Source organism: Ciceribacter azotifigens (genome assembly GCF_048159625.1).
GTDB classification, from domain to species: domain Bacteria; phylum Pseudomonadota; class Alphaproteobacteria; order Rhizobiales; family Rhizobiaceae; genus Allorhizobium; species Allorhizobium azotifigens.
In genome coordinates this window covers 166,844-222,112 of record NZ_JBLQTA010000004.1, presented here as the reverse complement: position 1 = coordinate 222,112, position 55,269 = coordinate 166,844, and the positions used below count along the sequence as shown (strand labels likewise).

Annotated in this window: 54 protein-coding genes (2 of these 54 only partly in view); 25 read left to right on the top strand and 29 right to left on the bottom strand. The window is 64.1% G+C overall.

The annotated features are described in order from the left end of the window. Positions 1-4,748, bottom strand: partial view of an apolipoprotein A-IV repeat region-like domain-containing protein gene (locus tag ACM6UT_RS08425; protein WP_416796896.1) — the 5' portion only. 754 nt of this gene lie to the left of the window's left edge; the window shows 4,748 of its 5,502 coding nt (coding positions 1-4,748); the start codon lies at positions 4,746-4,748; its stop codon lies off the left edge, out of view. 468 nt (positions 4,749-5,216) lie between these two features. On the opposite strand from ACM6UT_RS08425, the gene ACM6UT_RS08420 reads away from it, so the two are divergent. Continuing rightward, a complete protein-coding gene (locus ACM6UT_RS08420) occupies positions 5,217-5,600 on the top strand; it encodes an Hpt domain-containing protein (protein WP_416796895.1) in 384 nt (127 codons plus the stop codon). 157 nt (positions 5,601-5,757) lie between these two features. Further along, positions 5,758-6,078 carry a 2Fe-2S iron-sulfur cluster-binding protein gene (locus tag ACM6UT_RS08415; RefSeq protein WP_416796894.1) on the top strand — a complete coding sequence of 107 codons (321 nt, stop codon included), beginning with the start codon at positions 5,758-5,760 and terminating at the stop codon, positions 6,076-6,078. Between the two features lie 289 nt (positions 6,079-6,367). Here the strand turns inward: ACM6UT_RS08415 and ACM6UT_RS08410 are convergent, their stop codons facing one another. Then, positions 6,368-6,985: a DUF922 domain-containing Zn-dependent protease gene (locus ACM6UT_RS08410; protein WP_416796893.1), complete on the bottom strand. Its 618-nt coding sequence runs from the start codon at positions 6,983-6,985 to the stop codon at positions 6,368-6,370. A 100-nt stretch (positions 6,986-7,085) separates the two neighbouring features. Here ACM6UT_RS08410 and folP point away from each other — a divergent pair, with 100 nt between their 5' ends. Both folP and folK read left to right on the top strand, forming a co-directional pair. Next, complete coding sequence (gene folP, locus ACM6UT_RS08405) at positions 7,086-7,952, top strand: dihydropteroate synthase (protein WP_416796892.1); 867 nt, start codon at positions 7,086-7,088, stop codon at positions 7,950-7,952. Positions 7,953-8,023: 71 nt separating this feature from the next. After that, positions 8,024-8,467 (top strand): 2-amino-4-hydroxy-6-hydroxymethyldihydropteridine diphosphokinase, encoded by a 444-nt coding sequence (gene folK / locus ACM6UT_RS08400; RefSeq protein ID WP_416797083.1) that lies wholly within the window; start codon positions 8,024-8,026, stop codon positions 8,465-8,467. Here folK and ACM6UT_RS08395 read toward each other — a convergent pair whose 3' ends face one another. The 4 genes from ACM6UT_RS08395 to ACM6UT_RS08380 form a co-directional block, all read right to left on the bottom strand. Continuing rightward, positions 8,468-9,019, bottom strand: coding sequence for a hypothetical protein (locus tag ACM6UT_RS08395; protein WP_416796891.1), 552 nt, complete (start codon positions 9,017-9,019; stop codon positions 8,468-8,470). It lies immediately after the preceding gene. A gap of 125 nt (positions 9,020-9,144) precedes the next feature. Then, on the bottom strand, positions 9,145-10,233 hold the full coding sequence (locus ACM6UT_RS08390; RefSeq protein WP_416796890.1) for a YcjF family protein: 1,089 nt from the start codon (positions 10,231-10,233) through the stop codon (positions 9,145-9,147). Continuing rightward, the gene (locus ACM6UT_RS08385) at positions 10,230-11,693 is read right to left on the bottom strand and encodes a YcjX family GTP-binding protein (RefSeq protein ID WP_416797082.1); all 1,464 of its coding nucleotides are present in this window, start codon (positions 11,691-11,693) and stop codon (positions 10,230-10,232) included. Before ACM6UT_RS08385 ends, ACM6UT_RS08390 begins: the two co-directional genes overlap by 4 nt. 153 nt (positions 11,694-11,846) lie before the next feature. Further along, on the bottom strand, positions 11,847-12,356 hold the full coding sequence (locus ACM6UT_RS08380; protein WP_416796889.1) for a SixA phosphatase family protein: 510 nt from the start codon (positions 12,354-12,356) through the stop codon (positions 11,847-11,849). 272 nt (positions 12,357-12,628) lie between these two features. Here ACM6UT_RS08380 and dksA point away from each other — a divergent pair, with 272 nt between their 5' ends. Then, a complete protein-coding gene (dksA, locus tag ACM6UT_RS08375) occupies positions 12,629-13,048 on the top strand; it encodes an RNA polymerase-binding protein DksA (protein WP_112685083.1) in 420 nt (139 codons plus the stop codon). Between the two features lie 88 nt (positions 13,049-13,136). Here the strand turns inward: dksA and ACM6UT_RS08370 are convergent, their stop codons facing one another. Beyond that, complete coding sequence (locus ACM6UT_RS08370; protein ID WP_416796888.1) at positions 13,137-14,438, bottom strand: flagellar biosynthetic protein FliO; 1,302 nt, start codon at positions 14,436-14,438, stop codon at positions 13,137-13,139. A 279-nt stretch (positions 14,439-14,717) separates the two neighbouring features. Here ACM6UT_RS08370 and cckA point away from each other — a divergent pair, with 279 nt between their 5' ends. Next, complete coding sequence (gene cckA, locus ACM6UT_RS08365) at positions 14,718-17,321, top strand: cell cycle histidine kinase CckA (protein ID WP_416796887.1); 2,604 nt, start codon at positions 14,718-14,720, stop codon at positions 17,319-17,321. Between the two features lie 150 nt (positions 17,322-17,471). Here cckA and ACM6UT_RS08360 read toward each other — a convergent pair whose 3' ends face one another. Then, entirely contained in the window at positions 17,472-18,398 is a 927-nt protein-coding gene (locus ACM6UT_RS08360) for a pseudouridine-5'-phosphate glycosidase (RefSeq protein ID WP_416796886.1), read from the bottom strand. A 28-nt stretch (positions 18,399-18,426) separates the two neighbouring features. Then, the gene (locus ACM6UT_RS08355) at positions 18,427-19,371 is read right to left on the bottom strand and encodes a carbohydrate kinase family protein (RefSeq protein ID WP_416796885.1); all 945 of its coding nucleotides are present in this window, start codon (positions 19,369-19,371) and stop codon (positions 18,427-18,429) included. A gap of 243 nt (positions 19,372-19,614) precedes the next feature. On the opposite strand from ACM6UT_RS08355, the gene recA reads away from it, so the two are divergent. From recA to ACM6UT_RS08335, 4 genes are all read left to right on the top strand, one after another. Beyond that, positions 19,615-20,703, top strand: a complete 1,089-nt coding sequence (recA, locus tag ACM6UT_RS08350; protein ID WP_416796884.1) for a recombinase RecA — start codon at positions 19,615-19,617, stop codon at positions 20,701-20,703. A gap of 156 nt (positions 20,704-20,859) precedes the next feature. Then, positions 20,860-23,523 (top strand): alanine--tRNA ligase, encoded by a 2,664-nt coding sequence (gene alaS / locus ACM6UT_RS08345; RefSeq protein WP_416796883.1) that lies wholly within the window; start codon positions 20,860-20,862, stop codon positions 23,521-23,523. Between the two features lie 86 nt (positions 23,524-23,609). Further along, the gene (locus ACM6UT_RS08340) at positions 23,610-24,482 is read left to right on the top strand and encodes a GGDEF domain-containing protein (protein WP_416796882.1); all 873 of its coding nucleotides are present in this window, start codon (positions 23,610-23,612) and stop codon (positions 24,480-24,482) included. Further along, positions 24,475-24,849 (top strand): GGDEF domain-containing protein, encoded by a 375-nt coding sequence (locus ACM6UT_RS08335; RefSeq protein WP_416796881.1) that lies wholly within the window; start codon positions 24,475-24,477, stop codon positions 24,847-24,849. Before ACM6UT_RS08340 ends, ACM6UT_RS08335 begins: the two co-directional genes overlap by 8 nt. Before the next feature lie 32 nt (positions 24,850-24,881). Here the strand turns inward: ACM6UT_RS08335 and ACM6UT_RS08330 are convergent, their stop codons facing one another. Both ACM6UT_RS08330 and ACM6UT_RS08325 read right to left on the bottom strand, forming a co-directional pair. Further along, positions 24,882-25,505 (bottom strand): glutathione S-transferase family protein, encoded by a 624-nt coding sequence (locus ACM6UT_RS08330; protein WP_416796880.1) that lies wholly within the window; start codon positions 25,503-25,505, stop codon positions 24,882-24,884. 126 nt (positions 25,506-25,631) lie between these two features. Continuing rightward, the gene (locus tag ACM6UT_RS08325) at positions 25,632-26,846 is read right to left on the bottom strand and encodes an NADP-dependent isocitrate dehydrogenase (protein WP_416796879.1); all 1,215 of its coding nucleotides are present in this window, start codon (positions 26,844-26,846) and stop codon (positions 25,632-25,634) included. Positions 26,847-27,075: 229 nt separating this feature from the next. Here ACM6UT_RS08325 and ACM6UT_RS08320 point away from each other — a divergent pair, with 229 nt between their 5' ends. The 7 genes from ACM6UT_RS08320 to ACM6UT_RS08290 all read left to right on the top strand — a co-directional run bounded on the left by ACM6UT_RS08320 (position 27,076) and on the right by ACM6UT_RS08290 (position 33,481). Continuing rightward, entirely contained in the window at positions 27,076-27,603 is a 528-nt protein-coding gene (locus tag ACM6UT_RS08320; RefSeq protein ID WP_416796878.1) for a hypothetical protein, read from the top strand. A gap of 21 nt (positions 27,604-27,624) precedes the next feature. Further along, positions 27,625-28,155, top strand: a complete 531-nt coding sequence (locus ACM6UT_RS08315; protein WP_416796877.1) for a hypothetical protein — start codon at positions 27,625-27,627, stop codon at positions 28,153-28,155. Next, on the top strand, positions 28,152-28,715 hold the full coding sequence (locus ACM6UT_RS08310; RefSeq protein ID WP_416796876.1) for a hypothetical protein: 564 nt from the start codon (positions 28,152-28,154) through the stop codon (positions 28,713-28,715). Before ACM6UT_RS08315 ends, ACM6UT_RS08310 begins: the two co-directional genes overlap by 4 nt. A gap of 67 nt (positions 28,716-28,782) precedes the next feature. Next, positions 28,783-29,607: an RNA methyltransferase gene (locus tag ACM6UT_RS08305; protein WP_416796875.1), complete on the top strand. Its 825-nt coding sequence runs from the start codon at positions 28,783-28,785 to the stop codon at positions 29,605-29,607. Continuing rightward, on the top strand, positions 29,588-30,391 hold the full coding sequence (murI, locus tag ACM6UT_RS08300) for a glutamate racemase (RefSeq protein ID WP_416796874.1): 804 nt from the start codon (positions 29,588-29,590) through the stop codon (positions 30,389-30,391). The genes ACM6UT_RS08305 and murI overlap by 20 nt, the downstream gene beginning before the upstream one ends. A gap of 145 nt (positions 30,392-30,536) precedes the next feature. After that, positions 30,537-31,829, top strand: a complete 1,293-nt coding sequence (locus tag ACM6UT_RS08295; protein WP_416796873.1) for a hemolysin family protein — start codon at positions 30,537-30,539, stop codon at positions 31,827-31,829. Positions 31,830-31,954: 125 nt separating this feature from the next. Further along, on the top strand, positions 31,955-33,481 hold the full coding sequence (locus tag ACM6UT_RS08290) for a helicase HerA domain-containing protein (protein WP_416796872.1): 1,527 nt from the start codon (positions 31,955-31,957) through the stop codon (positions 33,479-33,481). A 38-nt stretch (positions 33,482-33,519) separates the two neighbouring features. Here ACM6UT_RS08290 and pepT read toward each other — a convergent pair whose 3' ends face one another. Beyond that, positions 33,520-34,761: a peptidase T gene (pepT, locus tag ACM6UT_RS08285; RefSeq protein ID WP_416796871.1), complete on the bottom strand. Its 1,242-nt coding sequence runs from the start codon at positions 34,759-34,761 to the stop codon at positions 33,520-33,522. Positions 34,762-34,889: 128 nt separating this feature from the next. Continuing rightward, complete coding sequence (locus tag ACM6UT_RS08280; protein ID WP_416796870.1) at positions 34,890-35,876, bottom strand: TerC family protein; 987 nt, start codon at positions 35,874-35,876, stop codon at positions 34,890-34,892. A 427-nt stretch (positions 35,877-36,303) separates the two neighbouring features. Between ACM6UT_RS08280 and rpsD the strand changes: the two genes are divergently transcribed. From rpsD to ACM6UT_RS08260, 4 genes are all read left to right on the top strand, one after another. Next, entirely contained in the window at positions 36,304-36,921 is a 618-nt protein-coding gene (gene rpsD / locus ACM6UT_RS08275) for a 30S ribosomal protein S4 (protein ID WP_114361602.1), read from the top strand. A gap of 67 nt (positions 36,922-36,988) precedes the next feature. Further along, positions 36,989-37,915: a glutaminase gene (locus tag ACM6UT_RS08270; RefSeq protein ID WP_416796869.1), complete on the top strand. Its 927-nt coding sequence runs from the start codon at positions 36,989-36,991 to the stop codon at positions 37,913-37,915. 61 nt (positions 37,916-37,976) lie between these two features. Further along, entirely contained in the window at positions 37,977-38,864 is an 888-nt protein-coding gene (gene ttcA / locus ACM6UT_RS08265) for a tRNA 2-thiocytidine(32) synthetase TtcA (protein ID WP_416796868.1), read from the top strand. A gap of 2 nt (positions 38,865-38,866) precedes the next feature. After that, complete coding sequence (locus ACM6UT_RS08260; protein ID WP_416796867.1) at positions 38,867-39,688, top strand: inositol monophosphatase family protein; 822 nt, start codon at positions 38,867-38,869, stop codon at positions 39,686-39,688. A gap of 33 nt (positions 39,689-39,721) precedes the next feature. Here ACM6UT_RS08260 and ACM6UT_RS08255 read toward each other — a convergent pair whose 3' ends face one another. Both ACM6UT_RS08255 and grxD read right to left on the bottom strand, forming a co-directional pair. Continuing rightward, positions 39,722-40,927 (bottom strand): multidrug effflux MFS transporter, encoded by a 1,206-nt coding sequence (locus ACM6UT_RS08255; RefSeq protein WP_416797081.1) that lies wholly within the window; start codon positions 40,925-40,927, stop codon positions 39,722-39,724. Positions 40,928-41,072: 145 nt separating this feature from the next. Beyond that, positions 41,073-41,408, bottom strand: coding sequence for a Grx4 family monothiol glutaredoxin (grxD, locus tag ACM6UT_RS08250; protein WP_416796866.1), 336 nt, complete (start codon positions 41,406-41,408; stop codon positions 41,073-41,075). Between grxD and ACM6UT_RS08245 the strand changes: the two genes are divergently transcribed. Continuing rightward, on the top strand, positions 41,398-41,634 hold the full coding sequence (locus tag ACM6UT_RS08245; RefSeq protein WP_416796865.1) for a hypothetical protein: 237 nt from the start codon (positions 41,398-41,400) through the stop codon (positions 41,632-41,634). The genes grxD and ACM6UT_RS08245 overlap by 11 nt on opposite strands. A 100-nt stretch (positions 41,635-41,734) precedes the next feature. Here ACM6UT_RS08245 and ACM6UT_RS08240 read toward each other — a convergent pair whose 3' ends face one another. The 3 genes from ACM6UT_RS08240 to ACM6UT_RS08230 all read right to left on the bottom strand — a co-directional run bounded on the left by ACM6UT_RS08240 (position 41,735) and on the right by ACM6UT_RS08230 (position 45,745). Then, complete coding sequence (locus ACM6UT_RS08240; protein ID WP_112685033.1) at positions 41,735-41,968, bottom strand: BolA/IbaG family iron-sulfur metabolism protein; 234 nt, start codon at positions 41,966-41,968, stop codon at positions 41,735-41,737. A gap of 28 nt (positions 41,969-41,996) precedes the next feature. Then, the gene (purL, locus tag ACM6UT_RS08235) at positions 41,997-44,219 is read right to left on the bottom strand and encodes a phosphoribosylformylglycinamidine synthase subunit PurL (RefSeq protein WP_416796864.1); all 2,223 of its coding nucleotides are present in this window, start codon (positions 44,217-44,219) and stop codon (positions 41,997-41,999) included. Between the two features lie 107 nt (positions 44,220-44,326). Beyond that, positions 44,327-45,745, bottom strand: a complete 1,419-nt coding sequence (locus ACM6UT_RS08230; RefSeq protein ID WP_416796863.1) for an aminotransferase-like domain-containing protein — start codon at positions 45,743-45,745, stop codon at positions 44,327-44,329. Positions 45,746-45,831: 86 nt separating this feature from the next. Between ACM6UT_RS08230 and ACM6UT_RS08225 the strand changes: the two genes are divergently transcribed. Then, on the top strand, positions 45,832-46,086 hold the full coding sequence (locus ACM6UT_RS08225) for a YjiS-like domain-containing protein (protein ID WP_416796862.1): 255 nt from the start codon (positions 45,832-45,834) through the stop codon (positions 46,084-46,086). A gap of 42 nt (positions 46,087-46,128) precedes the next feature. On the opposite strand, the gene ACM6UT_RS08220 is transcribed toward ACM6UT_RS08225, so the two are convergent. The 6 genes from ACM6UT_RS08220 to purC all read right to left on the bottom strand — a co-directional run bounded on the left by ACM6UT_RS08220 (position 46,129) and on the right by purC (position 49,293). After that, complete coding sequence (locus tag ACM6UT_RS08220) at positions 46,129-46,701, bottom strand: acyloxyacyl hydrolase (RefSeq protein WP_416796861.1); 573 nt, start codon at positions 46,699-46,701, stop codon at positions 46,129-46,131. 188 nt (positions 46,702-46,889) lie between these two features. Further along, positions 46,890-47,273: a hypothetical protein gene (locus ACM6UT_RS08215; RefSeq protein WP_416796860.1), complete on the bottom strand. Its 384-nt coding sequence runs from the start codon at positions 47,271-47,273 to the stop codon at positions 46,890-46,892. 47 nt (positions 47,274-47,320) lie between these two features. Then, positions 47,321-47,995: a phosphoribosylformylglycinamidine synthase subunit PurQ gene (gene purQ / locus ACM6UT_RS08210; protein WP_148177357.1), complete on the bottom strand. Its 675-nt coding sequence runs from the start codon at positions 47,993-47,995 to the stop codon at positions 47,321-47,323. Continuing rightward, on the bottom strand, positions 47,992-48,249 hold the full coding sequence (locus ACM6UT_RS08205; protein ID WP_416796859.1) for a hypothetical protein: 258 nt from the start codon (positions 48,247-48,249) through the stop codon (positions 47,992-47,994). Before ACM6UT_RS08205 ends, purQ begins: the two co-directional genes overlap by 4 nt. 18 nt (positions 48,250-48,267) lie before the next feature. Further along, positions 48,268-48,510: a phosphoribosylformylglycinamidine synthase subunit PurS gene (purS, locus tag ACM6UT_RS08200; protein ID WP_148161294.1), complete on the bottom strand. Its 243-nt coding sequence runs from the start codon at positions 48,508-48,510 to the stop codon at positions 48,268-48,270. An 18-nt stretch (positions 48,511-48,528) separates the two neighbouring features. Continuing rightward, positions 48,529-49,293 (bottom strand): phosphoribosylaminoimidazolesuccinocarboxamide synthase, encoded by a 765-nt coding sequence (purC, locus tag ACM6UT_RS08195; RefSeq protein ID WP_148153304.1) that lies wholly within the window; start codon positions 49,291-49,293, stop codon positions 48,529-48,531. A gap of 232 nt (positions 49,294-49,525) precedes the next feature. Here purC and ACM6UT_RS08190 point away from each other — a divergent pair, with 232 nt between their 5' ends. Then, positions 49,526-49,837 carry a DUF1476 domain-containing protein gene (locus ACM6UT_RS08190; protein WP_416796858.1) on the top strand — a complete coding sequence of 104 codons (312 nt, stop codon included), beginning with the start codon at positions 49,526-49,528 and terminating at the stop codon, positions 49,835-49,837. 309 nt (positions 49,838-50,146) lie between these two features. Here ACM6UT_RS08190 and ACM6UT_RS08185 read toward each other — a convergent pair whose 3' ends face one another. Together ACM6UT_RS08185 and ACM6UT_RS08180 are read right to left on the bottom strand one after the other, a co-directional pair. Then, complete coding sequence (locus tag ACM6UT_RS08185; protein WP_416796857.1) at positions 50,147-50,695, bottom strand: RBBP9/YdeN family alpha/beta hydrolase; 549 nt, start codon at positions 50,693-50,695, stop codon at positions 50,147-50,149. Positions 50,696-50,775: 80 nt separating this feature from the next. Next, positions 50,776-52,239 (bottom strand): ferredoxin reductase family protein, encoded by a 1,464-nt coding sequence (locus ACM6UT_RS08180; RefSeq protein WP_416796856.1) that lies wholly within the window; start codon positions 52,237-52,239, stop codon positions 50,776-50,778. Positions 52,240-52,413: 174 nt separating this feature from the next. Here ACM6UT_RS08180 and ACM6UT_RS08175 point away from each other — a divergent pair, with 174 nt between their 5' ends. Then, the gene (locus ACM6UT_RS08175; RefSeq protein WP_416796855.1) at positions 52,414-52,878 is read left to right on the top strand and encodes a low affinity iron permease family protein; all 465 of its coding nucleotides are present in this window, start codon (positions 52,414-52,416) and stop codon (positions 52,876-52,878) included. 12 nt (positions 52,879-52,890) lie between these two features. On the opposite strand, the gene purB is transcribed toward ACM6UT_RS08175, so the two are convergent. The 3 genes from purB to ACM6UT_RS08160 form a co-directional block, all read right to left on the bottom strand. Further along, positions 52,891-54,192, bottom strand: coding sequence for an adenylosuccinate lyase (gene purB / locus ACM6UT_RS08170; protein ID WP_416796854.1), 1,302 nt, complete (start codon positions 54,190-54,192; stop codon positions 52,891-52,893). A 61-nt stretch (positions 54,193-54,253) separates the two neighbouring features. Further along, a complete protein-coding gene (locus ACM6UT_RS08165; RefSeq protein WP_416796853.1) occupies positions 54,254-54,775 on the bottom strand; it encodes a hypothetical protein in 522 nt (173 codons plus the stop codon). 2 nt (positions 54,776-54,777) lie between these two features. Beyond that, positions 54,778-55,269, bottom strand: partial view of a DUF2259 domain-containing protein gene (locus ACM6UT_RS08160; protein WP_416796852.1) — the 3' portion only. It continues 243 nt past the right edge of the window; 492 of the gene's 735 nt are visible here — the last part of the coding sequence; its start codon lies beyond the right edge, outside the window — the gene reads right to left on this strand; its stop codon occupies positions 54,778-54,780.

The window sequence follows — 55,269 nt, the reverse complement described above, 5'->3', positions numbered from 1 at the left end:
CGGCGCATCGCAGCCGCGCTCTCCTTGGCTTCCTCCGGAAGATCGAAAGCACCGCGCTTCAGTTCGCCGCGGGTCGCATCGAGTTCCTTGCGGATTTCCTGGGCCGAGCGACGGATCTCGTCGGTGGCGCCGGAGAAACGGGTAACCGCCTCCTCGACCGCCTCGCGCATGACTTCCCGCAGGTGGTTGGCGGCACCGTCGGACTTGCGGCCGGCTTCGCCGAGCAGTCGCTCGACATCGCCGAGCGAGGCGGAGAGGCCTCCCCGCAGGCGATTGGCCAACTCGCCGGAGCGCTGTTCGGCTTCCGAGAGCGTCTTCTCAATCGACTTGTTGGCTTCCTCGCCGGCCGAGAGCAGCGCGTCGCGCATGTTGGTGGCGGTCGACTGGGCTTGCTTCTCGGTGTCGGAGAGAATCTTGCCGATGTCGACGAAGGAGGACTGGATGCTCTGGCGCAGATTGCCTGCAACCTGGCCGGAGCGCTGTTCGGCCCGCTCGAAAGCGGACTCGACCATGGAGCCGAGGCCGCGCATCGTCGTCTCGATCTCCTCCGAACGCTTGACGAGCCCGACTGCGAGGTCGCGCAGCGACTGCTGACGTTCCTCCAGCGTGCCGACGAGGTTCGACTGCGCCGCACCGAGAAGCTCGGAGGCCTGGCTCAGTACCTTGGAGTGTTCGCCGAAGCGGCCAACGATCGAAGAGACCTGGGACAAGGTCTGGTCGGAGACGGAGGCGAGCTTTTCGAGCTTGCCTTCGAGAAGGCGGCTCGAGGTCTGCAGGAGGTCGGCGGCCTGGGCCGTCGTGTCGGCAAAGCGAGCCGTCGTCTGGCCGAAGCGCTCGTCGGCGGCAGCGATGTTCGACGCTGCCTGCTCGACCATTTCCGTGAGTCCGGAATTGCTCTCGGCAAGCCGCTCGATAAGCGTACCTGCCTTTTCGGCAAGGCTTGCCTCGACGGCGCCAAGCGCCTGGGCGGCATGTTCCGCGCGTTCGGTCAGGGCATCGAGCACCGCGCCGTTTTCTGCACGCAGCCGTTCGGCGCTCTCGCGAGCGGCCTCGGTGATCTGCTCGGCGGCGACGCGCCCGGTTTCGGCATAGCTCGCGATGACCGGCAGGGCCTTCTCGTCGATGATCCGCGACAGCTCGGCAGAGCGGCCGGCGAGCATGGAGTTAAGTTCGCGGGTCCGCTCGTCGAGAACGGTGCGGATCGCGTTGCCGCGTGCTTCGAGCGCCTTGTCGACCGACTCCATCGTGGTCGCGAGTTCTTCGGTGTTCCCGGCAAGGGCTTCACGGATGGCGGCCGCGCGCGCTTCGAGCGTGCTGCTCGCATCGGCGAGCGTGCCGGTGAGCGAAGCGATACGCGTGTCGACGATCGCTTCGGCCTCTGCGATCTTGCCGGCGATCGCATCGCCTGCCTCGGAGAAGGTGCGGGCGACCGACGCGGCCTGTCCGGCGAGGCGGTTCTGGGTCTCCTCGATACGATTCGCGAGGTCTTCCGAGCGTTCCTCGACCGCACGGCTGAACTCGGCGCTGCGTGCCCCGATCCGGTCGGCGAAATCGGCGCCGGAGCGGTTCAGCAGTTCGACGGAACGCATGGCTTCCGTGTCGAGTGTCTGAGCAGCCTCACCGACGGCGCTGCGCAGCGCGGCGGCAAGCCCGGCTGCCTTGCCTTCGATCGTCCGGTTGACCGCATCGAGACCGATGTTGAGCGCGCGGTCCATGGTCGACAGGCGGTCGTCGATGATCGCGGTGCGGCTGTCAAAGGATTCGGCGACGCGGTTCGTGCCTTCTTCCAGAACGCGAGACACGCGTTCGGCGGCCTCAGAACCGACCCGCTCCATGTCCTCGATCTTTTCCGAGAGGCGTGCCGCGAACTTCTCGCCGGCATCGCCGACGCGGCTGTCGACACCGTCGAGGCCGTCGCGGATGCGGTCCTCGAGCGTGCCGAGGCTGGTCTCGATCTTGTTGCTGGTCTCGTCGAGACGGGTGGTCATGCCGCCGACCGAGCGTTCGACGCGGTCGGAGAAGTCGCCTGCCGTCCTGGTGATTTCTCCCGCGGCCTCGCTGAGCTGGCCCGCGATCGATCCCGCCGTCCCGCGTAGCCGCTCTTCCAGCGCTTTGCCGCTTTCATCGATGGTGCGGCGCAGGGATGCTTCCTGCTCCTCCAGCGACATCTCCAGCATGCCGGTGCTCGCCGCGATGGAAGCACCGAAAGAGGTGCCCTGTTCGGCTAGCGTGTTCTCGATCTGCTCGCGCGCCTCGCGCAGGGTGAGGCTGATCGAGTTGGTCCGGTCCTCGAGGGTTGCCCGAATGCGGTCGTGGTTCTCGCCGAGGGAGTCGTCGAGCCGCGCCACGCCAGCAGCAACGCTGTCAGCGATGCGGGAAGCACCGTCCTCGATCGTGCGTTCAACGCGGCTGCTGCCGCCGTCGAGGGTGGAGGACAGACGCTCGGCATGGCGCGCAAGGGACTCGTCGAGCCGTTGCTGGTTGTCGGCGTAGGCGCTGCGGATCGCTTCGCTCTTGTCCGCGAATGCTGCCTCGATCTGCCGGTCCGCATCGGCCACCGCTTCGACGATCGCTGCCGCTCTGCGATCGAGAACGCCCGAAAGACGGTCTTCGGTGCCGGAGATCGTCTCGATGATGGCGTCCGCCCGGCCCGAGAGCGTCTGGTCGAGCCGCAGATGACCTTCCGACAGGGCCGCGGCGATCTGGTGCGTCTTGTCCTCCAGCGTGGAGGCAAGGCGGTTCTCCGTGCCGGAGATCGCCTCGACGAGTGTCTCGGCGCGGCCGTCGAGGACCTGGTCGAGACGCTGCTGGCCTTCAGAGAGCGCTTCGGCAATTTCGCGGCTGCGGTTTTCCAGGGTTTCGGCAAAGCGATCCTGGTTGCCGGCGAGGGCATTGATGACGGATTCCGTGCGGCTCGAAAGCGTGTCTTCGAAACGCGTCTGGTTCGAGGCGAGCGCATTGTAGAGTGCGCCGCTGCGCTCTTCCATGATCGCGTCGATCCGGCTCTGGGCGGCCTTCAGCGTCTCGTCGAGCGCCTGGGCCTTGCTGGCCAAGGCGTCGGCGATTTCCTTGGCGCGGCCGGCCAGGGCATCGTCCATCAGTTCCTGACCCGTGCCGATCGCAGTCGCGAGCGCGAAGGACTGATCCGTCAGGGTCGAGCCGAGGCGCTCGATGCTGGAAGTGAGAATGCCGTCGATCGCATCCGTGCCGCCGCTGACGGTCTCGTTGATCCGTGCGAGGCTCTCCATGAGCTTGCTGTCGAGGCTGCCGGCGCGCTGGTCGAAGGCGCTCGCAAATTCCGCGACGCGTTCGTCGAAGGCCGCGTTGATCTGGCCGACAGTGGCCTGGAGGCGGTCTTCGAAAAGGCCCGAGCGCAGGTCGAGGTCGACGATGGCATCGTCGGCGCTGGACTGCAGGCTCCGGCGGAAGCTCGCACCCTTCTCGTCGAGCGTGGTGTTGAGCTTGCTGAGAACTTCGTCGAGCGAGCCGGTGATGCCGCGCTCGCCGCTCGTGAGGCTCTCGGCGATCTCGCGGGTGCGTTCGACCAGTGTTTCGTTGAGCTGGCGGGCGCGTTCGTTGAGGGCGGCGTTCAGCTTCTCGGTATTGGTGTCGAGCGACGAGGCGCGCGTCTCGAATTCGCCGAGCAGGTCCTGGCCGCGCTGCGCGAGCGTGCTGGTCAACTGCTGCAGGCGCGTGTCGAACTCGCTGGCCAGCGAAATGCCGGAGGCGGACAGCGTCTGGACGAGGTTTTCAGTCTTGTTCGAAAGAAGCGTTCCGAGCGACGTCGCGGCCGCGTCGGATTTTTCCATCAGCGCCGCGGCGCGGGTGTCGATCAGCGACGCGAAGGCCTCGCCGGAGGTCGCGAGCCGGACGGAAATCTCCTCCGTCGCCAGCGACAGCTCTTCCTTCAGCTGTTCATGGGCGCCGACGATCGAACTGCGGATGCGCTCGGCGTGGTTGACGATCGCATCGCGTTCAGCGCTCAACTCCTGGACGAGGCCGCGTACCCGCAGTTCGTTGTCGGTATAGCTGCGCTCGAGCGCCGTCACCTCTGAGTGGACAAGCGTTTCGAGTTCGGTCGCCCGTGCGATCGTCCGTTCGATGCCCTCGTTCATAGCCGAGACTTCCCGGCGAACGGCCTGGCCGACCGTCATGATGCGCTCGGAGGCGATCGTTTCCGGCTCGGAGAGGCGGAGGGCGACTTCCGCCATCGAACGGGCAGCGTTGCGCAGGTCGCGGGCGCGCGCCATCATGATCGAGAAGGCGAAGATGAGCAGGACGGGGATGACCGTTCCGAGGAAAATGGCGACAAGGCCGGGAACCGCCGACGTGCCGGCGGCGTTCCAGATCTGCTCGCCGTAGAGAAGTTGCGCCAGGCCGAGTGCTCCAACGACCCAGAGGGCCGAGACGATCGCGGCATTGCGCAGCGCCCCGCGCATGGAGGCGCCTTCGAGCGACTTCATGACCATCGTCGGGCTGCGGCGCGAGGCGTCGTTGGCCGGCTCGAACACCGGCGACCTCGGTGCCGTCTCGGAGCCGAAGTCCGCCGGACGTGCCGTCTTTCTGGCGGGGGCGGGGGTGGGGCGCTGCTGTTGGGGCTTGCCGGACACTTTGCTCTCCTGAGCGTCAGGCGCCTTGGCAACCTGCGGCGACGAGAGTTCTTCCTCGTCGAAATCGATCCGCAGTGCCGCTTCGAGAGCCTGAAAGGCGCTTTCGTCAATCGACTCGTTGGTCTTCTTGTTCGCCATAGGATTACGCCTCGCTACGCATACTAAGCCGATCTGGTCGCCTTACCCTCGCAACAATGCTCGGGGCTGCCGATCGGCCGAACTCGGGACTTTCCCGCTGCCGCCACGCCACGGGAAATCCCCTTGCAAACAAGGCCGGAATGCCCGCTTCTTCAAGCGCCGATGAAAAGCTTCCTTATCATCATCCGACCTCCGGGCAAAGCTTTGCAGCCTATGCCCCTCATATCCGTATCGTAGTGACACATTCGGGTATGCGTTACAATTAACCGGCCTCGGCATCCCCAGGACAGCTTGTTGTTGTTAACAGTTATTTTACGGATTGTGCATGTGAAAAACCTGTAATGCCGGGCATTTAGGTGCTGTTAACCATAGCGACAGGTTTTCCCGCCAAACGGGCGCCGTCTTAAACGGATAGCGCCCAATTTCAACCGAGGATCGTCACCGGATTGGAGCACGGAGGTGGCCAGGATGGCAAAGACCAGCAGGAAGATATCCCAAGTCTCCCCGGACGAAGCATCGGTGGGCGAACAATGCCGGTCGCGGGCAAGGCCCGTCGATCTCGTCTATCTGGCAGCGCGCACGCACGCCGACCGCGCGGCAGAGATGGAGATCCTGCAGGCCTTCGTCAGCCAGGTGCGGCACTGCCTGCGATCGCTGGTGCCTGGTGGTGACGCCGCGGCCAACAGGACGGCGGCGGCAGGGCTGAGGGCGACGGCCCTGGCCGTCGGCGCGTTCGCACTGTCGGCGACGGCGGAGGCGGTCGAGAGAGACGGAACGGATCCAGATGCGATCAAGTCCGTCTATTCGTGCGTCCTCGAGGCGGAGAACTTCGTCTCTGGTCTCTGCCGCTGAGGGGGGGGCGGCTGGCAGCTCGCGCCAGCGGCGATACCTTGCCCGTGCGACACACAGTCCCGTGAAGCCGGTTGTCCCGGCGGGCGAAAATGTTGACTGCCCGGACTTTTTCGTGAATGACTTCGGCCGTCTTTCACTAGCCTTTCTGGATGCCCTCATGACCAACCTGAATATCATCGCGTTCGACGGCACACGTTTCGAGATCGACGCCGCCGACGGCTCCACCGTGATGGAGAACGCGGTACGCAACTCCGTCCCGGGCATCGAGGCCGAATGCGGTGGCGCCTGTGCCTGCGCGACCTGTCACGTCTATGTCGATGAGGCCTGGACCGACGCGGTCGGCGCACCCTCGGCCATGGAGGAGGACATGCTCGATTTCGCCGTCGACGTGCAGCCCAACTCGCGCCTCTCCTGTCAGATCAAGGTGACGCCGGCGCTGGACGGTCTCGTCGTCAAGGTTCCGGAGCGTCAGGGCTGAGAGCAGGCAAAAAAAAGCCTCGCTCGTCGAGGAGCGAGGCGAGGAGGGCGCACCGCCAACAGGCGAGGGAGGAGACACCTGCTACCCGAAGATGCGCCGGGGAGAACCTGAGAGATCCGACTCTGGCCGGATGAACTCTCTTTAATCACACGTATAATTCCGTTCTTTAGCAAGTTCTACTGCTAGAAATAGCTGGTTATTCACAGGCGCGAACGCGAGTTCCACTCAAGTTTGATGGGGAAAGGCGGATCTTTCGGGACAGTGGAGGACGGGTCGACGGCGCGAACCGTCAGGGGTTCCGTTTCGATCGGTAGTTGAGGATGCGAATCATCCGCTTCTCGAAATTCGCCGCCTCGACACGGTCGAAGCGCATCTGATCCTTGTCGTGCGCATCGATGATCCGGCTGGTGGTTTCGGCGACCTTGATCTCCATGGCCAGGCACTCGCGTTGCGGGCGCAGCCCCTTGAGGCTGGTCTCCAGCTTGCGCGCGTATTGGCGCGCGATTTCGGCGTGCCGTTCTTCGTGCCGGCGAATGTCACTGGAGAGCGCATCCCAGATCAGCGCGAGGTCCTTTCCGGCACGCTTGCGGTTTTTCCATTTCGGCAGCACGAGCTGCGTCTTCAGCGTCACCTTCGCGGAGCCGACGCGGCAGCGGCCGTCGGACTCGACATAGGTCACGTCTCCGCCGAAACGGATGCGCGTGGCGCCGGGATGGCGGGCGCCCGTCGACATCGTATAGGGACCTCGCCGCTCCAGTTCGCGGTCGAGATCCTGTGCGGTCGTGCCGCCGATCTGGAAGTAGCTGACAGTCTTGTGGACGATCGTCTCGGCGGTCGCCTGGCTGCTCAGGAGGGCGAGGATTGCCGCGGCGGAAACGATATACCGGGGGCGGCGCGCAATCTTCATGCTGGATATCCGCTATGTTGTATTCCATAGGACCTTGGGGCATCGCCCCGGCAAGTGCAATATCAGATAGGTATCTTTTTTCGCTTCGGGAGGATTCGTCGTGACGGTGCAGGCAGGCAAGACGGACTGGCTTCTCGCCCACGGGCGGCGCCTCGATCTCTCGCGCGGACGATTGATGGCGATCGTCAACGTGACGCCGGACTCCTTCTCCGACGGCGGCCAGCATTTCGGTGCCGAAAGCGCGGTCGCCCACGGTTTGCGGTGCCTCGAGGAGGGGGCGGACATTCTCGACATCGGCGGAGAGTCCACCCGGCCCGGCGCTGCCGAAGTCTCGCCCGCCGAGGAGCAGGACCGCATTCTTCCGGTCATCGAGCGGCTGGTGCGCGAGAGCGACGCGCTGATTTCGGTCGACACCTATCGCGCGGAGACGGCGCGGCTCGCGATTACCGCCGGCGCCCATATCGTCAACGACGTGCACGGACTGCAGCGGGAGCCGGACATCGCAAAGGTGGCGGCGGAGACGGGGGCAGGGCTCTGCATCATGCACACCGGCCGCGGTCGCGAGAAGCTGCCCGACATGATCGAGGACCAGTTCGTTTTTCTCAATCGCTCTCTGGAGATCGCCGAGACTGCCGGTATCGCCCGCGGTGCGATCGTCCTCGATCCGGGCTTCGGCTTCGCCAAGGAAACCGAAGCGGAGAATGTCGAGCTCATGGCCCGCCTCGATGAACTGAAGGCTTTCGGGCTGCCGCTTCTCGTCGGCACCTCGCGCAAGCGGTTCCTCGGGACGATCACCGGCCGCAGCACGCCGGAGCGTGACCCGGCGACCGCGGCGACGACGGTGCTGCTCCGCATGAAGGGGGCGGCCGTTTTCCGCGTCCATAATGTCGCGATCAACAGGGACATGCTCGCCGTGACAGATGCCATTCTGGAGGCAGAGCGGCAGGTGAAGGCGGGTGAACGGTGAATAGCGACAGGTTGGAATGGCATCGGGCGACCCTCGGGCTCGGCGGCAACATCGGCGATCCGGTGGCGGCGATGGCGGCTGCGCTGCAGAGGCTCGATGCCCGAGACGACTGCCGCGTGGTTGCGGTCTCCCGTCTCTACCGCACGCCGCCCTGGGGCAAGACGGACCAGGCGGACTTCTACAACGCCTGCGCCGCGGTCGAGACGAGGCTTTCGCCGGAGGCGCTGCTGGACGCCTGCCTCGATATCGAACGCGAGATGAAGCGGGTGCGGATCGAGCGCTGGGGGCCGCGGACGATCGACATGGACGTGCTGACCTATGACGGGGTCGAATCCCGGACGGACCGGCTCGAGATCCCGCATCCGCGGATGACCGAGCGAGCCTTCGTGCTGATGCCGCTCGCCGACATCGCAGCATCGATGCTCGTCTATGGACGTTCAGTCGCAGCCTGGCTCAAAGAGAGCGACAGGACCGGTATCACGACTGCCAGCGACGACGGCGAATGGTGGCGTTAGTTACTTCTTGAGCGAGGCGGAGGCGTCGGCGTCCATTTCGCGGTTGAGCGAAAGGCCAATGACGGGGATCATGCGATCCTCGACCTTGACCGAGATGGTGATGTTCATCGCCGTCTCGTTCTGCACGCGGGCGACCATGGCGCCGTTCAGCTTGGCGCGGTTGATGCCCATGACGACCTTGTCGCCGCTGACCGTGCCCGAAACGATGTCGAGGCCCTTGCCATCGGCGCCATCGAGGAACTTGCCCTGATAGGTGTTGCCGACCTGCGTGATGACCGCGCTCATGGGCTGGGAGAAGACGCCGACGCGGCAGGTGCCGTCGAGCTTGAGGCCGGTTTCACCGCTCGACGAGATACCGGTCAGGTTGCAGGTGAATTTGGTCCCCTTGTACTTGCCGGCGACGATTTCACCCGGTCCTTTCCAGATCCCCGAAACGGAATCGAAGAAACGCCTGTCGCGGGATGCCGCTTCGGCCGGCGGCGCAGACAGGATTGCGGCGGTTACGGTGAGAGCGGCGAGAGAGCCGATAAAGGAGAAAGAACGAAACGACATCGGTTCACCCTGGCACGAGCAACGAAGGACCCGTCTGACATCTAACGCGAGAATGGTTAATGCTTGGTTTCCTCGGCCGCGGGCCGTTTACCCTGTTGCAGGAAAAGGAGTCGGAAACCGTCCGGCTATTCCTTGCGGGCGCCGGGAGCCGAAGTCAAGCGGGGAGCAAGGTCGGCGACGAAATCGCCGATGCCGGGACGTTTCAGCGCCTTGAACGGCAGGGGCCGGCAGAGATCCATGGCGGCAATGCCGATGCGGGCGGTCATCAGGCCGTTTATGACCCCTTCGCCGAGCCGGGCCGAGAGCCGCGAGGCAAGCCCGTGGCCGAGAATCTGCTGTGCGAGGCCGTCGCCGACGGCGATCGATCCGGTCACTGCGAGGTGAGCGAGCACGTCCCTGAAGAGCCGCATCATGCCGAAGGCGCCCGGACGGCCGCCATAGAGTTCGGCCATGGCGCGGATCAGGCGGACGACCTCGAACAGGACGTAGGCGAGGTCCACGACCGCGCGCGGGCTGACCGCGGTCACGACCGAGACGCGCTTGGCGCTTCCGAGGATCAGCGCACGGGCCTTGAGATCGAGCGGGGCGAGCAATTCGCGTTCGGCAAGCGCGATCAGGTGCGGTGCGTCGATGACGTCCTCGCGGGTCGCTTCGAGGGTTGCACGCCCACGGGCCGTCTCCGGGCGTCCGGCGACCAGCTTGACGAGACGATCTACGATGGCGCGGGCGGCGCGCGGGCGGGTGCCGGCTGCGGCCGCTTCCGCCTCCGTCTTCAGCGACTGGACGGCATCAAGCCGCCACACGCCGAGAATCTCGCGGCCGACCGCGACGGCAAGCGCTACAAGGCCGACGGCCAGGACCGCGAGGGCGGCGTAGCCGAGCCAGTCCGAACGGGTGAAGAGGTCGCGCAGGAGACTGTCGACCCAGAGCCCGAGCGCGAGCGAAATCAGAATCGAGAAGGCGCCGAGCGCCAGCTTTGCAAAGGAAAAGCGCCGCGGCCGCGGCGTCGCGACCGGAGCGGCGGCAATTTCCGACAGATCGTCTGCGGAGAGAAACGGATCGTCCGCGTCCACGACCACCGCGACCTCGTGATCGAAGCTTCGGGGCGCTCGCGGTTGCGGTTGTATCCGCGCCGGCTGTTCCGGCGGCTCGACCGTGAAAGCGGCGGGACGGCGCCCGTTGTCGGGCGTATGCGGCGGCGGTCTTTTCGTCATGCCAGTTTATCCCCGAGCAGGAACTGCATGGCCCGGTCGAGCCTTATGTGCGGAACAGAAAGGGTGATGCCGCCCCCGGTCTCCTCGATCTGCGGCGGACGGAAGCGCACGATGTTGAGTTCCGGCAGATAGGCGCCGTGGCCGGCTTCATCCACGCTGCGGAAGAATCGCTCGGGATCGGCCGGCAGGTCGCCCGGGAAGATCGCAGTCTTGCGGTTGCCGTCGAAGCGTTCCGTGCCGACGGTCTCGCCTGCCATAGGCGTTCCGACCACCACAGGCAGCTCGTCGCCGTTCTGCTTCACGGTCGCTTCGCGCGTCGCGCGGACGGAGGCGATCGCCATCACCTCGATGCCGGCTCCGGCCATGCCGATGCGGGTCGTGGCCCGGTCGACGAGACGGCGGGTGATCGCCTCGAGCCGGTCGTGGCTCTCATGGTGCAGGTGGTCGGCCTTGGTCGCGGCGACGAGCACCCGGTCGATGCGCCGACGGACCAGTGCCGTCAGGAAAGAGTTCGAACCCGCACGGAAACAGGCGAGCACGTCGGTGAGGGCGCGTTCGAGGTCCTGTACGGCTTCCGGTCCACGATTGATCGCCTGCAGGGCGTCGACCAACACGATCTGGCGGTCCAGCCGCGCGAAATGTTCGCGGAAGAAGGGTTTGACCACGACTGACTTGTAGGCCTCGTAGCGGCGCTCCATCATCGCCCGGAGCGAACCTTTCGGCGCCCTGGTGTCCGGCAGGTCCGGCAGGGGAGCGAAGGTGAGGGCAGGCGAGCCGTCGAGATCGCCGGGCATCAGGAAGCGTCCGGGCGGCAGCGTCGAGAGCGAGCGCTCGTCCGCCTTGCAGGCCCTGAGATAGGCGGTGAACCGTTCGGCGAGTTCCCTGGCGAGGGCCTCGTCGGCCGGTGCGTCGACGTCGATCGCTGCCGTTCGCTTGAGCCATTCGCGCGAAAGTTCCGCGCGGATGCCGGTCCGTGCAAGCCCCACTGTGGCGGCGCTGAAGGCGCGATAGTCCTGGCCGAGCAGCGGCAGATCGAGAAGCCACTCTCCCGGATAGTCGACGATATCGACGGAAAGCCGGCCGGGAGAGAACATCCGGTTCCAACCGCTCGCGCTTTGATACGCGATCGTCAGGCGCAGCTCCGAGATCGCGCGCGTGGAATCCGGCCAGATGCGGTCCTTCACGAGTGCACGGATGTGATCCTCATACTGGAAGCGCGGCACGGCGTCGTCGGGTTGCGGCTCGAGCCTCGTCGCAGAGATGCGTCCCGACTGCAAAGGTTCGAAAAGCGGCAGGCGGCCGCCATGCAGCAGATTGTGGATGAGCGAGGAGATGAACACTGTCTTGCCGGCGCGGGCGAGACCGGTCACGCCGAGGCGGATCGACGGGTTGACGAGGTTTGCCGCCCGGTCTGCCAGATTGTCGAAGGCGATCACGGCCTCGTCGGCGAAGGATGTCATGAATGGCAAGTCGGATGTCCCTGCGGCAGCGTCACGGTTTCGGCTGAGCGTCCGGAAGACGGGCCGAGCGCGAATATAGGGATCCTGCAGGCGAGGCGAAAGGGAGGTGCTGCATATCCGCGGCCTTTCGCCGGCCGGGCAGTGGAAAGAACATCAGCCGTCGACGAAGTCCAGGAGGATCCACGGTCGGCTGTCGGGTGCGGTATCGGCGGCGCGGTCGAGGACGGCAAGGCCGGCCGTCGGGAAACCTTCAGGTACCACCGTCTGGGCGGCCTCGCTGCCGGCGAGCAGGAACAGCACCTCCTCGATGGAGGGATTGTGCCCGACCACCATCACCGAGTCGTAATTCTTGAGGTCGGCGAGAATATCCAGATAGGTGTCAGCTGGGCAGTTGTAGAGTTCGTCGAGATACCGGAACTCGGTCCGTGTCGCATAGGCGCCGCGGAAGGCATCGGCCGTCTCGCGGCAGCGTCGCGCGGAGGAGCTCAGGATCAGGTCGGGCCGGTAGCCGCGCTCGATCGCCTGTTCGGCGACGCTTGCAGCCTCCTCGCGACCGGCGTCGCTCAGAGCCCGATCGAAATCGCGCTCGCCCGGTTGCGCCCAACCGGATTTCGCGTGCCGCAGAAGGTAGATACGATTTTGGGGGGGCGTCACCGAGGTCATCCGTTCAGCTTTCTGCGACTGCGCGTGCCCCTGACTAGCTTCACTGGGGGATGGCCGTCAACTGGGCTTCCGTCGTACTTCCTTACGCAAGGGGAAGGGTGGCAGCGACCGGCGGCAAGAGCCGCGCTTTCGAAAATAGTGCTTAATAAATAGACGTTTAGCTTAATTATATGACAGAATTAAAAATGGTTTAAAGCCGGTTGTAAGGCTTGAATGCGCTGTAGTGAAAGGATATACAGCCGCCCATTGAGATGTTCTTCAGGAGAATCGCGTTGAGTGAGAAGATCGATCTTAGCAATTATGTACTCTCGGAAGATGATGAGTTCATGAACGCGAACCAACGGGCCTACTTCCGCGCAAAGCTCATAGCCTGGAAAAACGACATCCTTCGTGAAGCCCGTGAAACGCTCGACCATCTTGCCGAGGAAAGTGCCAACCACCCCGATCTGGCAGACCGCGCATCGTCCGAAACGGATCGTGCCATCGAGCTTCGCGCGCGTGACCGGCAGCGCAAGCTGATCTCCAAGATCGACGCGGCCTTGCAGCGTATCGAGGATGGCACCTACGGGTATTGCGAGGAGACCGGTGAGCCGATCGGACTGAAGCGGCTGGATGCCCGTCCCATCGCCACCCTGTCGATCGAGGCGCAGGAGCGCCACGAGCGACGCGAGAAGGTTTACCGGGACGAGTAACCGGATTTCAAAGCCCGCTCCCCGGAGCGGGCTTTTTTGTCGTGCCGCCGGCCGGCGCGGGCAGGGCGGTCGCGCCACCCCACGAAAGTCAGCCGTCGCGGCTCGCCGACATCTCTCCGAAGATACGAGCGATTTCCTTCTGCAGGCTCGGCTCTTCAGCGGCTTCGGGCGGGCGGTTGCCGGCGACTTCCACCTTCGATGCACCGACGACCGGCGGAACGCCGACGGGGCGCTCGGGCCTGATTACGGGCGCGGGCGGAATATCGGCCGTCTGCGCCGGCGTCGCTGTCGCTGTTGCCGCGAGATGGCGTTCCATCTCTTCTTCCAGAACCCGTTCGAAATCGCTCGGAACGCGCTGTCTGGGCGCCTCGTCCACCTTTGGTTCTTCCAGGGAAGGCTGCGGCTCGAGAGCAGGTTCCGGTTCTGCGGCGGCAGTCTCCGCCAATTCCGGCATGACACGGCCGCGGGCTGCTTCGAGGATGTCCGCCGCCTCGGCCGGGGCGAGGGAAGCACCCTCGTCCTGCGTCGGAGCGGTCGTCGCGGTGACTTCGATCGGTTGGGCAGCGGTGACGGTGAGCGGTTCCGCGGGTGTGGTCGCAGTGACGGGGGGACGGTTCGTCGGCACCTCGGGCTGCGGCGCTACGGGGGCCGGGGCTGCAGTCATTTGCTCCGCCGGCCGTTCGCGCGTCGTCATCGGTGCGATCGTAACCGTGGCCTCATCCTTGACGAGCATGGGACCCACGGCCGGCTGGATCGGCGCCGGGCTCGGCGGGGCGGCGGCCGGTGCGGCCTCCGCGACCGGAGCCGGCTGCGCCGTCGGCGTCCTGGTCAGCACCGGCTCGATTGTCGCAGCCGCCGCGATGGTCCGGACGGGCTCCGCGACCGGTTTGACCGGTGCCGAAGGCTGTCGCGGCGGCTCGCGGCGGATGGGCGCCGCGACCGGCTCCGGCCTGCTTGCCGGGAGTTCGGGCTCGGGACGGACGGCGGTGATCGCTGCCGCCGGTCTGGAAATCGCCACAGGCTCGCGGTCGGCGGGCCGATCTTCGTGGGCGAGCGGGACGGCCTGCGACGGCGATACGGGCGTCGCAGACAGGTAGGCGCGTTCGTCGCCGATACCGCTTTCGATGACGATGTCGGTCGGTCCGCCGATCATGACCAGATGCTCGACATTGTCGCGGCGCACCAGCACCAGGCGGCGGCGCGCGTCGACCGCTGCCGCATCGAGAACCTGCAGGCGCGGCTGCCGGTTGCGTCCGCCGCGCACGAAGGGTGACGGCGCCCGCTTGCGCAGCAGCCAGAGCACGACGAACAGGCAGAGGAGCGCCAGGCTGACGCCCAGTGCCGCGACCAGGAAACGATTGCCGTAAGCGGCGACGAGTTCTTCGATCATGTCGGCCCTCCTTATTTCCCGCTTTGTGACAGAAGACCGCCGGCAGTGCAATGCGATCACCCGGCAGCGTCCTTCCTCAGGCGCTCCCGAACAATCCGGCTCGCCGGATGTTCTGCGTCAAATGCGGCTTTCCTGTGGGATTGCCTGTGTATGGCACTCCTCAAACTGGGGGGGCGGAGCTTTTTGCCGTCCCTGCAAGTTGCTAAACATGGCATACACGTCCGATTCTGCCGATCTTCTCCTGTCGGCGGGTTGTGGGGCGGCAACGACGAGGCGTTCATGACGAGATTGCAACAGGCCGGCGACAGCGATGCGCCCTTGGTCGATCGGGGCAGCCGGTCCGGTGCGGCCATACGCATCATCGTGCTGGCGGTCGTGCTGCTTGCCGCCGCGATCGCCTTCGTAATCTTCAAGAACCAGCTCGATAACGAATTCGTCCTCGGCATCCTCGGCGTGCTGGCGATGATGGGAATATTCTTCCTCGTCTCGGCGATGATCGGGTTCATCGCCGTCATGCCGCAGTCGCAGTCCGATACGCTCGCCCGCAGCTTCTTGGCGAGTCAGCCCGAAGGCACACTGATCACCGACGACAACGGCCGCATCATCTTCGCCAACGCGGCCTACGGGCGGATCACCGGTGCGAGGAAGGCGACGGAGGTCCAGACGCTCGAGGCTCTGCTCTCGCGCCATCGGGAATCGGGCGAGGCTCTCTACCGGCTGACCAACGGATTGCGTTCCGGCCGCGATGGCTACGAGGAGTTTCGTCTGCTGAAGCCGCTCGGTCCGGTGACCGGCAATGGCTCCGGAGCGCACTGGTACCGGCTGAAGGCCAGACTGCTGCCGCTCGAGGACAGCGCCAAGGTACTGCAGATCTGGCAGATCACCGACATCACCTCGGAACGAGAGGACCAGGAGCGCTTCTTCAAGGAACTGCAGCACGCGATCGACTACCTCGATCACGCACCGGCGGGGTTCTTCTCGGCCGGGCGAAAGGGCGAGATCTACTATCTCAATGCAACGCTCGCCGAATGGCTCGGCATCGACCTCACGCAGTTCTCTCCGGGTTCGCTCACCGTCGCCGAACTGGTCGCGGGCGAGGGGATGGCGCTCATCGAATCAGTGCAGGCCGCCCCCGGCTCCACCAAGACGGAGACCTTCGATCTCGACCTGCGTTGCGCCAACGGCCAGAGCCTGCCGGTGCGGCTCATCCATCGCGTCCGTGCTGCCCGTGACGGTGCGCCGGGCGAAAGCCGGTCGATCGTGCTCGCGCGGCGTGACGACCACAGCGGTGACCAGTCGGCATCGATCGCCTCGATGCGCTTCACGCGTTTCTTCAACAACACGCCGATGGCGATCGCATCCGTCGATGGCGATGGCCGGATTCTGAGGACCAACGCGCCGTTCCTCAAGCTCTTCTCGGATCTCGTCGGCCGTGACGATGTCGATCGCGGCGCAAGCCTCGACGTGGTCTTCCACGAGAGCGAACGCGAGCGCTTCAGCCAGGCGCTTGCCGCCGCGAAGAACCGCCAGGTCGATATCGCGCCGATCGACAGCCGGCATCCGCAAAACGAGAACCGGCACTTCCGCTTCTATGTCAATGCCGTCATCGACCAGAGCGATGAGGCGCCGGAAGAGGCGGCGATCGTCTATGCCGTCGACGTGACCGACCAGAAGGCGCTCGAAACCCAGATGGCGCAGACACAGAAGATGAATGCGGTCGGAACGCTCGCGGGCGGCATTGCCCACGACTTCAACAACGTGCTGACGGCGATCCTGCTTTCCTCCGATCATCTTCTGCTGCAGGCGCGGCCCTCCGATGCGAGCTTCGCCGACCTCATGGAGATCAAGCGCAATGCCAACCGCGCCGCGGTGCTGGTGCGGCAGTTGCTCGCCTTCTCACGCAAGCAGACGATGCGGCCGTCGGTGCTGAACCTCACCGACGTCATCGGCGACCTGCGCATGCTGGTGGATCGCCTGATTTCCGGTACGGCGGTGAAGCTCGAGGTGGATTACGGCCGCGACCTGTGGCCGGTGAAGACAGACCTTTCGCAGTTCGAGCAGGTGCTGATCAATCTCTGCGTGAATGCGCGCGATGCCATGCCGCAGGGCGGGACAATCACCATCGCCACCCGCAACATCTCGGCGGAAGAGGCAGCCGCCTTCCACTATCGCGAACTTCCTGCCGAGGAATTTGTGCTGGTCGAGGTGGCCGACACCGGAACCGGCATCGCGCCGGAGATCATGGAGAAGATCTTCGAGCCCTTCTTCACCACCAAGGAGGTGGGCAAGGGCACCGGCCTCGGCCTGGCGATGGTCTACGGCATCGTCAAGCAGTCCGGCGGCTACATTTATCCGGAATCCGAGGTCGGCAAGGGAACCGCCTTCCGAATCTTCCTGCCGCGGCACGTGGCCGAGATCGTTCCCGTTCCCGCCGGCGGGGAGGCCGGAGCCGCCGATGCCGAAGCACGTCCGGCGGCGGCAGCCTCTGAGCCGACCGACCTCACCGGCAAGTCGGCGGTCGTACTCCTCGTCGAGGATGAGGAAGCGGTGCGGCGTGGCGGCAAGCGCATGCTGGAAACGCGCGGATACACGGTTCACGAGGCCGGTTCGGGTGTCGAGGCGCTCGACATCATGGACGAGCTCGACGGCGCCGTGGACATCGTCGTCTCCGACGTCGTCATGCCGGAAATGGACGGGCCGACGTTGCTTCGGGAACTGCGCAAGAAGTATCCGGACCTGAAATTCATCTTCGTCTCCGGTTATGCCGAGGACGCATTCGCCCGCAACCTGCCGGCCGACGCCAAGTTCGGCTTCCTGCCGAAGCCGTTCTCGCTGAAGCAGCTTGCCGTCGCTGTTCGTGAAATGCTTGACGGCGACGACTGAGCCGGCACCGTGCGGTGGCAACCCGGAGCACGCCGAAAACGCCGGCTGGATGCTGTCCGACAGGCGGGAAATCGTCGGGAATAACTGGGAAAGTGCAGCTTACGTTGAGGAAGCGACATTACGTTACGTAGTGCCGCTTCCCCGCGATGTTCAGTCGTTCATCGCAACCGCGATCTCCGCGGCAAGACGGGCATTGTTCTCGACCAGCGCGATATTGGTCTTCAGACTGCGGCCGGCCGTCAGGTGGAAGATGTTGTCGAGCAGGAACGGCGTCACGTCCTTGCCGGTTACCTCTTCGCGTTCGGCACTGGCAAGCGCCCGACCGATATAGATCTCCATCTCCTCGCGGGGGATCTCGTCTTCCTCCGGCACGGGATTGGCGATCAGGATGCCGCCTCCGATGCCGAGTTGCTCGCGCATGCGCTGGAAATTGGCGATGGCGGCGGGACTGGAGAGTGAGAGCGGGCTGCGCAGGCCGGAATTGCGCGACCAGAAGGCCGGGAATTCCCCGCTGTCGTAGGTGACGACCGGGACGCCGCGGGTTTCCAGGAATTCGAGGGTTTTCGGAATGTCGAGAATCGCCTTCGGACCCGCCGAAACGACGATGACCGGAGTGCGGGCGAGTTCCTCGAGGTCGGCGGAGATGTCGAGGCTTTCCTCGGCGCCGCGATGGACGCCGCCGATGCCGCCGGTGGCGAAGACCGAGATGCCGGCGCGGTCTGCCGCGATCATCGTCGCGGCGACCGTGGTTGCGCCGCTGCGGCGTTCGGCGAGCGCGAAGGCGATGTCGGCGCGCGAGAGTTTCATGACGTCGGTCATCTGCGCAAGCGCTGCGATCTGCGCGTCCTCGAGGCCGATGTGCAGGATGCCGTCGATGACCGCGATGGTCGCCGGCACGGCGCCCTTCTCGCGAATGATCGCTTCGACGCTGCGCGCCATTTCCAGATTGCCGGGGAAGGGCATGCCATGGGTGATAATCGTCGATTCCAGTGCCACGATCGGCGCACCGCGAACCTTGGCGGCGGTGACTTCTTTAGAATAGACGATCGGCAGCAGGGGCGAAATGGCTTTGGTCATGGGAGCTTCCGGGTTTCGTGACTGTAGGTCATGACAGGATTTCTGCCTGCGGCACAAGGGACATATACGAATTGACAAGATCGCGGGTGAGGTTTTCCGCGGTCGCGTGCGGCGAGCACAGGGTGATGGCCGCAAGCGCTGCTCCGTGACGCAGCGCCTCGCCGAGGCTGCAGCCTTCGATGCGGGCCGAGATGACACCGGAGGCAAAGGCGTCACCGGCGCCGGTCACGTCGACCACATTTTCGAGCCGTGGCGGCGACAGGATGGCGGTCCCCGTTTCGTCGAACGCGACGACCACCCCGGCGCCGCAGGTGACGACGCCGCCCCTGAGGCCTCTTTCCCTGAGGAGGGCGGGCCAGCCTTCCGCAGCATCGGCACGGGAACCGGTGAGAGCCTCAGCCTCCGCCGCGTTCATGAACAGCATTTCGAGATCGGCAAGGCAGGGCAGGAGACGCACGACCTTTGCCGGCGAAATCGCGATCGCGAAGACAGGCAGACCACGCGCGGCGGCGGCGCCTGCGAGCGCTGCGAGCGTCTCCGCCGGCAGATTGGCGTCGCAGAGCACGTGGCGCGCATCTGCGAGCGCGGCGCGGAAGGAGTGGGTGCGGGTGCGGCGCGGCCCGAACAGGTCGTAGAGCTCCATGTCGGCAAGGGCGATGACGAGGTTCCCGTCCGCCTCGAGGATCGCCGTATAGCTCGGCGTGGCACGATCGAGAAAGACAACCGGACAATCGTCGATGCCGACGCGGAGCGCCTCTGTCGAGACGGCCATGCCGGCCGCGTCACCGCCGCGCGGCGCAATCAGCCTGACCTCGTGGCCGAGCCGGGCGAGATTGCGGGCGGCGTTGAAGCCGCCTCCGCCGGGCTCCTCGAACCAGCGGCCGGGATTGCTCGCTCCCATGACGGTCGTTCCGGCGATCCGGCCGCGGCGATCGATATGGGCGCCGCCGACGACGAGAAGGGAACCGCTCATGCGCGCTTCCCCGAACATTGCGGGCGCGACGAATCGCAAGCCGCCGCAAGTGCGGCGAAAGCACGGCGCAGCGTTGCTCCAGTCATCCAGCGCACCGCCTGAAACATAAAGTGAACGTATCGCGAAGTCGCAAGTCTATTCAGCAGGTTGAACAGGGATTGCCAGATGAGAACAAAACGTGTACGCATGGACCGTCGGCTGCTTCATTGCCTATGCGGCTTCAATAACCTAAAGGTGGATCGAATGGCACAAAATTCTTTGCGGCTCGTAGAGGACAAATCGGTGGACAAAAGCAAGGCACTTGAAGCGGCACTTTCGCAAATCGAGCGGAATTTCGGCAAGGGCTCGATCATGAAGCTCGGCGCGAACGAGAGCGTGGTCGAGATCGAGACGGTTTCCACCGGGTCGCTGAGCCTCGACATCGCGCTCGGCATCGGTGGCCTGCCGAAGGGACGCATCATCGAGATTTACGGTCCCGAAAGCTCGGGCAAGACGACGCTCGCGCTGCAGACGATCGCCGAATCGCAGAAGAAGGGCGGCATCTGCGCCTTCGTCGACGCCGAGCACGCGCTCGACCCGGTCTATGCCCGCAAGCTCGGGGTCGATCTGCAGAACCTTCTCATTTCGCAGCCGGATACCGGCGAGCAGGCGCTCGAAATCACCGATACGCTGGTGCGTTCCGGCGCGATCGACGTGCTCGTCGTCGACTCGGTCGCAGCACTCACGCCGCGTGCCGAAATCGAGGGCGAGATGGGCGACAACCTGCCGGGCATGCAGGCCCGCCTGATGAGCCAGGCGCTGCGCAAGCTGACCGCCTCGATCTCCCGCTCGAACTGCATGGTCATCTTCATCAACCAGATCCGCATGAAGATCGGCGTGATGTTCGGCTCGCCGGAAACGACGACCGGCGGCAATGCGCTCAAGTTCTACGCCTCCGTCCGCCTCGACATTCGCCGCATCGGCGCCGTCAAGGAGCGCGAGGAAGTCGTCGGCAACCAGACCCGCGTGAAGGTCGTCAAGAACAAGATGGCGCCGCCCTTCAAGCAGGTGGAATTCGACATCATGTATGGCGAGGGCGTCTCCAAGACCGGCGAGCTCGTCGACCTCGGCGTGAAGGCCGGGATCGTCGAGAAATCCGGTGCCTGGTTCTCCTACAACAGCCAGCGGCTCGGCCAGGGGCGCGAAAATGCCAAGACTTTCCTGCGGGACAATCCGGAGCTTGCCCAGGAGATCGAGATGGCATTGCGCCAGAACGCCGGACTGATCGCCGACCGTTTCCTGCAGAACGGCGGTCCGGACGCCGGTGACGGCGATGGTTCCTCGGACATGTGATCCGCATTCATTTCGATGACCGACAGAGCGCCGGTCCGATATCGGAAGATGTCGGGCCGGTTTTTTTCCGTGCGGCTGGACAGTGCCGGTCACGGACGATAAAAGCCTTTGGTTTTTAGGCTTTGGCCGGCATCCGGCAGCAATGAAGGGCGTGACATGAGCGGCGTAAATGACATCCGGTCGACTTTTCTCGATTACTTCAAGGCGAATGGCCATGAAGTCGTGTCGTCGAGCCCGCTCGTGCCGCAGAACGACCCGACGCTGATGTTCACCAATGCCGGCATGGTGCAGTTCAAGAATGTCTTCACCGGCCTCGAGCAACGTCCCTACAAGAAGGCGGCGACCGCGCAGAAGTGCGTGCGCGCCGGCGGCAAGCACAACGATCTCGACAATGTCGGCTATACCGCGCGTCACCACACGTTCTTCGAGATGCTCGGCAACTTCTCCTTCGGCGACTACTTCAAGGAGCGGGCGATCGAGCTTGCCTGGAACCTGATCACCAAGGAATTCGGGCTTGCGAAGGATCGTCTCTGCGTCACCGTCTACCATACCGACGACGAGGCGTTCGGCCTTTGGAAGAAGATCGCCGGCCTTGCCGACGAGAAGATCATCCGCATCCCGACCAGCGACAATTTCTGGGCGATGGGCGATACCGGCCCCTGCGGCCCGTGCTCGGAAATCTTCTACGATCACGGCGAGCATATCTGGGGCGGCCCGCCCGGCTCGCCGGAGGAGGACGGTGACCGCTTCATCGAGATCTGGAACCTCGTCTTCATGCAGTACGAGCAGATCACCAAGGAGGAGCGCGTCAACCTCCCGCGCCCGTCGATCGACACCGGCATGGGCCTCGAGCGCATCGCGGCCGTCCTGCAGGGCCAGCACGACAACTACGACATCGACCTCTTCCGGGCGCTGATCGAGGCTTCCGTCGAGCTGACCGGGGTCAAGGCCGAGGGTGAGCGTCGTGCCAGCCACCGCGTCATCGCCGACCACCTGCGTTCGTCCGCCTTTCTGATCGCAGACGGCGTGCTGCCCTCGAACGAGGGCCGCGGCTACGTGCTCCGTCGCATCATGCGCCGCGCCATGCGCCATGCGGAGCTTCTCGGTGCCCGCGAACCGGTTATCTACAAGCTTCTGCCGGTGCTCGTGCAGCAGATGGGCCGCGCCTATCCGGAACTCGCGCGCGCCGAAGCGCTCATCTCCGAAACGCTGAAGCTCGAGGAAACCCGCTTCCGCAAGACGCTGGAGCGCGGACTAAGCCTGCTGTCGGAGGCCACGGCCGATCTTTCGAAGGGCGACAGCCTTGACGGCGAAACGGCCTTCAAGCTCTACGATACCTACGGCTTCCCGCTCGACCTCACGCAGGACGCGCTGCGCAACCGTGGCATCGGCGTCGACCTCACCGGTTTCAACGACGCGATGCAGCGGCAGAAGGCGGAAGCGCGCGCCCATTGGGCCGGCTCCGGCGACAAGGCGACCGAGGCCGTATGGTTCGAACTCAAGGAGAAGTTCGGTGCGACCGAATTCCTTGGTTACTCCTCCGAAAGCGCGGAGGCCGAGGTGCAGGCGATCGTCAAGGATGGCGCGGTCGTCGACAGCGCCTCTGAGGGCGACACCGTGCAGGTGGTCGTCAACCAGACCCCGTTCTACGGCGAATCGGGTGGCCAGGTCGGCGACACCGGCGTGATCGCCGGCGACAATGTCAAACTCGCGGTTTCCGAGACTCAGAAGAAGGGCGAGGGCCTCTTCGTCCACACGGCGACGGTAACCGAAGGCACACTGCGCGCGGGCGATGCCGTGGTGATGACCGTCGATCATGCCCGTCGCTCGCGACTGCGCGCAAACCATTCGGCGACCCATCTCATCCACGAGGCACTGCGCGAGATTCTCGGCACCCATGTCGCCCAGAAGGGTTCGCTCGTCGCGCCGGAACGCCTGCGTTTCGACGTCTCGCATCCGAAGCCGATGTCGGCGGAGGAGCTGAAGGTCGTCGAGGCGATGGCGAACGAGATCGTCACCCAGAATACGCCGGTGACCACCCGCCTGATGAGCGTCGACGACGCGATCGCCGAAGGAGCAATGGCCCTGTTCGGCGAGAAGTACGGTGAAGAGGTGCGCGTCGTGTCGATGGGTACGGCCATTCATGGCCCGAAGGCCGGCAAGCCCTATTCGGTCGAGCTTTGCGGCGGCACGCACGTCTCGGCGACCGGTGAGATCGGTCTCGTCCGCATTCTGTCGGAAAGCGCCGTCGGCGCCGGCGTGCGGCGTATCGAGGCGGTGACCGGCGAAGCAGCGCGCGCCTATCTCTCCGAGCAGGACGAGCGTGTGAAGCAGGTCGCGACGGCGCTGAAGGTTCAGCCGGCGGAAGTGGTCACGCGCGTCGAGCAGCTCGTCGAGGAGCGCCGCAAGCTGGAGCGCGAACTTGCCGAGGTCAAGCGCAAGCTTGCCATGGGCGGCGGCGGCCAGGCGGCTGCCGACGAGGGAGCCCGCGAGGTCGGCGGCGTGAAGTTCCTTGGCCGCGTGCTCAAGGGCGTCGAAGCGAAAGACCTGAAGGGCCTCGTCGACGAGAGCAAGGCAGGCCTCGGTTCCGGCGTCGTGACGCTGATTGCCGTCTCCGAGGACGGCAAGGCGAGCGTCGTCGTCGGCGTTACCGATGACCTCACCGGCCGCTACAGCGCGGTTGAACTCGTGCGCCTCGCCTCTGCAGCCGTCGGCGGCAAGGGCGGCGGCGGCCGGGCGGATATGGCCCAGGCCGGTGGCCCGGACGGCGAGAAGGCGGACGCGGCGATCGCCGCCGTCGAAAAGGCGCTCGCCGCCTAGGACGGCGACGCGGCGAGCGGATCGGGCGGCATTCTCGAAATCTTCATGCTTGCCGTCTAATGCGGTCGTGACGATTTGAGGATGCCATGGCCAGTCTCTTTCACGTTCCGACATTGATGGCCTGCCTGCTCGCCGTCTGGGCGGTCTTCGCCATTCTTCTGTCGATGGCGTGGTATCAGGAGCGGCATCGTCCGGAGCTGGCGATCTGGAGCGTCGGCTTCTGGTTCGGCGCTTTCGGCGCCCTGCTCCTGTCGATGCGGACCGTTCTGCCGGAGGCGATGACGATCGGGTTCGGAAACAGCCTGCTCCTCCTGGCGATGGGGCTTGCCTGGCTGGGGTTCCGCGCCTTCGATGGCTTGTCGCTGAAATACTGGGTGCCGCTTGTTCCGACTGCCATCTGGATCGGAGCATTCCTTTTCTGGCCGGGTTTCCGCGACGATGTAAATGCCCGGATAGCACTGGCTTCCGTGCTGATCGTCGTCCTCAGCCTGATGTTCGTGCGCAGCATGTGGCAGGGCGAGGCGATCGAGCCGCTCCCCTCGCGCAAGCTGGTGATGGGCACGATGGCCATTCACGCCTCGATCAACGCCGTGCGACTGCCGCTGGTCATCATGGCGCCGGTGTCGGAGCAGGGTGGGGTCGCCCTTTCCGTCTGGCACGGCGCGTTCATGTTCGAAATCGTCGTCAGCACGCTCTTCTGCGGCATGGCGTTCTTTTCGCTCGGTCGCGAGCGGGTGACGGCGGAGTATAAGCGCGCCTCCCAGATCGACGGCCTGACCGGCATCTTCAACCGGCGCGCCTTCAGCGACCATGTCGAAGCCTATCGCTACCGTGGCGTCGAAGGCGCGATTGCGCTTCTCGACCTCGACCATTTCAAGCGCATCAACGACACCCTTGGTCACGGCGCCGGCGACAAGGTGCTTTGCCTTCGTGGCCATGGTGAGGGACATCTTGCCTGATGACATCATCTTCGGCCGGTTGGGCGGCGAGGAGTTTGCCCTCTACCTGCCGGGCCGCGAGCCCGGCGAGGCCTATGCCATCTGTGACCGCCTCCGGCGCGCGGTCGCGAGCCTTCCGGTCGACTGGAACGGACGTCGCCTCCGTCTGACCGTGAGCATCGGTCTATGCGGCGATGTGCCGGCCGGTGTCGATCTCGGCACGGTTCTCGGTTTCGCCGACCGGGCGCTTTATGCCGCCAAGCGCAACGGCCGCAACCAGATCGCCTTCGCAGACGGCGCAGAAGGCCTCGGCCAGTTCCTCATGCATGTCGTGCCGGAGGAGGCCTGTCAGCCGGGCGCCGCACTCCACCGGCAACACGCGCCCTGAACGATCCGCGGATCAAGCGCGTCGTGCAGGGATCAGGTCCCCTGCATTTCCCGGGTTGCCGCCTCGTCGAGTGCTGCGGCGCGGCCGGCGGCGGGCCGGCTCCCGACACGCGCCAGATAGCTCTCGAAGGCAGGGCGCTTCTCGATCGATCCGGTGTGCAGGCCCCAGCCGATATGCGATCCGACGTAGACGTCGGCTGCCGTGAAGCGGTCGCCGGTGACGTAGGCCGTCCGCGATACGGCATATTCGAGCGTGTCCATGACGTCTTCGTAGGATCCGTAGCCGATCATACGCTGCCTGTCGGGGGGGACCTCGAAGCCGAGCGCGCGGTTGGAGGTTGCCGCCTCCAGCGGGCCAGCCGCGAAGAACAGCCAGCGATAGTAGCTGCCGCGGTCGCTTGCCGGCGGTGCGAGTCCCGCTTCCGGGAAGGCGTCGGCGAGATAGGCGCAGATCGCGGCGCATTCGGTGACGACCGTGTCGCCGTGGCGGATTGACGGCACCTTGCCCATCGGGTTGACGGCCCGGTATTCGGACGACTTCATCGGCGCGCCGAAGGGCACGATCTCGGTACGGTAGGGCTGTCCGGTCTCCTCCAGCATCCAGCGGACGATCCGCCCGCGCGACATCGGATTGGTGTAGAAGGTCAGTTCCGTCATGCGTAATCCTCCTTCAGCTGCCATTCGGGGTTTCGCGTGGATGGAAGTTGAACGCTGCAACGCAGGCGGACGCAACAAAAAACCCGGCACGAGGCCGGGTTTTCGTCATTCTCGGATGCCGATGGCTCAGGCGGCCATCGCCTTCTTCAGGTTCTCGTCGACCTTGTCGAGGAAGGCCGTCGTGGAGAGCCACGGCTGATCCGGACCGATGAGCAGCGCCAGGTCCTTGGTCATGAAGCCGCTTTCGACGGTGTCGACACAGACCTTTTCGAGCGTCGTCGCGAACTTGGCCAGTTCGGCGTTGTCGTCGAGCTTGGCGCGGTGTGCGAGGCCGCGGGTCCAGGCGAAGATCGAAGCGATCGAGTTGGTCGAGGTTTCCTGACCCTTCTGATGCTGGCGGTAGTGACGGGTCACCGTGCCGTGCGCGGCTTCGGCTTCCACCGTCTTGCCGTCGGGGGTGAGCAGCACCGAAGTCATCAGGCCAAGCGAGCCGAAGCCCTGGGCAACGGTGTCGGACTGGACGTCGCCGTCATAATTCTTGCAGGCCCAGACGTAGCCGCCGGACCACTTCAGAGCCGAGGCGACCATGTCATCGATCAGGCGGTGCTCATAGGTGATGCCGGCTTCGTCGAACTGCGCCTTGAACTCGTTTTCGTAGACTTCCTGGAAGATGTCCTTGAAGCGGCCGTCATAGGCCTTGAGAATGGTGTTCTTGGTCGACAGATAGACCGGCCACTTGCGCATCAGGCCATACATCATCGAGGCGCGGGCGAATTCGCGGATCGACTCGTCGAGGTTGTACATCGCCATCGCGACGCCGGCGCCGGGCGCCTGGTAGACTTCCTTTTCGATCACCTGGCCGTCTTCGCCGACGAACTTGATGGTCAGCGTGCCCTTGCCGGGGAACTTGAAATCGGTCGCCTTGTACTGGTCGCCGAAGGCGTGACGGCCGACGACGATCGGCTTGGTCCAGCCGGGAACGAGGCGCGGAACGTTCTTGCAGATGATCGGCTCGCGGAAGATCACGCCGCCGAGGATGTTGCGGATGGTGCCGTTCGGGCTCTTCCACATTTCCTTGAGGCCGAATTCCTTCACGCGGGCTTCGTCCGGGGTGATCGTGGCGCACTTGATGCCGACGCCGTGCTTCTTGATGGCGTTGGCGGCGTCGACGGTTACCTGGTCGTTGGTCGCATCGCGGTTCTCGACGGAGAGGTCGTAATATTCGATCGGCAGATCGAGGTAGGGCAGGATCAGCTTTTCCTTGATGAACTGCCAGATGATGCGGGTCATCTCGTCGCCGTCGAGATCGACGACCGGGTTTGCAACCTTGATCTTCTTCATGAATGCCTCTTGAGCGCTGCGGATCGAAATCCTGAGGGTGGTTAAAGCGAAAATCCGGAGCGCTATAGCATTGCACGCTCGTCAGGCAAAGGCGCGGGCCTGCGAATATGGGGGTTTTTATCACCAAAGTTGGACGCACATATCCCGCAATTTGGACCGCCCCGCCGATTGCCGTTTATCGCCCCGGAGATAGAGTGCCCGGACCTTTCATTTTGCCGGAACACCTTCGATGACAACGCCGAGATTGTCTTTCCTGCTTGCCTTGCTGGCAGTACCCGCTGTTGCATTGGCAGCCGATCCCACCGCGCCGGTCAAGACTGTCATCGAGATTGCCGCAGGCAACTGGTCGGAGACCAGTCCGACTGCAAACGATGTCTTCGACAACCGGCGTCTCGACCAGCTCTTCAGCGCTGATTTTGCGAAAACCTATCGCGAGGCGTCGAAACACCCTGCCTACGATCCGCCGGAAGGTGAGACGACCGGCAGTCCGTTCGACTATGACCCGATCGCCGGGGGACAGGAGGGCTGTGCCTTCGAGAACATCCGCATCGAGGACGACGGCGACGGTCAGGTGACGGCGCTTTTCAACAACCGCAAGTGTCTCGGCGACGATCCGCTCTACAAGGAGGACACAGTGCTGATCTTCCACGTGGTCGATGAGCAGGGACGCGCGGTGATCGACGACATGTACCGCGTCGAGGACGGCCAGTCCGGCCGGTCGCTGAAGGACGAACTCAGGGAAATTGTCGGCCGGTGACGGCTGGCCGGGGGAACGGAAATGAAGAAGGTCATTGCTGCGACCTGGATGTCGTTGCTTGCAGGCGGGGCGCTCGCTGCCGACCCCGCCGAGCCGATCAAGGTGCTGATGGACGCCGCGGCCGCCAACGCCGCCGTCGAGCCGGGGCCGGACGCGGTCTATACCGACTATTTCGCACCGGGGATGCTGCTCATGTATTTCAGCGACGGCTTCGTCCGCGATTTCACTGCCGCGTTGCTCAAGCAGAGGGAAGGGCACAGTCAGGTCCTCATCGACTGGGACCCGGTTATCGGCGGTCAGGACGGTTGCGCGCCGAAGGACGTCACCTACGGCAAGCCGGAGGCGAAGGGCGGTGTCACCGAGGTGCTCGTCAGTTTCAAGCGCAGCTGGTGCTACGACGGCGATACGGAGACCAAGGAGGAGGTCACCCAGGTGACCTATCGGCTGCTCCAGGAGATCGATGAGAGTGGCGAAAAGCAGTTCGTGATCGACGACATCCATTTCGCGAATGACGTGCCGCTGCGCATTTCACTCCAGGAGCTGCCGAAGTGACGAAGGCCGTCGTTTTTTCTGTGGCATTCCTCGTCGCGAGCGCAGGCGCTGCCTTCGCAAACGAACCGCAGGACCCGGTCGCAGCACTGATGGCCGTCGCGGACGGCATCGAGGGCAACAGCGAGGCGAGCGACTATTTCGACGAGGTCCTGCTGACGTCCATCTACAGCGAGAGCTTCGCCCAGGTCTATCGCATGGCGGCGCTGGGCGACCAGTTGCTCGACATGGGCGGCGAAATGACCGGCCAGGACGAAGTCATCGTCAGCCAGGACCCTTGCGAAATGAAGGACCTGAAAATCGTTCCTCGGCCGGCAAAGGACAAGGTCACGCCGGTCGAGGTCTTTTTCGACGTTTCCTCCTGCTGGAGGCACGATCCGCATCTCGACCGTCCGTCGCTGCTCGTCCACGTCATTTCGGAGAATGGCCGCTACGTCATCGACAATTTCTGGAACGGCGATTACGACGGTGGCCGGTTTGAGACCTCGGTCAAGGCGAAGTTCGCGGCGCTTGCCAAGCGGTATGTCGACGACATGCTGACGAGCCGTTTCTCGCCCGAATAGCTACGGTCTTTGCCGCCGCCCGATTTTGTGCCAAGGGAGACGCCGAATTCCTTTGGAAGGGTAGGTCATGGCAGGCACCAACAGCGAGCGCGAACTTCTGGCAGAAGGTCCGGCGATTATTCTCGTCGAGCCGCAACTCGGCGAGAACATCGGCATGGTGGCGCGCGCGATGGCGAATTTCGGCCTCTCCGAACTGCGCCTCGTCAAGCCGCGTGACGGCTGGCCGAGCGAGAAGGCGCGTTCGGCGGCATCGAAGGCTGACCACGTGATCGACGCGACGCGGGTTTTTGAAACGCTGGAAGAGGCGATCGCCGACCTGAACTTCGTCTATGCAACGACGGCGCGCGAGCGCTACGGATTCAAGCCGGTGCGCTCTCCCGTCGTCGCGGCCGAGACACTCCGGCAAAAATTCGTCGCCGGCGAGAGAACCGGCATCCTCTTCGGGCGCGAGCGCTTCGGCCTGAGCAACGAGGAAGTGGCGCTCGCCGACGAGATCGTGACTTTCCCGGTCAATCCCGCCTTCGCGTCGCTCAATATCGCGCAGGCCGTGCTGCTGATGTCCTATGAGTGGATGAAGTCCGGCATGGAGGACCTGACCGTCACCGCCTTCCAGCCGGTCGAGCAGCGCCCGGCGACGAAGGAGGAGGTCCAGGGCCTGTTCGAGCATATCGAGGAGGCGCTGGATGCCCGCGGCTACTTCCGTCCCCCCGCAAAAAAGCCGAAAATGGTCGACAACCTCCGCGCCGTCCTCTCGCGCCGCGCCTTCACCGCACAGGAAATCAGCGTGTTCCGCGGGGTGATCTCATCCCTCGACCGGTTCTCCCGCCTGAAACCACGCGGGAGTGCAGGGCCGGTCAATCAGGCAGGCGAAGATGGCGGCGATGACGCGTGAACTGAAGCCCGTACTCATATTCGATTCCGGCATCGGCGGACTGACGGTGCTGCGGGAGGCGCGGGTGCTGATGCCCGAGCGCGGCTTCATCTACGTCGCCGACGATGCGGGCTTCCCGTATGGCGGATGGGACGAGGAGCCGTTGAAGGCGCGCATCCTCGATCTTTTCTCCGATCTGCTCGGCACCTATGATCCGGAGGCGGTGATCATCGCCTGCAACACTGCCTTTACGCTCGCGGGCGCCGATCTTCGCGCCCGCTTTCCCGAAATGCGCTTCGTCGGCACGGTGCCGGCGATCAAGCCGGCGGCGGAGCGCACCCGCTCCGGGCTCGTTTCGGTTCTCGCGACGCCGGGGACAGTCAAGCGCGCCTATACCCGTGACCTGATCCAGTCCTTCGCCGGCCAGTGCCACGTCCGTCTCGTCGGCTCGCAGAACCTTGCCGGCATGGCGGAAGCCTATATCCGCGGCGAATCAATCTCGGACGACCTCGTGCTCGACGAGATCATGCCGTGCTTCGTCGAGATGGACGGCCGGCGCACTGACATCGTCGTCCTCGCCTGCACGCACTATCCGTTCCTCGCAAACATCTTCCGCCGTCTGGCGCCCTGGCCCGTAGACTGGCTGGATCCGGCGGAGGCGATCGCCCGACAAGCGCGGCGTCTGGTGCCGCCGGCGCTCGATGCGGAGCATCCGGAACAGTACGATTTCGCGGTGTTCACCTCCGGTAATCCCGATTTTTCCACCCGGCGTCTCATGCAGGGCTTTGGTCTCAGGACCTGCTGAGGGAAATTTCCCGCCTGCGCCGCACTTGCTCTTCTTCGGAAACGGTCAATTTTCCTACGGTATTTTGAAAAGCGTCTTCAATGTATGCTAGTGGTTCGCTGATGCGCCCTCGCGGCGCGTCGATCAACGGAGCTCTCGAACTGCCTTGGCCATAGAAATCATCATCGTGATTTTGCTCACCGTCCTGAACGGCGTCCTCGCAATGTCGGAAATGGCGGTTGTCTCCTCCCGCTCCGCGCGGCTCAAGGTGCTCTCCGAACAAGGCAATCACGGCGCGACCGTCGCCATCCGGCTCTCCGAGGAGCCCGGCCGCTTCCTGTCGACGGTGCAGATCGGAATCACGCTGGTCGGGGTGCTGTCCGGTGCCTTTTCGGGTGCTACCCTCGGCAACCGGCTCGCGGGCTGGCTCTTGTCGCAGGGCGTGTCGCCGGCTCTTTCGGACGCCATCGGTGTCGGCTCGGTCGTCGTCCTCATCACCTATCTGTCGCTGATCATCGGCGAACTCGTGCCGAAGCAGATCGCCCTTCATAATCCCGAGATGATGGCTGCGCGGGTTGCTCGCCCGATGCTGGTGCTTTCCAAGGTCTCGGCGCCGCTCGTCTGGCTGCTCGACAATTCCGGCCGGCTGGTCCTGAGCCTGCTCGGCCAGAAGGAGATGGCCGCGGGCACGGTGACTGACGAGGAGATCAAGTCGGTTCTCGCCGAGGCCCAGAGCGCCGGTGTCATCGAAACCGAGGAATCGGCGATGATCTCCGGTGTCATGCGCCTGGCCGACCGGACCGCGCGCGGGCTGATGACGCCGCGTCGCGACGTCGAGGTCCTCGATCTCGAAGACAGCATCGGAGAGATCCGTGAGCATCTTCGCCACACCCAGCATTCGCGCCTGCCGGTGCGTGATGGCACCTCGGACGAAATCATCGGCGTTCTCTTCGTCAAGGATTTCTACAACGCCGTCGTCGCTGAAGGCGAGGATTTCGACCTGCGGTCGATCGTCACCGAAGTGCCGATCGTCTCCGATTTTTCGAGTGCGATCGACATCATCGAAGCGATGCGCAAGGCGCCGCCCCATATGGTGCTGGTCTATGACGAGAACGGCCATTTCGAAGGTATCATCACCTCCGGCGACATCCTCGAGGCGATCATGGGCGCCTTCCTGGAGGACGAGACGGAGGAGCGCGCGATCGTCAAGCGCGACGACGGTTCCTTCCTCGTCTCCGGCTGGATGCCGATCGACGAATTCGTCGATCATGTGCGCGTCCGCGTGGAGGAGGACCCGGACTATACGACCGTTGCCGGTTTCGTCATCGACGTGCTGAAGCACATTCCCGAGCTCGGCGAGAGCTTCATCGCCGACGGCTGGCGCTTCGAGGTGATCGACCTTGACGGCCGGCGCATCGACAAGCTGCTCGTCTCCCCGGCGGAGCAGGGCGAGATCTGACCGCTCATTCCCTGTGGGTTTCCGCAATTGAAATGGCGAAATGCGCCGACGTCTTTGATAGGTAGGCGGGACGCGTGTCGGGCCGGAAAGGCCGGGCTTGTGATTCGAAACGAGAGGTAGGCAAGTTGCAGGTCGGGATCGACATGGGGACGGTGGCTGGCGGCCAGCCGGCCAAGCTCGATATCGAGGAGCTGCTCGCCACCCGTCTGTTGGTGCAGGGCAATTCCGGTTCCGGCAAGTCTCATCTCCTCCGGCGCCTGCTCGAACAGTCGGCACAGTGGGTGCAGCAGGTCGTCATCGATCCGGAAGGCGATTTCGTCACGCTCTCGGACAAATACGGCCATCTCGTCGTCGACGGCGAGCGCACCGAAGCCGAGCTTGCCGGCATCGCCGACCGTATCCGCCGCCATCGCGTTTCCTGCGTTCTGACGCTGGAGGGGCTCGAAATCGAGCAGCAGATGCGGGCGGCCGCGGCCTTCCTCAACGGCATGTTCGATGCTGACCGCGAGTTCTGGTATCCGGTGCTGGTGGTCGTCGACGAGGCGCAGATGTTTGCGCCCTCCATGGGCGGCGACGTCTCGGAGGATGCGCGGCGCATGTCGCTCGGCGCCATGACCAACCTGATGTGCCGCGGGCGCAAGCGCGGCCTTGCCGGGGTGATCGCCACCCAGCGCCTTGCGAAGCTCGCGAAGAACGTCGCGGCCGAGGCCTCGAACTTCCTGATGGGGCGCACCTTCCTAGACATCGACATGGCACGCGCCGCCGACCTGCTCGGCATGGATCGCCGGCAGGCGGAGATGTTCCGCGACCTGAAGCGCGGAAACTTCGTCGCCCTCGGCCCGGCGATGTCGCGCCGGCCGCTGCCGATCGTCATCGGAGCGGTCGAAACCTCGGCGCGTTCATCGAGCCCCAAGCTGATGCCGCTGCCGGAGGCGCCGCAGGACGTCGAGGACCTGATCTTCACGCCGGACCCGGAGGAACTTGCCCGCCCGATCGTTCGCCGCGCGCCGCCGCAGCCGCGTCCGACGACGGATATCCTGGCCGAGCTGTCGCGCGCGGCACCGGCTGCCTCGACGCCGGTCGCGGCCGAGACCCGCCCCGGCGCCCTGGAGATGTCGCCCGAGGAGCGGGAGGAGCGTTTGTCTGCCGTGCTCGCCGAGATCCTCGACGATCCGCAGGCGGCGTATCGCACCGATTCCGTCCTCTATCAGGAATTCCTCGTTCGCGCCCGGATGCGCCGGATCGGCGGCCCGCCGATGGCGATGGGCGAATTCCGCAGGCGTGTGGCGGTGGTGCGCTCGGGCGTCGACGAGGAGACGGCGGCGTCGGACGCCTGGAAGACGGCGCTTTCGCTTGCCGAGGGTGTTTCCGAAGACCTGCAGGGCGTCTTCCTGATGATGGCGAAGGCGGCGATCCGCAAGGAAGCCTGTCCCTCGGACCTCCGGATCGCGCGGGCCTACGGCACCCATTCGGCGCGGCGCGCCCGAAGGCTTCTCGGCTATTTCGAGGAGCAGGGGCTCGTCGTCGTTCACACAGATTTTTCCGGCAAGCGCATCGTCGCCTTTCCGGACATCGAGGCGGAAACTGCGCCCGGAAGCGCCGACGCAGCGGACGACCAGCCGGCGCCGACGGATCATTTCGCGGCGGAATAGATCCGTTTTCGTCTTCCGGCTTGAGAGCTTGCGGGCCGTCAGGCCCGCTCTTCCCAGACCTTCACCAGTTCCACGATCGTCTTTACCGCCGTTTCCATATCTTGCACGCTGACCCACTCGAGCGGCGAGTGGTAGGCGTGGCCGCCGGTATAGATGTTGGGGCAGGGCAGGCCCATGAAGGAGAGGCGCGAGCCGTCGGTGCCGCCGCGGATGCTGGTGACCTTTGGCTCGAGTCCGGCTCGGCGGGTCGCTTCCAGCAGGTTCTCCATCACTTCCGGATGGCGGTCGAGGACGATCTTCATGTTGCGGTACTGTTCCTTGACCGTGAAGGTGAAGGTCGAGCCCGGATAGCTCGCCATGACATCCTCGGTGATCGCCTTCAGAAGTGCCTCCTTTTCGGCGAGGCCCTTTTCTTCGAAGTCGCGGATGATGAAGCCGAGTTCCGCGCCCTCCATCGAGGCGCTGACGCCGACCGGATGGATGAAACCCTGCCGGTCCTCCGTCGTCTCCGGCGCCTGGTCCTTCGGCAGGCGGCCGATGATGTCGGCGGCGATCTTGATGGCGTTCTCCATCTTGCCCTTGGCGGTGCCGGGATGGATCGCGACGCCCTTGATCGTGATGGTCACGCCGTCGGCGGAGAAGGTCTCGTTCTCGATCTCGCCGACGGTCGAGCCGTCCATCGTGTAGCCGAACTTCGCGCCGAGCTTTTCCAAGTCCACCTTGTCGGCTCCGCGGCCGATCTCCTCGTCGGTGGTGAAGAGGATCTTGACCGGCCCGTGCGGTATCTCGGGATTGCGGACGAGGAACTGCGCCGCGGACATGATTTCGGCCACACCCGCCTTGTCGTCGGCGCCGAGCAGGGTCGTGCCGTCGGTGGTGACGATGTCATGGCCGATCTGGTCCTTCAAATCCGGGTGCTCCGAAACGCGGATGACCCGGCTCGTGTCGCCGATAAGGCGGACGTCGCCGCCCTGGTAATTCTTCACGATCTGTGGCTTGACGCCGGTGCCGGAAAAATCCGGGGCTGTATCCATATGTGAGCAGAAGCAGATCGCCGGCACATCCTTGTCCGTATTGGCCGGGATCGTCGCATAGACATTGCCGTGCTTGTCGAGATGGGCGTCGTCGAGCCCAAGCGCCTTCAGCTCGCGCTCCAGAAGGCGGCCGAGATTCTTCTGTTTTTCCGTCGACGGCTGCGCCTGCGAGGTCGGATCGGACTGTGTGTCGATCACGACGTAGCGGAGAAGGCGGTCGAGAACGGTGTCATGGGGAAGGGACATGGCGGGTATCCGATTCTGGCTGAAAATCACGGCGACCTTAGCGCGCCGGTCACGCGGCGGGAATGCCGGTTTCGGGAAAAGAAAACCGCGCCGGCAGGTTCCGGCGCGGGGGGATTGAAGGGAGGCGCCTACTCGGCGGGCTTTGCTGCCGGCTTGCCGCGGGTTGCCCATAGCGAGCCGATAATGCCGGCGGTGAGGATCGCGACGGTGACACCCAGCGAAACCAGCGGCGGGACTTTGGCAAGGCCCAGCATGTCGGCGACGAAGATCTTCGAGCCGATGAAGATGAGCACCACCGACAGCGCATATTTGAGATAGGCGAAGCGGTGGATGAGGGCGGCGAGCGCAAAGTAGAGCGCCCGCAGGCCGAGGATTGCGAAGATGTTCGACGTGTAGACGATGAACGGATCGGTGGTGATCGCGAAGATCGCCGGGATCGAATCGACGGCGAAGACGAGGTCGGCGAACTCGATCAGGATCAACGCCAGCATCAGAGGCGTCAGATAAGTCTTCAGCCTGCCCGTCTTCGGGTCGGCTTCGCGGGCGAAGAATTTCTCGCCATGCAGCCGGTCGGTGAGCGGCAGGTGCTTGCGCAGCAGTTTCAGGACCGGGTTGTTCTCCACGTCATAGGGCTCGCTGCTCGAAAACAGCATCTTGATGCCCGTGATAATGAGGAAAGCGGCGAAGAGGTAGAGAACCCAGCCATAGTTCTCAACGACGGCCGCGCCGGCGGCGATCATCATCCCGCGCAGCACAATCACGCCGAGAATGCCGTAGAGCAGGACGCGGTGCTGGTATTCGCGCGGGATGGAGAAGTAGCCGAAGATCATGGCGATGACGAAAATATTGTCCATCGCCAGGCTTTTTTCGATCACGAAGCCGGTCAGGTATTCTACGCTTGCCTGCTGGCCGAACTGGCTCCAGACAAAGCCGGAGAAGAGAACGCCGAGCGTCATGTAGATGCCGGACATCAGCAGGCTCTCCCTGATGCCGATCTCGTGGCTCTTTTTGTGAAGAACGCCGAGGTCGAGGGCGAGCAGAGCGATAACGGCGGAAATGAAGGCGAGCCACATCCAGACGGCGGCGCCCTGGAAATCAACCCATAGGAAATCCATGACATAGTCCATGCCGGATCAGGTTGATTGGAAGAGCACCGACATCACGGTCGATCCGGCGATACACGTCAGAGGGGCCCGGTGCCGACGACGGAGGTGGTAAGCCGGCCGGAGCTGTTCAAGAGGCGGGCGAGAGAAAATCCATGGCTGCGTGCCGAACGATGCCGTGATATGCTGACAAAAGCGGCCCGAGCAAACCCGGACGGGCTCACACGCTGCTTGTTGACAATTCCGCGACTTGCCCCTAAAGACAGCGCCAGCACCGGGTGGCGACGCCCGGTGTTTCATTTGACATGTCCCGTGGCTGCTCCGTTGCTGACGTGAGCCGCCTGTCAGGAGAAGCCGGAAGGCAATCCAGAGGAGGGCGTGTTTCCTAACAGGGCGGGGCCGGAAGGCGCCGCATAAGAAGACGTCGAAAGGAAATACGATGAGCAAGCGCGCATCATCCAAGTACAAAATTGACCGCCGCATGGGCGAGAACATCTGGGGCCGTCCGAAGTCCCCGGTCAACCGCCGCGAATACGGCCCGGGCCAGCACGGCCAGCGCCGCAAGGGCAAGCTCTCCGACTTCGGCGTGCAGCTGCGTGCTAAGCAGAAGCTGAAGGGCTACTACGGCGACATCCGCGAGAAGCAGTTCCGCGCGATCTACGAAGAAGCCAACCGCCGCAAGGGCGACACCGGTGAAAACCTGATCGGCCTGCTCGAATCGCGCCTCGACGCCATCGTCTATCGCGCCAAGTTCGTGCCGACCGTCTGGGCTGCCCGCCAGTTCGTCAACCACGGCCACGTCACCGTCAACGGCGTTCGCGTCAACATCGGTTCCTACCGTTGCAAGGCCGGCGACGTCATCGAAGTTCGCCAGAAGTCCAAGCAGCTGGTTACGGTTCTGGAATCGGTCCAGCTCGCCGAGCGTGACGTTCCGGACTACATCGAAGTCGACCACAACAAGATGGTTGCGACGTTTGCTCGCGTTCCGACGCTCTCCGACGTTCCGTACCCGGTCGTCATGGAACCGCAGCTGGTCGTCGAATTCTATTCGCGCTAATTGCGTGCTATCCGGAATTCAGAAAAGCCGTCCCTCGGGGCGGCTTTTTTGTTAGGAGGACTGTCTCATGGATATTCAGGCACTTCTCGACGGGATTGTCGCAGAGCTCGCGGAACGACGGGGCGAGGGCAAGGTAGCGGACTATATCCCTCAGCTTGCCAAGGTGGACCCGAACCAGTTCGGGATCGCGGTGACCACGGTCGACGGCAAGGTTTACGAGGCCGGCGATGCCGCGGTGCCTTTCTCCATCCAGAGCATTTCCAAGGTGTTCATGCTTACGCTGGCGCTCGGCAAGGTCGGCGAGGCGCTCTGGCGCCGGGTCGGTCGCGAGCCGTCGGGCACGGCCTTCAACTCCATCGTCCAGCTCGAGCATGAGCAGGGTATTCCTCGCAATCCTTTCATCAATGCCGGTGCCATCGTCATCTGCGACCTCGTTCTTGCCGGCTACAAGCCGAAGGAGGCGATCGGCGAATTCCTGCGCTTCGTGCGCTCGCTCGCCGACGACGACACGATCACGATCGACAAGGCGGTGGCACAGTCGGAAACGGCGACGGGCTACCGCAACTACGCGCTCGCGAACTTCATGCGTTCTTTCAATAACCTCCAGCATGATGTTGATCATGTTCTCGGAGTTTACTTTCACCAGTGCGCACTTGCGATGACCTGCCGACAGTTGTCCCGGGCGGGGCTCTTTCTTGCAGCGCGCGGTGCTGACCCGATCGGCGGCTATTCCGTGGTGTCGGAAAAGCGGGCGCGGCGTATCAATGCGCTGATGCTCACCTGCGGCCACTATGACGGTTCGGGCGATTTCGCCTTCCATGTCGGCCTGCCGGGCAAGAGCGGGGTCGGCGGCGGCATCATGGCGATCGCGCCGGGCAAGGCCTCGATCGCCGTCTGGTCGCCGGGCCTGAACAAGGTCGGAAACTCAGCACTCGGCACCGTCGCGCTCGAAATGCTCGCCTCCCGCACCGGCTGGTCGGTGTTCGGGGCTTGATCTTCGCGCGCCGAGCAGGCATTGCCAGTGCGAGCCATCCCGGCCGTCCCGGAGCCAGACGATGACACTTTCGACGCCCGCCGAGCAATTCGAAGCCGATGCCGGCGATGATGGGGAGATCGCGGACGCGGTGTCCGCCCATCCGGTCTTTGCCGACGCCCCGCGCTCGGTCGGCTTCAACAAGCTGCGCAAGCGGCTGATCCGCCAGGTCCGGCAGGCGATCACCGATTTCGACATGCTGAAGGGGCAGAAGCGCTGGCTGGTCGGGCTTTCCGGCGGCAAGGACAGCTACGGGCTGCTGGCGCTGCTCCTCGACCTCAAATGGCGGGGCCTGCTGCCGGTCGATCTCGTCGCTTGCAATCTCGACCAGGGGCAGCCGAACTTTCCCAAGCACGTGCTGCCGGACTATCTCGCGTCGATCGGCGTTCCGCACCGGATCGAATACCGCGACACCTATTCGGTGGTGACGGAGAAGGTGCCGCAGGGCGCCACCTATTGTTCGCTCTGTTCCCGGCTCCGGCGCGGCAATCTCTACCGGATCGCCCGTGAGGAGGGATGCGAGGCTCTGGTGCTCGGCCATCACCGCGAGGACATTCTCGAGACCTTCTTCATGAACTTCTTCCACGGCGGCCGGTTGTCGGCCATGCCGGCGAAGCTCGTGAACGACGAGGGAGACCTCATGGTCCTGCGTCCGCTCGCCTATGCGGCGGAGGAGGACCTCGCGCGGTTCGCCGTCGCCATGCAGTTTCCGATCATCCCCTGCGATCTCTGCGGCTCCCAGGACGGGCTGCAGCGCAACGCGATGAAGGAGATGCTCGCCGGCATCGAAGCGAAGATGCCGGGCCGCAAGGACGCCATGCTGCGGGCGCTCGCCCATGTCGATCCGTCGCATCTGCTCGATCCGAAGCTCTTCGACTTCTCCTCCCTCTCGCCCACAAAGGACGAATGACCATGGCCGATCTCGACATCGCTGCGCTCGCCAACGTGCTTCAGGAGGCGGCGTATGCCGAGATCCTGCCCCGTTTCCGCAATCTCGGAGACGGCGACATCCGGATGAAGACCGAGGCGATCGATCTCGTCACCGAGGCCGACGAGGCGGCGGAGCGGATGATCCGCGACCGAGTCGCAGAACTGCTTCCCGACGCCCTCTTCGTTGGTGAAGAGTCGGTCGCCGCCGATCCGGCCCTTCTCGACAAGATCGCCGATGCCGATCTCGCTGTCGTCGTCGACCCGATCGACGGCACTTTCAACTTCGCCGCCGGCCTGCCGCTGTTCGGCGTGATGTTGAGCGTCGTCTCCGAGGGCGAAACCGTTGCGAGCATCATCTACGACCCGATCGGCAACGACTGGGCGATCGCGGAAAAGGGATCGGGGGCCTGGCTCTGCCGCCCCGACGGCACGCAGGAGCGGATGGTCATGCGGCCGTCGCAGCCGCTCTCACAGATGATCGGGATCGCCAATACGGGCTTCTTCGAGATCGAGACCCGCCGAAAGCTGCTCTCCAATCTGGCGGACGTACGTCTCTTCACCAGCTATCGCTGCGCGGCTCACGAATACCGCCTGCTCGCCCAGGGGCACATGGATTTCGCCATGTACAACAAGCTGATGCCCTGGGACCATCTGGCCGGCACGCTGATTGCGCAAGAGGCAGGCGCCCATGCCGCCCGCTTCGACGGTTCGCCCTATCTTCCACACCACACGGCCGGCGGCTTGTTGATCGCCAATGACGAGGAGAGCTGGCGGGAGCTGATGGCGAAGGTCTTCACCGTCTGAAAGAAAAGCCCGGTCAGACCGGGCTTTTTCTTGTCAGCGCGGGGCGTTGTGCGGCCGGAACAACTGTCCCTTCTCGGCGATCAGCACGAAGACGAGACCGATCAGCGACACAGTGAAATAACCGGCCACCATCGGCAATGCCGTTCCGTCATAGGCCTGGCCGATTGCCGCGCCGATCAGCGAACCGCCGACGGTCCCCATGAAGCCGAGCACCGAGGAAGCGGTGCCTGCCACATGGCCGAGCGGTTCCATGGCCAGCGAGTTGAAGTTCGAGCCGATCCAGCCGAACTGGAACATCGCCAGAGCGAAGAGCACGAAGAACAGCGGGAAGGGCATCGGCTGAGGTCCGAAGACCTGCACCAGCAGCCATACGAAAGTGATGGAGATGAAGCCGACCAGCGAGGCGTGCGAGAGTCGCCGCATGCCGAAGCGTCCGACGAGGCGCGAGTTCACGAAGGACGACAGCGCCATGAAGGTCGCGACGCCGGCGAAGGCGACCGGGAACCAGGTGCCGAGATGATAGATCCCGACATAAATCTGCTGGGCCGAATTTATGAAGCCGAACAGCGCGCCGAAGATGAAGGTGCTCGCCAGCGTGTAGCAGAGCGCCACCCGATCGGTGAGGACGATGCGGAAGCCCCCTAGGATCGAGCGCACGGTGAACGGCCGAACGTCCGCCGGTGACAGTGTTTCCGGCAGGCGGACATACATCCAGCAGCCGACGAGCGTTGCTACCACCGCCATGAAGACGAAGATCAGGTGCCAGTGGCCGAGCAGCATGATGACCTGGCCGGTGCCGGGAGCGACGACCGGGATCACCATGAAGACCATCATGATGAGCGACATGACCTCCGCCATCTGGCGGCCGCCGTAGACATCGCGGACGACGGAGATGGTGATGACACGCATGGCGGCCGAGCCGAGACCCTGGATGAAGCGGAGTACGAGCAGCGCGCCGAAGCTCGGCACCAGCGTGACGGCGAGGGAGGAGAGAACGTAAACGCCGAGGCCGGACAGCATCGGCTTGCGACGGCCGAAGCGGTCAGCCACCGGGCCGTAGAAAAGCTGCGCGATGCCGAAGCCGATCAGGTAGGCCGAGACGACATACTGGCGGTGGTTCTCGTTGGTGACGTTGAGGGCGCTGCCGATCTGTTGCAGCCCCGGCAGCATGATGTCGATCGCCAGCGCGTTCAGCGCCATCAGGAACGCCATCAGCGCGATGAATTCCGGCCGTCCCATACCCTTGAGCAGGGAAGGACGCGATTCCAGTGGTTTGTTCATCGAATCCATTCCTGGAAAACAGCGAGAAGGCGCCGTGGGAGGCGGCGCCTTAGCAAATTGAACGCGTCATGGATGTCCGCGGCGGACGCCGCGGATCGGGATATCAGGCGGCGCCGCGGGCGCTGATGCCCTGTCCGGCGAGATGCTTCTGCAGTTCGCCAGACTGGAACATTTCACGGACGATGTCGCAGCCGCCGATGAATTCGCCCTTGATGTAGAGCTGCGGAATCGTCGGCCAGTTGGAATACTCCTTGATGCCCTGGCGGATCTCGTCATCGGCGAGCACGTTGATGCCCTTGTAGTCGACCCCGACATAATCGAGGATCTGCACCACCTGACCGGAAAAGCCGCACTGCGGGAACTGCGGAGTGCCTTTCATGAAGAGAACCACGTCGTTGCTCTTCACTTCGTTGTCGATGAGTTCGTTGATGCCGCTCATGGCAAAATCCTTTCACATGCGGTTCAAGTGCCGCTGCTTCGTCTTTCGCTTAGATAACATGGCGAGCCGAGATTTCCAGCCGCCAATTGAAAAAAGCCAGAAACAGGCGAAGGGTGTGTCCTATCGGCTTCGGCGGTTGATCCGGCGAGCCGCGCGCGCCGTCTTGCCGGCGCTGCGCGTGATGCTCTTCTGCCGCGAGGCGGACGACGTCCGGTGGGTGACATGAGAGCGCCGTCGGCGCCTCGTGAGCCCCGAGACGATGCTCCTGATCAGTGCCGCGATGAATTCGCCGAGGACGCCCTTCACGGTCGTGACTTTCCGTTGAGCTATTCCGGAACCGAGGTCTGCAAGGCGAGCGCATGCAGCACGCCGCCCATATTGCCCTTCAGCGCGTCATAGACCATCTGGTGCTGCTGCACGCGCGTCTTGCCGCGGAATGCCTCCGCGACGACCTCTGCAGCATAGTGATCGCCGTCTCCGGCCAGGTCACGGATCACGACGCGGGCCCCGGGGATGCCAGCCTTGATGAGATCTTCGATGTCGCCGGGTTTCATAGCCATGATCGGTACTCCTTCCTTGCGGGCGGCCTTAGGCCAGTTCTCCGCTCATGAAGTCAGGGAACCACGATTCATGTGCCGAGCGCAATTGCTCAATTGCCACCGGGCGAGCCTGTCCCAGCTTAACCGTCGAACCGCCGGTCCGCCCGATCCACGGGCAGAAGACGCCCGCCGCTTCGGCGCGGACGAGCACCGCATCGACGTTCTCTTCCTTGACCGTCACGACATAGCGGCCCTGGTCTTCACCGAAGAAAACCGGGATCGGATCAGCGCCCTCGAGCGCGTTGATGCTGGCGCCGATTCCCGAGGCCATCGCCATTTCGGCGACCGCGAGAGCAAGGCCGCCGGACGAGCAGTCGTGGACGGCCGTCGCCAGCCCGTCCTCGATAAGGCCGCGAACGAAGTCGCCCGCCTTCTTCTCCTCGATGAGGTCGACATGCGGGGCAGGGCCGTCGGTGCGACCGTGAACATCGCGCAGGTAGACTGACTGGCCGAGATGCGTGCCCCAGCCCGAAGGTGCGCCGGCGAGCAGGATCGCTTCGCCCTGGGCGGCAAAGCGGATGCGGGCCATCTTGGACCAGTCGTTGAGCAGACCGACGCCGCCGATCGTGGGGGTCGGCAGGATCGCCTGGCCGTTGGTCTCGTTGTAGAGCGAGACGTTGCCCGAGACGATCGGGAAGTCGAGGGCCTTACAGGCTTCGCCGATGCCTTTGATCGCGAAGACGAACTGGCCCATGATTTCCGGACGCTCGGGATTGCCGAAATTGAGGTTGTCGGTCGCAGCGAGCGGCAGGGCGCCGGTCGCGGTGATGTTGCGCCAGCACTCGGCCACCGCCTGCTTGCCGCCCTCGAACGGGTCGGCCTCGACATAGCGCGGCGTCACGTCGGAGGAGAAGGCGAGGGCCTTGGTCGGATGGGTGTCGACGCGCACTACGCCGGCGTCGCCGCCCGGAAGCTGCAGCGAGTTGCCCTGGATCAGCGTGTCGTACTGCTCGTAGACCCAGCGGCGCGAGCAATTGTTCGGTGATCCGACGAGCTTCAGGAGGGCGTCGGCAACGTCCGCCTGCGGAATGTCGTTCTCCGCGAGCGGGGCCGGCGCCTTCGGCTCGACCCACGGGCGGTCGTATTCCGGAGCCTCGTCGCCGAGTTCCTTGATCGGCAGGTTCGCCACTTCCTCGCCCTGGTGCAGGACGCGGAAGCGCAGGTCGTCGGTCGTCTTGCCGACGATCGCGAAGTCGAGGCCCCACTTGTGGAAGATCGCCTCGGCCTGCTGCTCCTTTTCCGGGCTGAGGACCATGAGCATGCGCTCCTGGCTTTCCGACAGCATCATCTCGTAGGCGGTCATGCGCTCTTCGCGGACCGGCACCTTGTCGAGGTCGAGCTCGATGCCGAGGTCGCCCTTGGCGCCCATCTCGACGGCCGAGCAGGTCAGGCCGGCGGCGCCCATGTCCTGGATCGCAATGACCGCACCAGTCTGCATGAGTTCGAGGCAGGCCTCGAGCAGGCACTTCTCGGTGAAGGGGTCGCCGACCTGAACGGTCGGGCGCTTTTCCTCGATCGATTCATCGAATTCGGCGGACGCCATGGTCGCGCCGCCGACACCGTCGCGGCCGGTCTTGGCGCCGAGATAGACGACCGGCAGGCCGACGCCCTTGGCCTGCGAAAGGAAGATTGCGTTCGACTTAGCAAGTCCCGCGGCGAAGGCGTTGACGAGAATGTTGCCGTTGTAGCGGGCGTCGAACTCGACTTCGCCACCGACTGTCGGCACCCCGAAGGAATTGCCGTAGCCGCCGACGCCGGCAACCACGCCGGCGACGAGATGGCGGGTCTTCGGATGATCCGGCGCGCCGAAGCGCAGCGCGTTCATTGCCGCTACCGGGCGGGCGCCCATGGTGAAGACGTCGCGCAGGATGCCGCCGACGCCGGTCGCAGCGCCCTGGTAGGGCTCGATGAAAGAGGGGTGGTTGTGGCTTTCCATCTTGAAGACGACGCAATCGCCGTCGTCGATGTCGACGACGCCGGCGTTCTCACCGGGACCCTGCAGCACGCGCGGTCCCTTGGTCGGCAGTGTCTTCAACCACTTCTTGGAGGATTTGTAGGAGCAGTGCTCGTTCCACATGGCGGAGAAGATGCCGAGCTCGGTGAACGTCGGCTCGCGTCCGATCAGCTCCAGAATCCGGTCGTATTCCTCAGGCTTGAGACCGTGGGCGGCGACGAGTTCAGGCGTGATCGGAATGGCGTTCGGAATGGTCATGATCTTCTCTGGATCGTTGGGACGGCGGCTTCGGACTGCCTATAGCCCATGCGCGGCCAAACCGCGATAGGGAAATTGCCCGTTTTTCGACGTGATCCGGAGGAGATTCAGGAATCGGTTTCGTAGGCTGCCGGGCCGCCGTCGAGCAGTCGGCGCAGCGTGTGCAGACCGGCAAGCATGGCTTCCCGCTCGCGGCCTTCGCTGAAACCCACGCGGACGTGGTGGTAGACACGGGAGGAGCGGCCGGCCTTGAACTCGTCCTCGTCGTCGATCAGCACGCCCTCGTTGAGCGCCGCCTGCTTGAAGGTTCCTGAAAGCCAAGGCTCCGGCAATTGTAGCCAGAAGAACGGAATGCACGGATGAGAGCGCAACACGTGGCCCGCGAAGATGTCGCGCACGTGACGTTCGCGGATGCCGATCTCCTCGACGACACGCTGGCGGATATCGTCGGCCGCGCCCGAAAGCACGAGCTGTGCATTCAGCTCGGCGAGGACGAAGGGCAGCCCGCCGGAGGTCATCTTCTGGGTGACCCGCAGGCGTTGCGAGAAATGGTCGGGGGCCGCGACCCACGCGCCGCGAACCCCGGCAGCGACCGCTTTCGACAGCCCTCCGACGAGAAAGGTCCGGTCGGGTGCGATTTCCGCAAGCAACGGAATGCGGTCCTGTATCAGGGCGCCATAGATGTAGTCTTCGATCAGGAAGACGTTGTACTTGCGGGCGATTTCGGCGATCTGCCGCCTCCGTTCCTCGGGCAGGGAGCTAAGGGTTGGATTCTGTCCCGAGCTGATGATGAAGGCGAGCTTCGGGTGCTCGCGTGCGCAGACCCTTTCGAAGTCGTCCGGCAGGATGCCGTCCCTGTCGGAATCGACGAGACAGACCTGGCGGCCGATCAGGGTCGCGCTGCGCGACACCTGCGAATAGGTCAGATGCTCGCAGAGCAAACGGTCGCCGGGGCTGGTAACCGCCGCGATGATGGCGACGACGGCGGCATGAACACCGAGATGGGGCGTGATTGTCTCTGCGTCGGGTGCCCAGTCGCCGCTGGCCAGCCACCGGCGACCCGCCTCCAGCCAGTGCGGGGCGAGCGTGCGGGTGTAGCTCGCAAGCTCACCCGGATAATCGCGGGCGATATCCTGCATCAGCTGTGCGATGAAGGCCGCTTGCCCGACGTCGACGGCGGCCGTGGTGTCGAAGCGCAATTTTCCGGCCGGTGCCGTTAGCGGTCTCGTCCCGCCGAAACGGGCGACGACGGGATCCCCGGCCGGTGCGGGCGCTTCCCGCTGCGTCTCGAGCACGTAGGTGCCCCGTCCGACTTCGCCGGACACCAGGCCGCGCTCGCGCAGCAGGTTGTAGGCCCTGGAGATCGTCCCGATCGTGACACCCATGTCGTAGGCGATATCCCGCTGCGGCGGCAGTTTCGCGCCGTGGGAGAGGCGTCCGCGCTTGATGTCGCGTTCGGTCGCGTCGGCGATGCGGACATAGAGGGGGCCTTCGGTCGAGGCGATGTCTGGAAGCCAATTTGTCATGGTGACATTTTCGTAGATTGTCATTCTCGACTTGTCAATTCATAGCAATTGTATCTGACTTTTGATGTCGATATCCGGAGAATATGATGACAATCGATACAATGCGCCAGATTCGAGGCGAGACCGGAGGCTCGGCGCCATGGTGGCGGCGTGTCAGGAACGCTCTGGCAGCAATCCTCGGGGAGGCGGCCCGTCGGCGGCGTGTCCGCAGGACCCGGATCGACCTTGCCGGGCTGACGGCCAGTCAGCTTCGCGACATCGGGTTGACGCAGCGCCAAGCGGACGCTGAAATCCGCCGCTCGCTGTTTCTCGCGATCGACAGGACGGTGTCTCCAAAGTGAATTCCGGACGGGTGGTCGCCGCCGCCCCGTCCTCGATCGGTCCTAGAACTTGTAGCCGAGGAGAATCCCGCCGCGCGTGAGGCCGTTGTTGGTGTCGCCACAGAGGTTGGCATGCGAGGAGTGCTCGAGCTGCGCAACGACCCTCCAGTGGGCATCGAGGCTGATGCCGGCCGCGGCATACTCGTGAAACAGAAGCGAGCAGCCGAGCTTGGGGCCGTCCGTTCCGTCGTCCCTCAGGTCTCCATTGTGCAGGGTGCCGCCGAAGCCGCTCTCGAGAAAGAACCCATCGCCGAGATCGACGGTCCAGCTGAGGCCGGTGAAAAGCTGGCTGGCTTCCCCGGCGGAGCTGATGGTCGCGCCGGCATGAACACGGGGACGGATGAGCTTCTGCAGGCCGTCGGCCTCATTGTGGCCCCATGGGTCGAACAAGAACATGGCCTCGACGAAGCCGCCCCTCTCGTCGTTGGTGTCGGTCTTGTCGGCGGCCATCAATCCGCCAAGACGCACCTCATCGAACAGGTGCTCCTGCGCCGCCGCTTGCCCGGACCACGCAATTGAAAGCATGGCCACCGCTGTTCCGAGGCGCCGAAGCTTGACAGCAGTGGCAGTACCCATTGATCGAGGCTCCTCCTGCAGATCACCTCCGAAGCGAAGCAGCTCGGGAAGGTTGTGCGGAGGATAGGCTGACGGCGTTTATTAGTGCAACAGGAAAAGCGTATATTGGTGACGATGCTCTTCGATCGTCATTCTGGGACTACTTTTCCACAGGGAGCGTGCGTCGCCAAGGCGCGGAGGAAAGGCGATCAGCAGCCCTTGTCGCCCTTGGACCAGCGGTTCACATCGCGCACGATGCGAGCATGAACCGGCTCGTCCATCATCGGCCCGAAGGCATCAAGGCGCGCCGGGTTGCCCTCTGCCTGCACGACGAGGTGCGGGCGGATGTCGCTGCTGTTCTTCCGGACGAGCAGAATGCGCGGACGACCGGAATAGGAATCGAGCTCCGGCGCCATGGCGTAACCCTTGAAATCGCCGTCACCCGATTTGATCCAGCAGGTATTGGCGCCGACCGCCACCCTCTCCATGACGTCGAGCGCGGAATGGCCGCGGCTCGGCTTCGGCGTGTCGGACTGGCAGGCGGTCAGCGCGAGCGCGCCGGAAAGGCTGAGCACGACGACAGCAGGGCGCATGAGCGGAGTTCCAGGTTCTTGGTGCGGATGATCTTCGACCGGTGACGTCAGGCTGCGATGACGTCGAGAGCCGAGGCGAAGAGGCCGCGGCCGTCGCTGCCGCCGTGAGCCGCCTCGATCAGGTTCTCCGGGTGCGGCATCATGCCGAGGACATTGCCCCGGGCGTTGATCACGCCGGCGATGTCGTGGATCGAGCCGTTCGGGTTGGTGCCCTCGGCGTAACGGAAGACGACCTGGCCGTTGTCCTCGAGGCGCTTCAGCGTCTCGTCGTCGGCGAAATAGTTGCCGTCGTGATGGGCTACGGGGCAACGGAGAATCTGGCCCTTCGAATAGGCGCGGGTGAAATCCGTCTCGGCGTTGACGACCTCGAGCTTGATTTCCTTGCAGACGAATTTCAGCGAGGCGTTGCGCATCAGCGCGCCCGGCAGCATGCCCGCTTCGACGAGAATCTGGAAGCCGTTACAGACGCCGAGCACCTTGGTGCCGCGTTCTGCCGCCGCCTTGACCGCCTGCATCACCGGCATACGAGCAGCGATCGCGCCGCAGCGCAGATAGTCGCCGTAGGAGAAACCGCCCGGAATGACGATCAGGTCGACGCTTTCCGGAATCTCCGTCTCGGTCTGCCAGACGGTGAGCGGAGCCTTGCCGGAAATTTTGGTGAGCGCGGCAATCATGTCGCGGTCGCGGTTGAGGCCGGGGAGTTGAAGGACGGCTGATTTCATGGGTGGGGATCAAACCTTGCTTGGGCTTCCTGAAGCTCGCGCAGCTCCAGACGGTTTTCGATGCGGTCGAGGCGGTTCTCGACGTGGCCGATGGTAACCCGCAGATTATTGACGTCACCCTGCAGTACGTGCAGCTGGGACCTCAATGTCTGATTGTCTGCGCGCAGCTCGCTGATGGCGATATCAACCTTGTCAAATCGGTGATTTAGCTTCTTCAGCAGCTCGTACATCAGTTCGCTGGTCACCTCGGCCACGGCCGGCTCCTTCAACCCTCAGGCGATGGAGATAGTATAGTTCTCGATGACCGTGTTTGCGAGGAGTTTCTCGCACATGGCCTTGAGGTCGGCTTCCGCCTTCGTCTTATCGGTGCCTTCGAGCTCGAGGTCGAAGACCTTGCCCTGGCGGACATGGTCGACGCCTTCGAAACCGAGCGCGGAGAGGGCGCCTTCGATCGCCTTGCCCTGCGGGTCCAGAACGCCGTTCTTCAAAGTTACGGTCACGCGTGCCTTGATCACTATAGGCTTCTCCTGTCCTTACTTGACCAGAACCGGCCCGGTGCCGCGCAGCGGTTCATTCAAATTGATGATGCCGAGGCGGCGGGCCACTTCCTGATAGGCTTCGAGCAACCCGCCGAGATCCTGACGGAACCGGTCCTTGTCCATCTTCTCCTTGGTTTCGATGTCCCAAAGGCGGCACGAATCGGGGGAGATCTCGTCGGCGAGAATGATGCGCATCATGTCGCCCTCGTAGAGGCGGCCGCATTCGATCTTGAAGTCGATCAGCTGAATCCCGACGCCGAGGAAGAGGCCGCTCAGGAAGTCGTTGACGCGGATGGCGAGCGCCATGATGTCGTCGAGTTCGGCGGGATTGGCCCAGCCGAAGGCGGTGATGTGTTCTTCGGAGACCATCGGGTCGTCGAGCGCATCGGACTTATAGTAGAATTCGATGATCGAGCGGGGCAGGACCACGCCTTCCTCGATGCCGAGGCGCCGGGCGAGCGAGCCGGCGGCGACGTTGCGCACGACGATCTCGAGCGGGATCATCTCCACTTCCTTGATCAGCTGCTCGCGCATGTTGATCCGGCGGATGAAATGAGTCGGAATTCCGATCTTGTTGAGGTGCGTGAAGACGTACTCGGAGATGCGGTTGTTGAGCACACCCTTGCCGTCGATGACGTCGTGCTTCTTCTTGTTGAAAGCGGTGGCGTCGTCCTTGAAGTGTTGGATCAGCGTGCCCGGCTCCGGTCCTTCATAAAGGATCTTGGCCTTGCCCTCGTAAACACGGCGGCGACGGTTCATGGCTGGTTGTCTCTGCTGTTGGCGTCACATCGCGGACGCGTGGATCGATATGTTGCGGTCCCATAGCGGAAAACAACGGTTTTCACAATGCAGGTGTTGTCCGTTTCGATCAAATCCTCAGATCCCGGACGGAAGGCCCCATATCCGCCTAACTTCGCATTGGACTTTGACGGGGCTTTTGATTAATGGGGGCGGAAACCCCTTGGATGGCGCTAGTTTTTGGGAGACACAGATGAGCGGCATGAGCGATCGCGAAAAGGCATTTGAAAACAAGTTCGCGCACGATCAGGAACTGAAGTTCCGGGCCGAAGCGCGGCGCAACAAGCTGCTCGGTTTCTGGGCGGCCGCGCTGATGGGCAAGGATCCGGAAGCCTATGCCAAGGAAGTCGTCGCCTCGGATTTCGAGGAAGCGGGCCATGAAGACGTTTTCCGCAAGGTCCGCGACGATCTCGCCGCCGCCGGCGTTTCGGTTGACGAGCAGGAGCTGCGCGTCAAGATGAGCGACTTCCTCGCCCAGGCCGTCGATCAGGTCCAGAGCGAATAACAGTTCCCGTGGGCGCGGTCCTTGCGACCGCGCCGCTCACAGCGCACCAACGCTCTCCACGCAGGAAGGCGAACGTGTCTTCCATCGCCATCGGTTTTGCCGGGCCGTAGCCCTGCGGCACGTCGCAGCGCAATTTGGCGAGAACGCGGACCTGTTCCGCATTTCCACCTCGATGATCGTGCCACGCCGCCGCTCTGCCATGACCGCGAGCTCGTCCTAGTCGCCGTCATAGGCCGCCAGGAAGACGAACTCGCCGCCGATGCGGCAAAAGTCACTGTCGTGGCGCATGGCGTTGCGCCGCCTTGTTTACTAAAGTCGTGCGAGAAATTGCGCGAAGACCATCGTGCCTTCTGGCCATGGACCATGGCCAGACTCGGCGTTGATGTGCCCGCACTCGCCGGCATCGAGAAGCAGCGAGCCCCAGGCGCCAGCCACGTCCTCCGCCTGCTCGAATGCGCCGAAGGGGTCATTCCGGCTTGCCACGGTGATCGACGGAAACGGCAGTGGATCGCGTGGGTAAGGTCCGAAGGTCATCAGGTGTTTCGGCCTGATCTGCGGATTGGCGACGTCCGGCGGCGCGACGAAGAAGGCGCCGGCGACTGTGCTCGTGAAGCGCGGCACAGCGTGAACGGCGGTTGCGACGCCCAGTGAATGGGCGACCAGAACCACCGGTCGGGTCGAGGAATTCACCTCCTCGACCACGCGCTCCACCCAGTCCTCCCTGACGGGCTTCGACCATTCGGCCTGTTCCACACGGCGGGCTGTCGAGAGTTTCGCCTGCCAGCGGCTCTGCCAGTGATCGGGCCCGGAATTGGTGTAACCGGGAATAATGAGAATATCGACGTCGGACGCTTTCATGCCGCTTATCTGCGTTCGCGATGGCGCCGCGTCAAGACGAGCGCGGCGGCCGCAGGCAGAAAATAGCCTCCTCTTGCGAGCTAGCGTAAGAGAGCCGCGGTGAGAGCCACGGCAAATGTCGCACCGTAGACCAGTGCCATGACCGAGATGAAGCGACGCCTGACCATCCGGCAAACGGCATCATCGCCGGCGTCGAAGTCGAAGCGCTCCATGACGATCCGGCCAGGCGGGACGCCAGCTTCCACGAGCAAGCCGACAGCGGTCTCCATCATGGCGGGCGGACCACAGACGAAGGCAGTGACCCCAGCGGGATCAAGGCCGTCGACAATTCGAGCGAGGTGACCGGCATCGCAGGTTCCTTGTTCGCAACCCGCGTCGTCGTCCATGTCCGTGAGGAAGATTGCCCTGAAATCGTGTCCCGCCATCAAGGCCTCGATCTCCTTCCGAACGACGTGGTCGGCGGCCGACCGGGCGCCGGCGATCAGCCGCACTGGCCGTGAATCGCCTGTCGTGGCGAGTGCGCGCACAAGGCTCAGCACCGGCGCTATGCCGATGCCGCCGGCGAGAAGCAGGATTGGACCGTCGCCGGCCTCACGCAGCGTGAAGCTCCCGTGCGGCCCGTCGACGCCGATACGCGTTCCCGGCGCAAGGCCGGTGACGGCGCCGCTCATGTCCCCGGCGTTGCGGATCAGGAAGCGCAGCTGCGGCAGGTCAGAGGGAGCGGAGGCGATCGAGAAGGGATTGTCGGTGACGGTGTGGCGGCGGCCGATCGTTAGCCAGGCGAACTGACCGGCGGCAAAGGAAAAGCGCTCGGGCGTATCCGTTGTCAGCACGAGCTCGGCGATTGAGGGGCTGAGCGCGCGCGCCGAGGCGACCGTGAACCCGTTGCGGAAGGCGTGGACGGGCCGGAGGACATAGACGACGAGAAGCGATGCCAGCGCAACGAGGGCGATGAAGAGCAAGGCGGAAGCGCCGAGGGGATCGGCCATGAAGCGTGCGTTCGTGAACGCGTGGTGGAGCCCGAGCAGCACGAGCGCCACCGCCATCGCCCCGTGACCGAGCCGCCATCCCTGGTAGGGCAACAGCCTTCCGCGCAGATATTTGCCGGTGAGGATGAGGAGAACCACAAGCAGAGTGGCAATCACGCCGGTCAGCAGGTCTGGTCTCAGGAGATATGCGAACAACCGTCGCGCCATCGCCGCGACACCGCTTTCGCTGGGTCGAAAGAGGAAGAAGACGATGTGGAGGCCGAGCATTCCGAGAGCGCCGACGGCGGCGAGCCGGTGAAAGCCCATTGTCCGGTCGAGACCGATCCGACCCGAGATGGTTTCGAAGCGGCCCGAGGTCACGAACTGCATCAGGAACATGGCAAGTGCCGCTACGCCTGCAGCGCGTGCAAGCAGCGGAAACACCGTCGCTCCCTGCGGCCCTCCGGTGAACGAGGCGAGCAGGACGGGGCCGGCTGTCAGGACAACGTAGGCAGTGGCAAGCGCCGGCGCGGACAAGCCGATGAAGCGACCTCCGGCTGAACTGCGATGCGGCATTCTATCGTTCTCCCTGGGCGGACGCCATTCGCCGGCGGATGTATTGCCATTTCCGTATGAACGAATGTTCTGCTGTCGGTCTTGACGCAAGTCAATGTGGAAGCGTGTTCGGACGCGCCGGAACGTCGTGCCACTTCGCGCGTTTAACTGCGACTTTTCACTGGCGGTACACAAATGACAGACAAAATCAGTATCTTCGCGCGGTTTGCGACGGCGGTTTCGGAATGGACCGGGCGTCCTGCCGTCTTCGCTCTCGCCCTTGCATCGATCGTGGCCTGGGGCTTGACGGGCCCGGTGTTCGACTTCAGCGAGACTTGGCAACTGGTGGTCAACACCGGCACGACCATCATCACCTTCCTGATGGTCTTCGTGCTTCAGAACGCGCAGTCGCGCGACACCCGGGCGATCCAGACGAAGCTCGATGAACTGATCCTGAGCAGCAAGGCGGAGAACCGTTTCATCGGAATCGAGAATCTCGACGAGGAAGAATTGAAGCGTCTCAATGCACTTCTCGGCGAGGCCGCAAAGCGTGACCGCCATGCGCGGGAGCCTGTCCTTTCGACCGATGGTGACGGTTTGAAGGCAAGGGGAGACGATACGGAAGAGGCGCCGCCGCTCGAGCGGACGGCGCCTCGCTGACAGGAAGAGGGCTCAGCCGAAAACGCGCTTGAAGATCGTGTCGACGTTCTTGGTGTGATAGCCGAGATCGAACTTCTCGCGGATCTGCTCTTCGGAGAGCGCCTTGCGCACGTCTTCGTCGGCAAGCAGTTCCTCAAGGAAATCCTTGCCCTGTTCCCAGACCTTCATGGCGTTGCGCTGGACGAGCCGATAGGCGTCCTCACGCGATACGCCTGCCTGCGTGAGCGCCAGAAGTACACGCTGCGAATGGACGAGGCCGCGGAACTTGTTGAGGTTCTTCAGCATGTTCTCGGGATAGACCACGAGCTTTTCGACGACGCCCGCGAGCCGGTTGAGCGCGAAATCGAGCGTGATCGTCGTGTCGGGACCGATGCCGCGCTCGACGCTCGAATGGCTGATGTCGCGCTCGTGCCAGAGCGCTACGTTTTCCAGCGCCGGCACGACCGACATGCGTACGAGGCGGGCAAGACCTGTGAGGTTTTCCGTCAGAACCGGGTTGCGCTTGTGCGGCATGGCGGATGAACCCTTCTGGCCGGGCGAGAAGAATTCTTCCGCCTCGAGGACTTCCGTGCGCTGCATGTGGCGGATTTCGATCGCGACGTTCTCGATCGAGGAGGCGATGACGCCGAGGGTGGCGAAGAACATCGCGTGCCGGTCGCGCGGAATGACCTGCGTCGAGATCGATTCGGGCTGCAGGCCAAGCTTTTCGCAGACATGTTCCTCGACGCGCGGGTCGATGTTGGCGAAGGTGCCGACGGCGCCGGAGATTGCACCCGTCGCGACTTCGGCGCGTGCCGCTTCGAGGCGCGCACGGTTGCGGCTCATCTCGGCATAGAAGCGGGCGAAGGTAAGGCCCATCGTCGTCGGCTCGGCATGGATGCCGTGGCTGCGGCCGATGCGGATCGTGTCCTTGTGCTCGAATGCGCGGCTCTTCAGCGCAGCAAGCACGCGGTCCATGTCGGCCAGCAGGATGTCGGCGGCGCGCACGAGCTGGATGTTGAAGGTCGTGTCGAGCACGTCCGACGAGGTCATGCCCTGATGGACGAAGCGGCTGTCCGGGCCGACGAACTCGGCAAGATGGGTGAGGAAGGCGATGACGTCATGTTTGGTGACGGCCTCGATCTCATCGATGCGGGCGACGTTGAACTCCGCCGCGCCACCCTTTTCCCAGATGGTCTTTGCAGCGTCCTTCGGGATCACGCCGATCTCGGCGAGCGCGTCGCAAGCGTGGGCCTCGATCTCGAACCAGATGCGGAACTTGGTTTCGGGCGACCAGACGGCGACCATTTCGGGCCGGGAATAGCGGGGGATCATAGGCCTATCTTTCCTGGAAAGCTGCGGGATGGCGTCGCTTTAGCAAAGACCGCCGGCAATCTCAACGGTTGCGGCGTGCCAGCAGCAGGCTTGCCGCGAGGAGGAAGACAAGTCCGAACGGCAGGAAGAGGCGCAGACCCAGGACTGAGAACTGGAAGACCGCCGAGGCGGAGGTAAAGACGAACTGAAACGCCCAGATCCGCGTACCGAACGGCGCATGCCACTGCGCGTAGAAGGAACGGTACTGCATGGCGAAGAGAAAGGCGGTAAAGGCGACCGTACCGACGGAAAGAAAGAGGAAGCCGGCGGCAAAGCGGGTCTCGACGGGCCGGTCGAGGCTGAAGAAGCGGGTGACGGGCACGGCGGTCAGCCAACCGAGCATGCCGCCGCCCAAAAAGAGCAGCAGCAACTGGTCGCGGTGTGCGTAGGGCGTCCAGTGCAGCATCCACATCGCGAGCTGGCATGAAAGCGCCATGACTGCGCCCCAAACCGGTGCGCCGAGAAGCCAGAGACCGGCCGACGGAATGCTGGCGGCGAGGCGGGCGCGCAAGGTGAGCGGCGACGGGCGGGTGGTCCGGAGCATGTTCAGGGATGCACCGGCACGGCGATCCAGCGTCCGTCGCGCCCCTCGAAGCCGAAGCTCAGCACGAGGACGAGGGCGATGTGGACGGGAGGTGCCGACGAGGGCGTATTGGTCACGACCCCGGCAAGACGGTAGCCCGTCGCGCAGTTGCGGTTTGCGGGCAGATGGTCGTCTTCGTGGATGAGGTCGGTGGCAGCAGCGCCGTCGCGCTCCGTGAGCCGCAGCCGGAAGCCCCTGACCTCCTCGACGATGTCCTTGCAGGCCGGCGGCGAGGGGAGTGCATATTCCTCCAGCGCCAGCGTATAGGGCTTGCCGAAGGGCGGATCGCTGGGGAAGGGCAGGTACCGGATCCGATGCGGGTCGGAGTCGACTTCCGTCACCGGGTTGAAGGCAACGACTTGCCCTGGTTCGTCGGAAAGGGCGTTGTCTTCGATGAGCGGGGCTGCCTTCTTCGCCGCTTCGGCTCGGGCGGCGCGGAGCCCTGCCTGCTCGTC

What these genes read in the sequence shown, in the direction of transcription:
- ACM6UT_RS08230 (WP_416796863.1), bottom strand. Translation starts at nt 45,745, where the DNA reads ATGACAAATTGGCTTCCAGACATCGCCTCGACCGAAGGCCCCCTCTAT.
- ACM6UT_RS08320 (WP_416796878.1), top strand. Translation starts at nt 27,076, where the DNA reads ATGACAACGCCGAGATTGTCTTTCCTGCTTGCCTTGCTGGCAGTACCC.
- purC (WP_148153304.1), bottom strand. Translation starts at nt 49,293, where the DNA reads ATGAACCGTCGCCGCCGTGTTTACGAGGGCAAGGCCAAGATCCTTTAT.
- ACM6UT_RS08410 (WP_416796893.1), bottom strand. Translation starts at nt 6,985, where the DNA reads ATGAAGATTGCGCGCCGCCCCCGGTATATCGTTTCCGCCGCGGCAATC.
- ACM6UT_RS08175 (WP_416796855.1), top strand. Translation starts at nt 52,414, where the DNA reads ATGACAGACAAAATCAGTATCTTCGCGCGGTTTGCGACGGCGGTTTCG.
- ACM6UT_RS08390 (WP_416796890.1), bottom strand. Translation starts at nt 10,233, where the DNA reads ATGACGAAAAGACCGCCGCCGCATACGCCCGACAACGGGCGCCGTCCC.
- ACM6UT_RS08255 (WP_416797081.1), bottom strand. Translation starts at nt 40,927, where the DNA reads ATGGGACGGCCGGAATTCATCGCGCTGATGGCGTTCCTGATGGCGCTG.
- ACM6UT_RS08385 (WP_416797082.1), bottom strand. Translation starts at nt 11,693, where the DNA reads ATGACATCCTTCGCCGACGAGGCCGTGATCGCCTTCGACAATCTGGCA.
- ACM6UT_RS08315 (WP_416796877.1), top strand. Translation starts at nt 27,625, where the DNA reads ATGAAGAAGGTCATTGCTGCGACCTGGATGTCGTTGCTTGCAGGCGGG.
- ACM6UT_RS08395 (WP_416796891.1), bottom strand. Translation starts at nt 9,019, where the DNA reads ATGTCGTTTCGTTCTTTCTCCTTTATCGGCTCTCTCGCCGCTCTCACC.
- grxD (WP_416796866.1), bottom strand. Translation starts at nt 41,408, where the DNA reads ATGAGCGGCATCAACGAACTCATCGACAACGAAGTGAAGAGCAACGAC.
- ACM6UT_RS08260 (WP_416796867.1), top strand. Translation starts at nt 38,867, where the DNA reads ATGGCCGATCTCGACATCGCTGCGCTCGCCAACGTGCTTCAGGAGGCG.
- cckA (WP_416796887.1), top strand. Translation starts at nt 14,718, where the DNA reads ATGACGAGATTGCAACAGGCCGGCGACAGCGATGCGCCCTTGGTCGAT.
- ACM6UT_RS08330 (WP_416796880.1), bottom strand. Translation starts at nt 25,505, where the DNA reads ATGACGGAACTGACCTTCTACACCAATCCGATGTCGCGCGGGCGGATC.
- ACM6UT_RS08270 (WP_416796869.1), top strand. Translation starts at nt 36,989, where the DNA reads ATGGATATTCAGGCACTTCTCGACGGGATTGTCGCAGAGCTCGCGGAA.
- ACM6UT_RS08215 (WP_416796860.1), bottom strand. Translation starts at nt 47,273, where the DNA reads ATGCGCCCTGCTGTCGTCGTGCTCAGCCTTTCCGGCGCGCTCGCGCTG.
- ACM6UT_RS08220 (WP_416796861.1), bottom strand. Translation starts at nt 46,701, where the DNA reads ATGGGTACTGCCACTGCTGTCAAGCTTCGGCGCCTCGGAACAGCGGTG.
- ACM6UT_RS08325 (WP_416796879.1), bottom strand. Translation starts at nt 26,846, where the DNA reads ATGAAGAAGATCAAGGTTGCAAACCCGGTCGTCGATCTCGACGGCGAC.
- ACM6UT_RS08305 (WP_416796875.1), top strand. Translation starts at nt 28,783, where the DNA reads ATGGCAGGCACCAACAGCGAGCGCGAACTTCTGGCAGAAGGTCCGGCG.
- alaS (WP_416796883.1), top strand. Translation starts at nt 20,860, where the DNA reads ATGAGCGGCGTAAATGACATCCGGTCGACTTTTCTCGATTACTTCAAG.
- ACM6UT_RS08245 (WP_416796865.1), top strand. Translation starts at nt 41,398, where the DNA reads ATGCCGCTCATGGCAAAATCCTTTCACATGCGGTTCAAGTGCCGCTGC.
- purB (WP_416796854.1), bottom strand. Translation starts at nt 54,192, where the DNA reads ATGATCCCCCGCTATTCCCGGCCCGAAATGGTCGCCGTCTGGTCGCCC.
- pepT (WP_416796871.1), bottom strand. Translation starts at nt 34,761, where the DNA reads ATGTCCCTTCCCCATGACACCGTTCTCGACCGCCTTCTCCGCTACGTC.
- ACM6UT_RS08165 (WP_416796853.1), bottom strand. Translation starts at nt 54,775, where the DNA reads ATGCTCCGGACCACCCGCCCGTCGCCGCTCACCTTGCGCGCCCGCCTC.
- murI (WP_416796874.1), top strand. Translation starts at nt 29,588, where the DNA reads ATGGCGGCGATGACGCGTGAACTGAAGCCCGTACTCATATTCGATTCC.
- ACM6UT_RS08420 (WP_416796895.1), top strand. Translation starts at nt 5,217, where the DNA reads ATGGCAAAGACCAGCAGGAAGATATCCCAAGTCTCCCCGGACGAAGCA.
- ACM6UT_RS08360 (WP_416796886.1), bottom strand. Translation starts at nt 18,398, where the DNA reads ATGACCAAAGCCATTTCGCCCCTGCTGCCGATCGTCTATTCTAAAGAA.
- ACM6UT_RS08185 (WP_416796857.1), bottom strand. Translation starts at nt 50,695, where the DNA reads ATGAAAGCGTCCGACGTCGATATTCTCATTATTCCCGGTTACACCAAT.
- ACM6UT_RS08225 (WP_416796862.1), top strand. Translation starts at nt 45,832, where the DNA reads ATGACAATCGATACAATGCGCCAGATTCGAGGCGAGACCGGAGGCTCG.
- ACM6UT_RS08415 (WP_416796894.1), top strand. Translation starts at nt 5,758, where the DNA reads ATGACCAACCTGAATATCATCGCGTTCGACGGCACACGTTTCGAGATC.
- folK (WP_416797083.1), top strand. Translation starts at nt 8,024, where the DNA reads ATGGCGGCTGCGCTGCAGAGGCTCGATGCCCGAGACGACTGCCGCGTG.
- purQ (WP_148177357.1), bottom strand. Translation starts at nt 47,995, where the DNA reads ATGAAATCAGCCGTCCTTCAACTCCCCGGCCTCAACCGCGACCGCGAC.
- purL (WP_416796864.1), bottom strand. Translation starts at nt 44,219, where the DNA reads ATGACCATTCCGAACGCCATTCCGATCACGCCTGAACTCGTCGCCGCC.
- ACM6UT_RS08180 (WP_416796856.1), bottom strand. Translation starts at nt 52,239, where the DNA reads ATGCCGCATCGCAGTTCAGCCGGAGGTCGCTTCATCGGCTTGTCCGCG.
- ACM6UT_RS08280 (WP_416796870.1), bottom strand. Translation starts at nt 35,876, where the DNA reads ATGGATTTCCTATGGGTTGATTTCCAGGGCGCCGCCGTCTGGATGTGG.
- ACM6UT_RS08340 (WP_416796882.1), top strand. Translation starts at nt 23,610, where the DNA reads ATGGCCAGTCTCTTTCACGTTCCGACATTGATGGCCTGCCTGCTCGCC.
- recA (WP_416796884.1), top strand. Translation starts at nt 19,615, where the DNA reads ATGGCACAAAATTCTTTGCGGCTCGTAGAGGACAAATCGGTGGACAAA.
- ACM6UT_RS08355 (WP_416796885.1), bottom strand. Translation starts at nt 19,371, where the DNA reads ATGAGCGGTTCCCTTCTCGTCGTCGGCGGCGCCCATATCGATCGCCGC.
- ttcA (WP_416796868.1), top strand. Translation starts at nt 37,977, where the DNA reads ATGACACTTTCGACGCCCGCCGAGCAATTCGAAGCCGATGCCGGCGAT.
- ACM6UT_RS08190 (WP_416796858.1), top strand. Translation starts at nt 49,526, where the DNA reads ATGAGCGGCATGAGCGATCGCGAAAAGGCATTTGAAAACAAGTTCGCG.
- ACM6UT_RS08380 (WP_416796889.1), bottom strand. Translation starts at nt 12,356, where the DNA reads ATGACCTCGGTGACGCCCCCCCAAAATCGTATCTACCTTCTGCGGCAC.
- ACM6UT_RS08240 (WP_112685033.1), bottom strand. Translation starts at nt 41,968, where the DNA reads ATGGCTATGAAACCCGGCGACATCGAAGATCTCATCAAGGCTGGCATC.
- rpsD (WP_114361602.1), top strand. Translation starts at nt 36,304, where the DNA reads ATGAGCAAGCGCGCATCATCCAAGTACAAAATTGACCGCCGCATGGGC.
- ACM6UT_RS08370 (WP_416796888.1), bottom strand. Translation starts at nt 14,438, where the DNA reads ATGATCGAAGAACTCGTCGCCGCTTACGGCAATCGTTTCCTGGTCGCG.